Source organism: Psychrobacter sp. I-STPA6b, from assembly GCF_020662265.1.
Classification (GTDB): Bacteria; Pseudomonadota; Gammaproteobacteria; order Pseudomonadales; family Moraxellaceae; genus Psychrobacter.
On the sequence record NZ_VEWM01000080.1, the window covers coordinates 115,343 to 173,013 of the forward strand.

Annotated in this window: 59 protein-coding genes and 2 tRNA genes (2 of these 61 running past the window's edge); 33 read left to right on the top strand and 28 right to left on the bottom strand. The window is 39.1% G+C overall.

Annotated elements, in window-relative coordinates; translation table 11 throughout:
• From FHK88_RS10300 to FHK88_RS10310, 3 genes are all read left to right on the top strand, one after another.
• Positions 1-344, top strand: the 3' portion of a protein-coding gene (locus tag FHK88_RS10300) for a DIP1984 family protein (RefSeq protein WP_227430664.1). It extends 127 nt beyond the left edge of the window; only the last 344 of its 471 coding nucleotides appear in the window; its start codon lies beyond the left edge, outside the window; it ends in the stop codon at positions 342-344.
• 307 nt (positions 345-651) lie between these two features.
• Positions 652-1,935 carry a PD-(D/E)XK nuclease family protein gene (locus FHK88_RS10305; protein WP_227430665.1) on the top strand — a complete coding sequence of 428 codons (1,284 nt, stop codon included), beginning with the start codon at positions 652-654 and terminating at the stop codon, positions 1,933-1,935.
• A 184-nt stretch (positions 1,936-2,119) separates the two neighbouring features.
• A complete protein-coding gene (locus FHK88_RS10310; RefSeq protein ID WP_227430666.1) occupies positions 2,120-2,560 on the top strand; it encodes a PH domain-containing protein in 441 nt (146 codons plus the stop codon).
• Positions 2,561-2,689: 129 nt separating this feature from the next.
• On the opposite strand, the gene FHK88_RS10315 is transcribed toward FHK88_RS10310, so the two are convergent.
• From FHK88_RS10315 to FHK88_RS10325, 3 genes are all read right to left on the bottom strand, one after another.
• Complete coding sequence (locus tag FHK88_RS10315) at positions 2,690-3,094, bottom strand: hypothetical protein (RefSeq protein ID WP_227430667.1); 405 nt, start codon at positions 3,092-3,094, stop codon at positions 2,690-2,692.
• 168 nt (positions 3,095-3,262) lie between these two features.
• The gene (locus FHK88_RS10320; protein ID WP_227430668.1) at positions 3,263-4,993 is read right to left on the bottom strand and encodes a glutamine--tRNA ligase/YqeY domain fusion protein; all 1,731 of its coding nucleotides are present in this window, start codon (positions 4,991-4,993) and stop codon (positions 3,263-3,265) included.
• Between the two features lie 208 nt (positions 4,994-5,201).
• Complete coding sequence (locus tag FHK88_RS10325; protein WP_227430669.1) at positions 5,202-5,576, bottom strand: hypothetical protein; 375 nt, start codon at positions 5,574-5,576, stop codon at positions 5,202-5,204.
• A 263-nt stretch (positions 5,577-5,839) separates the two neighbouring features.
• Between FHK88_RS10325 and FHK88_RS10330 the strand changes: the two genes are divergently transcribed.
• Complete coding sequence (locus FHK88_RS10330) at positions 5,840-6,352, top strand: peptidylprolyl isomerase (RefSeq protein ID WP_227430670.1); 513 nt, start codon at positions 5,840-5,842, stop codon at positions 6,350-6,352.
• A gap of 27 nt (positions 6,353-6,379) precedes the next feature.
• The gene (locus FHK88_RS10335) at positions 6,380-7,294 is read left to right on the top strand and encodes a UDP-2,3-diacylglucosamine diphosphatase (protein ID WP_227430671.1); all 915 of its coding nucleotides are present in this window, start codon (positions 6,380-6,382) and stop codon (positions 7,292-7,294) included.
• A gap of 16 nt (positions 7,295-7,310) precedes the next feature.
• On the opposite strand, the gene orn is transcribed toward FHK88_RS10335, so the two are convergent.
• Entirely contained in the window at positions 7,311-7,901 is a 591-nt protein-coding gene (gene orn, locus FHK88_RS10340) for an oligoribonuclease (RefSeq protein WP_227430672.1), read from the bottom strand.
• A gap of 278 nt (positions 7,902-8,179) precedes the next feature.
• Between orn and rsgA the strand changes: the two genes are divergently transcribed.
• The 4 genes from rsgA (at position 8,180) to secB (ending at position 10,868) form a co-directional block, all read left to right on the top strand.
• On the top strand, positions 8,180-9,289 hold the full coding sequence (gene rsgA, locus FHK88_RS10345) for a ribosome small subunit-dependent GTPase A (RefSeq protein ID WP_227430673.1): 1,110 nt from the start codon (positions 8,180-8,182) through the stop codon (positions 9,287-9,289).
• Positions 9,290-9,430: 141 nt separating this feature from the next.
• Positions 9,431-9,853 (top strand): rhodanese-like domain-containing protein, encoded by a 423-nt coding sequence (locus FHK88_RS10350; protein WP_227430860.1) that lies wholly within the window; start codon positions 9,431-9,433, stop codon positions 9,851-9,853.
• 185 nt (positions 9,854-10,038) lie between these two features.
• The gene (gene grxC / locus FHK88_RS10355; protein WP_227430674.1) at positions 10,039-10,302 is read left to right on the top strand and encodes a glutaredoxin 3; all 264 of its coding nucleotides are present in this window, start codon (positions 10,039-10,041) and stop codon (positions 10,300-10,302) included.
• A 110-nt stretch (positions 10,303-10,412) separates the two neighbouring features.
• Positions 10,413-10,868 (top strand): protein-export chaperone SecB, encoded by a 456-nt coding sequence (gene secB / locus FHK88_RS10360; RefSeq protein WP_227430675.1) that lies wholly within the window; start codon positions 10,413-10,415, stop codon positions 10,866-10,868.
• Positions 10,869-10,912: 44 nt separating this feature from the next.
• Here the strand turns inward: secB and FHK88_RS10365 are convergent, their stop codons facing one another.
• From FHK88_RS10365 to FHK88_RS10395, 7 genes are all read right to left on the bottom strand, one after another.
• A complete protein-coding gene (locus FHK88_RS10365) occupies positions 10,913-11,461 on the bottom strand; it encodes an alpha-ketoglutarate-dependent dioxygenase AlkB (protein WP_227430676.1) in 549 nt (182 codons plus the stop codon).
• A gap of 99 nt (positions 11,462-11,560) precedes the next feature.
• Positions 11,561-12,211: an adenylate kinase gene (gene adk / locus FHK88_RS10370; protein ID WP_227430861.1), complete on the bottom strand. Its 651-nt coding sequence runs from the start codon at positions 12,209-12,211 to the stop codon at positions 11,561-11,563.
• 107 nt (positions 12,212-12,318) lie between these two features.
• On the bottom strand, positions 12,319-13,596 hold the full coding sequence (ccmI, locus tag FHK88_RS10375) for a c-type cytochrome biogenesis protein CcmI (RefSeq protein ID WP_227430677.1): 1,278 nt from the start codon (positions 13,594-13,596) through the stop codon (positions 12,319-12,321).
• Positions 13,596-14,207, bottom strand: a complete 612-nt coding sequence (locus FHK88_RS10380; RefSeq protein WP_413680503.1) for a cytochrome c-type biogenesis protein CcmH — start codon at positions 14,205-14,207, stop codon at positions 13,596-13,598. The genes ccmI and FHK88_RS10380 overlap by 1 nt, the downstream gene beginning before the upstream one ends.
• Positions 14,208-14,224: 17 nt before the next feature.
• The gene (locus tag FHK88_RS10385; protein WP_227430678.1) at positions 14,225-14,815 is read right to left on the bottom strand and encodes a DsbE family thiol:disulfide interchange protein; all 591 of its coding nucleotides are present in this window, start codon (positions 14,813-14,815) and stop codon (positions 14,225-14,227) included.
• Positions 14,808-16,874 carry a heme lyase CcmF/NrfE family subunit gene (locus tag FHK88_RS10390; protein ID WP_227430679.1) on the bottom strand — a complete coding sequence of 689 codons (2,067 nt, stop codon included), beginning with the start codon at positions 16,872-16,874 and terminating at the stop codon, positions 14,808-14,810. Before FHK88_RS10390 ends, FHK88_RS10385 begins: the two co-directional genes overlap by 8 nt.
• Before the next feature lie 60 nt (positions 16,875-16,934).
• Positions 16,935-18,266 carry a hypothetical protein gene (locus tag FHK88_RS10395; RefSeq protein WP_227430680.1) on the bottom strand — a complete coding sequence of 444 codons (1,332 nt, stop codon included), beginning with the start codon at positions 18,264-18,266 and terminating at the stop codon, positions 16,935-16,937.
• 1,073 nt (positions 18,267-19,339) lie between these two features.
• Between FHK88_RS10395 and mrdA the strand changes: the two genes are divergently transcribed.
• From mrdA to FHK88_RS10440, 9 genes are all read left to right on the top strand, one after another.
• A complete protein-coding gene (mrdA, locus tag FHK88_RS10400) occupies positions 19,340-21,298 on the top strand; it encodes a penicillin-binding protein 2 (RefSeq protein ID WP_227430681.1) in 1,959 nt (652 codons plus the stop codon).
• Positions 21,299-21,301: 3 nt separating this feature from the next.
• A complete protein-coding gene (gene rsmD / locus FHK88_RS10405) occupies positions 21,302-21,958 on the top strand; it encodes a 16S rRNA (guanine(966)-N(2))-methyltransferase RsmD (RefSeq protein ID WP_227430682.1) in 657 nt (218 codons plus the stop codon).
• Between the two features lie 153 nt (positions 21,959-22,111).
• On the top strand, positions 22,112-22,540 hold the full coding sequence (gene rplM / locus FHK88_RS10410; protein ID WP_227430683.1) for a 50S ribosomal protein L13: 429 nt from the start codon (positions 22,112-22,114) through the stop codon (positions 22,538-22,540).
• A 10-nt stretch (positions 22,541-22,550) separates the two neighbouring features.
• Positions 22,551-22,940 carry a 30S ribosomal protein S9 gene (gene rpsI, locus FHK88_RS10415; RefSeq protein ID WP_227430684.1) on the top strand — a complete coding sequence of 130 codons (390 nt, stop codon included), beginning with the start codon at positions 22,551-22,553 and terminating at the stop codon, positions 22,938-22,940.
• 259 nt (positions 22,941-23,199) lie between these two features.
• Positions 23,200-23,784, top strand: coding sequence for a ubiquinol-cytochrome c reductase iron-sulfur subunit (petA, locus tag FHK88_RS10420; protein WP_227430685.1), 585 nt, complete (start codon positions 23,200-23,202; stop codon positions 23,782-23,784).
• 23 nt (positions 23,785-23,807) lie between these two features.
• Complete coding sequence (locus tag FHK88_RS10425) at positions 23,808-25,013, top strand: cytochrome b (protein WP_227430863.1); 1,206 nt, start codon at positions 23,808-23,810, stop codon at positions 25,011-25,013.
• Positions 25,013-25,729, top strand: a complete 717-nt coding sequence (locus tag FHK88_RS10430; protein WP_227430686.1) for a cytochrome c1 — start codon at positions 25,013-25,015, stop codon at positions 25,727-25,729. Before FHK88_RS10425 ends, FHK88_RS10430 begins: the two co-directional genes overlap by 1 nt.
• Before the next feature lie 210 nt (positions 25,730-25,939).
• Positions 25,940-26,578: a glutathione S-transferase N-terminal domain-containing protein gene (locus tag FHK88_RS10435; protein ID WP_227430687.1), complete on the top strand. Its 639-nt coding sequence runs from the start codon at positions 25,940-25,942 to the stop codon at positions 26,576-26,578.
• A gap of 49 nt (positions 26,579-26,627) precedes the next feature.
• Positions 26,628-27,044: a ClpXP protease specificity-enhancing factor gene (locus tag FHK88_RS10440; RefSeq protein WP_227430688.1), complete on the top strand. Its 417-nt coding sequence runs from the start codon at positions 26,628-26,630 to the stop codon at positions 27,042-27,044.
• Between the two features lie 147 nt (positions 27,045-27,191).
• Here FHK88_RS10440 and FHK88_RS10445 read toward each other — a convergent pair whose 3' ends face one another.
• The 9 genes from FHK88_RS10445 to FHK88_RS10485 form a co-directional block, all read right to left on the bottom strand.
• Positions 27,192-27,650 carry a hypothetical protein gene (locus FHK88_RS10445; protein WP_227430689.1) on the bottom strand — a complete coding sequence of 153 codons (459 nt, stop codon included), beginning with the start codon at positions 27,648-27,650 and terminating at the stop codon, positions 27,192-27,194.
• A 130-nt stretch (positions 27,651-27,780) separates the two neighbouring features.
• Complete coding sequence (locus FHK88_RS10450; RefSeq protein ID WP_227430690.1) at positions 27,781-28,239, bottom strand: hypothetical protein; 459 nt, start codon at positions 28,237-28,239, stop codon at positions 27,781-27,783.
• A gap of 126 nt (positions 28,240-28,365) precedes the next feature.
• A complete protein-coding gene (locus FHK88_RS10455) occupies positions 28,366-28,821 on the bottom strand; it encodes a hypothetical protein (RefSeq protein ID WP_227430691.1) in 456 nt (151 codons plus the stop codon).
• Between the two features lie 29 nt (positions 28,822-28,850).
• A complete protein-coding gene (locus FHK88_RS10460; RefSeq protein ID WP_227430692.1) occupies positions 28,851-29,333 on the bottom strand; it encodes a hypothetical protein in 483 nt (160 codons plus the stop codon).
• 305 nt (positions 29,334-29,638) lie between these two features.
• Positions 29,639-30,142 (bottom strand): hypothetical protein, encoded by a 504-nt coding sequence (locus FHK88_RS10465; protein WP_227430693.1) that lies wholly within the window; start codon positions 30,140-30,142, stop codon positions 29,639-29,641.
• Positions 30,143-30,478: 336 nt separating this feature from the next.
• Positions 30,479-31,570, bottom strand: a complete 1,092-nt coding sequence (locus FHK88_RS10470) for a ribonuclease Z (RefSeq protein ID WP_227430694.1) — start codon at positions 31,568-31,570, stop codon at positions 30,479-30,481.
• 42 nt (positions 31,571-31,612) lie between these two features.
• Positions 31,613-32,053: a MaoC family dehydratase gene (locus FHK88_RS10475; RefSeq protein ID WP_227430695.1), complete on the bottom strand. Its 441-nt coding sequence runs from the start codon at positions 32,051-32,053 to the stop codon at positions 31,613-31,615.
• 126 nt (positions 32,054-32,179) lie between these two features.
• Positions 32,180-33,469: an adenylosuccinate synthase gene (locus FHK88_RS10480; RefSeq protein WP_227430696.1), complete on the bottom strand. Its 1,290-nt coding sequence runs from the start codon at positions 33,467-33,469 to the stop codon at positions 32,180-32,182.
• A gap of 123 nt (positions 33,470-33,592) precedes the next feature.
• Entirely contained in the window at positions 33,593-34,867 is a 1,275-nt protein-coding gene (locus tag FHK88_RS10485) for an ATP phosphoribosyltransferase regulatory subunit (protein WP_227430697.1), read from the bottom strand.
• A 348-nt stretch (positions 34,868-35,215) separates the two neighbouring features.
• On the opposite strand from FHK88_RS10485, the gene FHK88_RS10490 reads away from it, so the two are divergent.
• Positions 35,216-35,602, top strand: coding sequence for a DUF2237 family protein (locus tag FHK88_RS10490; RefSeq protein ID WP_227430698.1), 387 nt, complete (start codon positions 35,216-35,218; stop codon positions 35,600-35,602).
• A gap of 120 nt (positions 35,603-35,722) precedes the next feature.
• Positions 35,723-37,015 (top strand): magnesium and cobalt transport protein CorA, encoded by a 1,293-nt coding sequence (locus FHK88_RS10495; RefSeq protein ID WP_227430699.1) that lies wholly within the window; start codon positions 35,723-35,725, stop codon positions 37,013-37,015.
• A 150-nt stretch (positions 37,016-37,165) separates the two neighbouring features.
• Here the strand turns inward: FHK88_RS10495 and FHK88_RS10500 are convergent, their stop codons facing one another.
• Both FHK88_RS10500 and folD read right to left on the bottom strand, forming a co-directional pair.
• A complete protein-coding gene (locus FHK88_RS10500) occupies positions 37,166-37,690 on the bottom strand; it encodes a hypothetical protein (RefSeq protein WP_227430700.1) in 525 nt (174 codons plus the stop codon).
• Between the two features lie 134 nt (positions 37,691-37,824).
• Positions 37,825-38,682 carry a bifunctional methylenetetrahydrofolate dehydrogenase/methenyltetrahydrofolate cyclohydrolase FolD gene (gene folD / locus FHK88_RS10505; RefSeq protein WP_227430701.1) on the bottom strand — a complete coding sequence of 286 codons (858 nt, stop codon included), beginning with the start codon at positions 38,680-38,682 and terminating at the stop codon, positions 37,825-37,827.
• A 247-nt stretch (positions 38,683-38,929) separates the two neighbouring features.
• Here folD and FHK88_RS10510 point away from each other — a divergent pair.
• Together FHK88_RS10510 and FHK88_RS10515 are read left to right on the top strand one after the other, a co-directional pair.
• Positions 38,930-39,003 (top strand) — tRNA-Cys (locus FHK88_RS10510).
• Positions 39,004-39,165: 162 nt separating this feature from the next.
• A tRNA-Leu gene (locus tag FHK88_RS10515) sits at positions 39,166-39,252 on the top strand.
• A 179-nt stretch (positions 39,253-39,431) separates the two neighbouring features.
• Here the strand turns inward: FHK88_RS10515 and FHK88_RS10520 are convergent.
• Together FHK88_RS10520 and FHK88_RS10525 are read right to left on the bottom strand one after the other, a co-directional pair.
• Positions 39,432-39,737 carry a hypothetical protein gene (locus FHK88_RS10520; protein WP_227430702.1) on the bottom strand — a complete coding sequence of 102 codons (306 nt, stop codon included), beginning with the start codon at positions 39,735-39,737 and terminating at the stop codon, positions 39,432-39,434.
• 74 nt (positions 39,738-39,811) lie between these two features.
• Positions 39,812-40,408: a hypothetical protein gene (locus FHK88_RS10525; protein WP_227430703.1), complete on the bottom strand. Its 597-nt coding sequence runs from the start codon at positions 40,406-40,408 to the stop codon at positions 39,812-39,814.
• Positions 40,409-40,590: 182 nt separating this feature from the next.
• On the opposite strand from FHK88_RS10525, the gene dnaQ reads away from it, so the two are divergent.
• The 6 genes from dnaQ (at position 40,591) to FHK88_RS10555 (ending at position 47,653) form a co-directional block, all read left to right on the top strand.
• On the top strand, positions 40,591-42,075 hold the full coding sequence (gene dnaQ, locus FHK88_RS10530) for a DNA polymerase III subunit epsilon (RefSeq protein ID WP_227430704.1): 1,485 nt from the start codon (positions 40,591-40,593) through the stop codon (positions 42,073-42,075).
• Between the two features lie 243 nt (positions 42,076-42,318).
• Entirely contained in the window at positions 42,319-43,998 is a 1,680-nt protein-coding gene (locus tag FHK88_RS10535) for a hypothetical protein (protein WP_227430705.1), read from the top strand.
• Positions 43,999-44,243: 245 nt separating this feature from the next.
• A complete protein-coding gene (nudC, locus tag FHK88_RS10540; RefSeq protein ID WP_227430706.1) occupies positions 44,244-45,113 on the top strand; it encodes an NAD(+) diphosphatase in 870 nt (289 codons plus the stop codon).
• Between the two features lie 137 nt (positions 45,114-45,250).
• On the top strand, positions 45,251-46,207 hold the full coding sequence (locus tag FHK88_RS10545) for an RnfABCDGE type electron transport complex subunit B (protein WP_227430707.1): 957 nt from the start codon (positions 45,251-45,253) through the stop codon (positions 46,205-46,207).
• A gap of 91 nt (positions 46,208-46,298) precedes the next feature.
• Positions 46,299-46,994 (top strand): endonuclease III, encoded by a 696-nt coding sequence (gene nth / locus FHK88_RS10550; protein WP_227430708.1) that lies wholly within the window; start codon positions 46,299-46,301, stop codon positions 46,992-46,994.
• Between the two features lie 65 nt (positions 46,995-47,059).
• Positions 47,060-47,653: a DJ-1/PfpI family protein gene (locus FHK88_RS10555; RefSeq protein WP_227430709.1), complete on the top strand. Its 594-nt coding sequence runs from the start codon at positions 47,060-47,062 to the stop codon at positions 47,651-47,653.
• Between the two features lie 77 nt (positions 47,654-47,730).
• Here the strand turns inward: FHK88_RS10555 and FHK88_RS10560 are convergent, their stop codons facing one another.
• The gene (locus tag FHK88_RS10560; RefSeq protein WP_227430710.1) at positions 47,731-48,177 is read right to left on the bottom strand and encodes a hypothetical protein; all 447 of its coding nucleotides are present in this window, start codon (positions 48,175-48,177) and stop codon (positions 47,731-47,733) included.
• Positions 48,178-48,410: 233 nt separating this feature from the next.
• On the opposite strand from FHK88_RS10560, the gene metK reads away from it, so the two are divergent.
• The 4 genes from metK (at position 48,411) to FHK88_RS10580 (ending at position 51,731) form a co-directional block, all read left to right on the top strand.
• On the top strand, positions 48,411-49,592 hold the full coding sequence (metK, locus tag FHK88_RS10565) for a methionine adenosyltransferase (RefSeq protein WP_227430711.1): 1,182 nt from the start codon (positions 48,411-48,413) through the stop codon (positions 49,590-49,592).
• 185 nt (positions 49,593-49,777) lie between these two features.
• Complete coding sequence (locus FHK88_RS10570) at positions 49,778-50,056, top strand: DUF3144 domain-containing protein (RefSeq protein WP_413680504.1); 279 nt, start codon at positions 49,778-49,780, stop codon at positions 50,054-50,056.
• A gap of 56 nt (positions 50,057-50,112) precedes the next feature.
• Entirely contained in the window at positions 50,113-50,997 is an 885-nt protein-coding gene (locus FHK88_RS10575; RefSeq protein WP_227430713.1) for a YwqG family protein, read from the top strand.
• A 59-nt stretch (positions 50,998-51,056) separates the two neighbouring features.
• Positions 51,057-51,731 carry a metallophosphoesterase family protein gene (locus FHK88_RS10580; protein ID WP_227430714.1) on the top strand — a complete coding sequence of 225 codons (675 nt, stop codon included), beginning with the start codon at positions 51,057-51,059 and terminating at the stop codon, positions 51,729-51,731.
• 69 nt (positions 51,732-51,800) lie between these two features.
• Here the strand turns inward: FHK88_RS10580 and FHK88_RS10585 are convergent, their stop codons facing one another.
• The 3 genes from FHK88_RS10585 to FHK88_RS10595 form a co-directional block, all read right to left on the bottom strand.
• On the bottom strand, positions 51,801-53,429 hold the full coding sequence (locus tag FHK88_RS10585) for a BCCT family transporter (protein WP_227430715.1): 1,629 nt from the start codon (positions 53,427-53,429) through the stop codon (positions 51,801-51,803).
• A 537-nt stretch (positions 53,430-53,966) separates the two neighbouring features.
• Positions 53,967-54,695 (bottom strand): N-acetylmuramate alpha-1-phosphate uridylyltransferase MurU, encoded by a 729-nt coding sequence (gene murU / locus FHK88_RS10590; RefSeq protein WP_264480661.1) that lies wholly within the window; start codon positions 54,693-54,695, stop codon positions 53,967-53,969.
• 65 nt (positions 54,696-54,760) lie between these two features.
• Entirely contained in the window at positions 54,761-55,924 is a 1,164-nt protein-coding gene (locus FHK88_RS10595; protein ID WP_227430716.1) for an aminoglycoside phosphotransferase family protein, read from the bottom strand.
• A 254-nt stretch (positions 55,925-56,178) separates the two neighbouring features.
• Here FHK88_RS10595 and lptD point away from each other — a divergent pair, with 254 nt between their 5' ends.
• Positions 56,179-57,671, top strand: the start of a protein-coding gene (lptD, locus tag FHK88_RS10600) for an LPS assembly protein LptD (RefSeq protein ID WP_227430717.1). 1,624 nt of this gene lie beyond the right edge of the window; the window shows 1,493 of its 3,117 coding nt (coding positions 1-1,493); the start codon lies at positions 56,179-56,181; its stop codon lies off the right edge, out of view.

The following is a 57,671-nucleotide window of genomic DNA, read 5'->3' on the forward strand; positions in this document are numbered from 1 at the left end:
TGATTGTCAAAGCCAATCAAATCATTGATGAATTAGATAATCTAATGGAGCGAATTCACCGCACCAATACCCTAGCAAAAACCAGCGATGGTAGAACCATGCTTAAGCTTCTTACTGAGCGTGACACCTTAAGAAATCGCCATAAACTACTGACCAGTACCATTGAATCTACTACGAAATCTCACGATTCATTTTTTGGAGAAAGATACCATGACCTAGAAAATATAAAAGTAACCGTTCCTGTGGCTGACCTACAAAAACAAGCCGATGATATTTCTATGAAAATACGTCACCTTAATATCACAATCCAAGAAAATAACTGGCAAATTGACCTGCTAGATTAAGGGCTAATATAAGCTGGATTTATAATATGACAATGATAATATAAACTGTATTTGCAATATATTTATTGCAAATGCTTAGTATAACCAGTTTGGAATCGACTGGGTGAGTGTCAAGTCCCCACCAAAAGCAGGGGGCAGAAAAGATACTGCTTTACTTTTTACGTGTTGCAGGGCGACCACCCCTTTTATCAATCAGCCCATCACACTTAACAAATGACACCTTACCACTCATAATTTAACCACCAGACACTGACAGTCGGTTTCTTTTTTAATCTCCACCCAAAAATACAACAAACAAGGAAAACCTATGAATAATGTTAAAACCCTGCTTGGTGATGTCAGCAGAAAAATTGACACCCTGCAAACAGCGCAAGCATTATATAGCAAACAACTTGCCCCCAATTTTAGTGTGTTTGACTATATCAGTACCAATGAAACAGGACTTAGCTATATCTTAGCGGACTTACTTAACCCACAAGGTAGCCATGACCAAGAAGAAACTTTTTTAAAGCTATTTATTGAGCATTGCCTACCTGATATTTCTAGTACAAACGAAAATCAGACTCACTGGCAACCTTTAATGGAAAACTTACATCAAGTATCTGTTTTAACAGAGCAAACTACATGGGCAAGTAAAACAAAACGACGTATGGATATTTATCTAGAGACTGAGATAAATACCCAATGCTATGGTATCTGTATTGAAAATAAACCTTATGCAGGAGACCAAGAAAATCAATTAAAAGATTATGCCATTGAGCTTGAAAAACGCTGTGGTGATAATTGGCACTTAGTTTATCTTAAAGAATATAACGAGGACTTTGAAACTGGCAATCCCAGTGAAGATAGTATCGATAAAAAAACATTAAACCATTGGCTAGAAAACAAAAAATTTACTGTTTTAAAGTTTAGTCAACTCATTAACTGGTTAAAAGCTTGCCAGTCAGAATGTCAAAATCAAAGTGTCAATGAGTTTCTTAATCAATTTATCAAATTTATCCAACAACAATTTATGGGAGTAAAAGATATGAATGAAGAACAAGCTATATTAGAGCTAATGACTAGCAATTCAGAAGCAGTCGATGCGAGTTTTAAAATTAGTCGAAAGATAAATGATATGAAAAACCAACTAATTGATAAGCTTATTCATGACTTAAAACTCAAAATTAATGAAGAAAGTCACTCATACAAATACAACTTAACTTATTCAGAAAACTTAAAAAGATCTTGTGGAAGATTATATTTTCAAATTGATGAACCTCAATTCTATATATGTTTTGAGTTTGAAGGGACAATGTATAATCTTCCAGCTTTAGGCATAATGTTTAAAGGTGACGAAAATAATGATACTCATAAATATAAAGATGAACAATTATATACACGTATCCAAAGTTTATTTCAAGAAAAGTTTTCGGATAGAGAAACTAACTGCTGTCCCCAATGGGCAGGTTGGTATGAGTTTCAACCCCATGACTGGAAAAACTCAAGTGAACCATGGAAAAAAATACAGGAAGGTAAAATGGCAGAAAAAATCTTAAAAGAAGTGGATGATATTTATCAGCTACTTAAAGATAATAACTGTATCAAATAACTTTAGATTACAAATCGTTACAAGATACAAGGACGTTTATTTCTACCTGACAGCCTAATAATATTGCGGGAAAGCCCAACATCTCTGTTGGGCTTTTTTATGCCCTCTCATTAATAGCCAATTTAAACCTATCTTTCTTTTATTTTACGCACTTTTTATACACTAAGGTTAATAAGGAGCTTTTATGTCTATCGCTAACTCTACTGAAACTGTTATTTGGCAAGGTAAACCTTCACACTTTCTAAATTTGAAAGCCTATATTTTTTGTGTGCTATTTTTTTGGTTGATTTTTCCTCTATTTATTTTACTGTGGAAAATCATTCAATTAAAAAGCACCAAATACACGCTGACCAATCAACGCCTGCAAATTAAAACAGGAGTGTTTAGCCAGCAGTTTGATGAGCTTGAGTTATACCGAGTAAAAGATATTCGTTATGAGCGTCCATTTTTATTGCGCTTGGTCGGACGGGGTAATTTGACTTTATTTACCTCTGATGCAACCGATAGCTTGATTATTCTGCAAGCCATTTGTCAAGGTGAACAGCTACGGCAACAAATCCGTAATTTGGTTGAAACACGCAGAAGCAATCGCAGAGTACAGGAGATTGATATGTTTAATGGCTAATTGAATAAATAAGGTTAAAAAAACCTATGACCGAACCGTCTAATCTAACACTATAGGCGCACCATAGTGTTAGATGATTGCTTTTATATGGGCTTAGCTATAGTCCAAATACCTAACTTAGAATATTCACTAAAAATTACCGTCCCAATCCTCCCAAAACCCCGGCTCATCATGGTGTTTATTACGCATGGCATCTTCTAATGGTAGCACCCAAAAATATACGCCCTCAATTTTTGGTACTGCATCGCTATATTCCAGATGGTCTCTAACCTTAATATATTGCGGGTCAGACTCATCAAACGGCACATCAATATATAACTGCCCCTCATAAGACTCCATCATCGCAAGTTGAGCCACATTGCCACAGCGTTGATAGCCAATATCATTGGCATCAAGCCATGCCATCAGCTCTTTTCGTACCATCCATCTTTCTGGGTTTTGTGTGGTTTGTTTACTGGTATCAAAGGCGACATACAGCACATCACGTCCTTTATCACGCGCGATTTTATCAATAAATTCAAGTAATTGTGGCATTGTCTTATTCCTTAATAAATGGATTTATATCTCTAAACTGATATTACCACTATAAAATAGCACATAACCTAGAAGTTTTTGTTCTAGCTAAAGCCATTGATAAAAAAATATCCTGCCATCAAATTTGATAACAGGATATCTCTATAACCTCTAAATACTGCCTAATATCTAAGCAGGCTTAAAGCTATCTCGCAAGCTAACTATCTGATTAAACATAGGCTTATCGTTGCTATGCTCTTCACTATCAGCAATAAAGTAGCCCTCACGCTCAAACTGGAAACGAGTACCTGCGTCCGCATTGGCAAGTGACGGCTCAATCACTGCATCCAGCACCGTTAATGAGTTTTCATTTAACGCCTCATGCACATCATTGGCACTGCTTGGGTCATCAATGGCAAATAAATGCTCATACAAACGCACCGTCGCAGGCACACCCAAACTTGCCGATACCCAATGGATTACCCCTTTTACCTTACGGTCTTCAGGATTTTTACCCAATGTGGTTGGGTCGATGGTCGCTTTTAGCTCAACCACATTGCCCGCCTCATCAGTTACATGCTCAGTCACCGCCAGTACATAAGTATTACGCAAGCGGATTTCTGGCTTTTCAGGTGACAAGCGTTTGTAGCCTTTGGGTGGCTCAAGCTCATAGTCGCTTTGGTCAATATAAATAGTTTCGGTAAACGGGATTTCTCGTTCCCCCATATCAACATTGGGGTGGCAAGGTTGTGTTAGCCATAATGCTTGATTGTCCTCGTCCCAACGTGCATTGACACTATCAGATTTTTGATTTTCCCAATCTTGCAGAGCTTCACTAAAGTTAGTAATGGTCACTTTTAACGGCTTTAACACCGCCATACCACGAGCAGTCGTGGTTTCTAATGACTGCCGGATACTAAACTCTAGCAAGCGAAAATCGACCACACCATCAGATTTTGCCACACCAACACGCTCACAAAAATCACGTAAGCCCTCTGGGGTATAGCCTCGACGACGCATACCGGCAATGGTCGGCATACGTGGGTCGTCCCAACCACTAACAATACCTTCATCAACAAGCTGTTTTAGCTTACGTTTACTGGTCAAGGTATGGTCAACATTCAGACGGCTAAACTCATATTGGTGCGGTGGCACATCAAAACCGACTTTTTCAACCACCCAATCATAAAATGGGCGATGGTCTTCAAATTCTAGTGTACAAATTGAATGGGTAATACCTTCAATAGCGTCCGATAAAGGGTGTGCATAATCATACATCGGATAAATGCACCATTTATCGCCCGTTTGGTGGTGCGATTGGTGCATCACCCGATAAATAACAGGGTCACGCATGTTCATATTTGGGCTTACCATGTCAATTTTGGCACGCAATACCGCTTCACCCTCAGCATATTTACCATTTTTCATGTCATCAAAGCGTTGTAAGTTCTCCTCAACGCTGGCATCACGCTGTGGTGAAGGCTTACCAACTTCGCCAAATGAACCACGATTATCACGAATCTGCTCAGGCGTTTGCAAGTCCACATACGCATCGCCTTGCTTAATAAGCTTAACCGCCCATTCATGCAACTGGTCAAAATAAGCAGAGGCATGGCGAGCTTCTCCTGCCCATTCAAAGCCAAGCCACTGCACATCTTTTTCAATATTATCTATATAGTCTTGTTTTTCAGCGGTAGGGTTGGTGTCATCAAAACGTAGATGGCAAATACCATCAAACTCTTCGGCAACACCAAAGTTTAGACAGATCGACTTTACATGCCCCAAATGCAGATAGCCATTGGGCTCAGGCGGAAAACGGGTAACAATTTGTGAATACTTTTGTTCTGCCAAATCCTCACGGATAATATGACGAATAAAGTCATTTTTTTCATTACTGTTACTATTTTTTGTATCGCTCATTAAATAAAAGCTCCTAATATTAATCAAACTTAAATGTTTGAAACAAATTATCTTTACGCCCTGCTTGAAAATCAATGTCTATATCATAACCCATAAACATATCACATAAGGTATGTTTATGGGTTATCTACAAGGTTGTAGTTGAGTGCCGTGCAATTTACAAAGCTAAATTGCTAACTTACACTCAATGTTGTTACACCTGATACTGCTACACCCAACGCTGTACTGATTCCGCAGTATCCATCGGATTGGTATTAAAGCAAATTTTAGCTTGTGGGGCATATTCATGCACCGCATTGACCACTTTTTCAAACACTAAAAAGTGAGGCTCTGGCAGACGCACGCCAGCCCCAATTAGTACGCAATCATAAGGGGTTTGTTTCATTGCATCAACCACTGTGTCATAAGCTGTTTGTGGCGAATGAATAAACAAAATCTCAGCATCATAGCCCAATTCATTAAGTTGTTGACGGTCTTTTTCTAGTTGGGCGATTAGTTTTTCAGCCGTTAGATTAGGGATTTTGCTAAAATCAATCGCATCTGGGTGCCAGCCGATAAATACTACTTTTTTTGCATTACTCATGATTATTCCTCTTTATGTTTCGCTATTTAATTTTAGTTTAATGTTGGTTTAATGTTTATTTCATTACTTTGACCAGTTATTGATATTTTATCCTAAGTTATAAAGCCATCATAAGTTGGTCACTGTTATTCTATCAGGTTTGCCCCACTCTGTAACAGCCTGATACATGACAGAGCCGAAAAAAATCGTTAGACTAGGGGCTGTTTGTAGTTAAAATCTTATGGGTTGAACCCATTTACCACTGATAAAAGTAAGGAAAAATTATGGTTGATATGCCAGTTGTTGAGTTAGACACCAATTATGGTGCGATTACCATCGAACTAAATGAAGAAAAAGCTCCAAAAACGGTGGAAAACTTTTTAAACTATGTCAAATCGGGTCATTATGACGGTACGATTTTTCACCGCGTTATTGATGGCTTTATGATTCAAGGCGGTGGTATGGACGCTGATATGAATGAAAAAGCGACCAATGCCCCCATCGAAAACGAAGCTGATAATGGTCTAAGCAATGATGTTGGTACCATTGCCATGGCTCGTACCCAAGATCCACATTCTGCCACCAGCCAATTTTTTATTAACGTTAAAGACAATGGCTTTTTAAACCATTCTGGCAAAAATTTACAAGGTTGGGGCTATACCGTCTTTGGTAAAGTTACCAATGGCATGGACGTGGTTAATAAAATCAAAGGTGTACCAACTGGACGTTACGGCATGCACGCCGATGTACCAAAAGAGCCTGTGGTAATTAATCACGCTAAGATTATTAGTGAATAATCTATTAGCAATTAATATTTATGTTAAATGAATAGCTTTGCTAATTATAATCATCTGCTTACTACCCGTCCGCATGATATTAGACAGGTGATAATCAGTGATTTACATTTATCTAATAATGAGCCTGCCCAACGTGTTTTGGTGCAGGCTTTTTTGGCATTGCTTGATGACTTATTAGTTCTGCCAAACTTAACTACCTTATATATTTTGGGAGATTGGTTTGATGCTTGGGTTGGTGATGATGTGTATTTAAGCCTAACTGATGAGCAAAAACAATCACATTGGCTGACGCCGATTGTGAGTAAACTAAAGCAGTTGCGTATTGCAGGCTGTCAAATTTTTGTGATGCATGGCAATCGGGATTTTTTAATCGGGCAAAGTTTTTGTAGTATCTTTGGTGGGCAGTTGATACGTGAACCTTATCATTTACAAGTCGGTGAGTATTGCTATCGGCTAGAGCATGGTGATGCACTTTGCACCGATGACAAACGCTATCAACGCTTTCGTAAATTAATGCGTCACCCTTTAGTGCAGTGGTATTTACTGCGTAAGCCGTTATACAAACGCCTTGAGCTTGCCGAAAAGCTACGCTTAAAAAGTCAAGCTGACAATGCCAAAAAGGCAACTTATATCATGGACGTTAATGAGCAAGCGGTTTGCCAAGCGGTCAATAATATTAACGATATTAATGGCAACGATGTTAATGACATTAACCATCTTATTCATGGGCATACGCACCGCCCTGCCATTCATACTATTGATGATGATAATAAGAATGCTCAAAAAAACAAACGGCGTTATGTTTTAGGGGATTGGCGGGTACACAATGTGGGCAGTTCACGCCAATTTGTGGAGGCGGTAATTGGCGTAGTGATTGAAACGGATACTGATGACAATCCAACATCACATAGTGAATTTGAATTAGTAAGGTTTACTTATTAACACCAAAACAAACTTACTACTTCTCCATCAACTTAAAAAAATGCTCTCGATAATGCTTTAACTCACGAATAGAGTCACGAATGTCGTCCATTGCTAAATGACTGCTGTTTTTCTCAAAGCTTTGCATGATATCGGGTCGCCAACGGAAACACAGCTCTTTAATAGACGACACATCTAAGTTGCGATAATGGAAAAACTTCTCTAATTCTGGCATTTGCCGAGCCAAAAATCGGCGGTCTTGGCAAATTGAATTACCACACATTGGCGAGCGTCCTGCGTCCACCCATTTATTTAAAAAAGCAATGGTTTCTTGCTCCGCCTGTGCCAAAGTCACATTACTACGGCGAACTCGGTCAATCAAACCTGACTCACCATGCTGTTTGGTGTTCCAGTCGTCCATACCATTAAGCTTTTGGTCAGATACTTTGATAGCAAATACAGGACCTTCCGCCAACACATTTAAGTCCTCATCTGTAATAATCGTGGCAATTTCGATAATGTCATCGGTTTGCGTATCAAGCCCTGTCATTTCCAAATCAATCCATATCAGCCCTTTTTTGCCCTGATTTTTAATTTTTACTTTGTTGGGGTGGTCATGACTTGCCATAAATAGTCCTAATTTTATTAAAGTTACTTATATTCGCTTACTAATTTAATGCGTAATAACGCTTTAGGGCTATATGTTAACAAATTTTCACGCTACACTTATGTTTTTATCAACATAAATTTTCTTAGCTACCTTTTATAGTTAATCTAATATAATTTCACCACAAGGCAACCGAGTGAAGATAGTACACGTAGTACATCGAGTGAGGTTAACACTGTGGTGGATTTATAGTAGGCAGACTATACTTTTTAACGCTTTATATTTGACAATAGGATATTATGGCATTAATTCGACAACGCAAACTCTCCAAACAACAAATTCGCCGTATTGAAAAGCAACAACAAGCCCATCAAGACGATAATACCAATGATTTAATTGATGGCGTGGTCATCGCCCATTATGGCAAACAGCTTGAAGTGCAAGTCACCAGCCTGCCTGCCGAGCAACCACAAAAACCAAGCGTTGCCGATGGTGAACCCGAACCCTTTTGGCAACCCATTGAACTGCATGATATTTGGCGGTGTCACGCCCGCACCAACCTACCCATGCTTGCTACAGGCGATAATGTACGCTGGATTGCTGACCCTAATACAGGTCTGGGACGTATTGAATCGGTACAGCCACGCCGTTCACTAATTTCCCGTCCTGACCGCTATCATAAACTTAAACCCGTTGCCTCCAATGTCGATATTTTAGCCATTGTTTTTGCTCCGCTACCCTTACCTGCTCCTAGCCTAATTGACCGTTATTTGGTGGTCTGTCACCATGCTGAAGTGACGCCATTATTGGTGCTAAATAAAGCCGATTTATTATCACTAGAGCCACACAAAGAAGTTGCTAATCTGCTCACCGAGTATCAACAACTTGGCTATGACACAGTATTAACTTCAGTCGATTGCCCTGAAACGGTTAAAACCATCAACGATATCAAACAACAAGGCTTGCAAGACTTAGAGCATAAAATCAAAAATAAAATGGTCATCTTTGCAGGACAGTCAGGTGTTGGTAAAAGTAGCTTAATCAATGCCTTATTGCCAGATTCTGAGCAAAGCGTCAATGTCATCTCCACCAATTCAAAGTTGGGTCAGCACACCACCACCACCAGTCGATTACTGCCATTTGTTAATGATGATTTAAGTCAAGGCGGTATTGTTGACACCCCCGGTATTCGTGAATATGGCATTTGGCATTTAACGCCCGATGATATTTTGGCAGGATTTATTGAGCTTGCCCCGCTTGCAGGACTTTGTAAGTTTCGAGACTGCAAACATACCTCAAACAGCAAAGGCTGTGCGTTATGGCAAGCGGTGGCAGATGGTGAAGTATTACAACGACGGGTTGAGAGTTTAGTTACCTTGCAAGAAGAGGCAGATACCCAGCATTATTAATATAGACGAAGAATATTATTAGCATGACATGCTAACAAGGTGAGTGGGTGCAATTTATTGGGCTTATCGGTATAATGGCGACTTATCAAATAGCCTTAGGTTTGGAGAAAGATTTTGGATTTTAGTCGTTGGTTTGAATTTATGGGTAATCACCCATTTTTATTTGGCATCTTAGGTGTATTGATATTTTTATTTTTTACCCTAGAAAACAAGCGCAGTGGTAAAAAGGTATCTCCTAACACCTTAGGACAAATGGTCAACTCTCAAAATGCTCAGCTTATTGATATTCGAGCAAAAAAGAAGTTTGAGACAGGATATATCCAAGGCAGTCGTAATATTCCACTCACTCAATTTAAAGACCACTTAGAAGAAGTACGTGCCATTACTGACCCAATCATTATCATCTGTGATATGGGACTACATTCTAGCGCTGCTGTACAACTTATTGGCAAAGACAATGTATTTCGCTTAGATGGCGGTATTGGTGGATGGCAAGCGGCAGGACTACCTTTATCTGGTACTAAAAGCAAAGTTGTTGATGGCAAAGCAAAAGCCAAAAAATAATCCAAAATAAAGTTAAACTGCTGTTGAATTGTATTGTAATATCCCCATATTAATGGCATCAGTATTCCAATATTTAATGACAATGATATTTAGGCTTATAATGATAAGCATTTCCACTTTATGATGAGTTGCTATATATAATATATGACTCAACATCATATAATACTAAGATATAAGGAATCCTTATGACTGCTCTTGTGAAAGTTTATACCACTCCTATTTGCCCATACTGCTCAAATGCCAAACAGTTATTAAAGTCAAAAAATGTAGAATTTGAAGAAATTGGCATGCATGATATGAGCCGTGAAGACCGTATGGCTTTAATGCAAAAAACTAATAACTACCGTACTGTGCCACAAATTTTTATTGGTGAAACGTTTGTCGGTGGTTTTGATGATCTCAACAAGTTAAATCAAGAAGGTAAACTTGATGAGATGTTAAACGGCTAATCATCTGTTTGACTTTGTTACTAAGTGTTTATCAATAAACGCTTTATTATTAAGACACATAATTTTTTAATTTTTCAATAATTGAAAGACTAATACAAAGGAGTATTATCATGGCTGAAGAACAAGCCCAAGCTCAACCACAACTAGCCCTAGAACGTATTTATGTAAAAGATATGTCACTTGAAGTACCAGGTGCACAAGTTTTTACTAGAGAATGGAAGCCAGAGCTAGATATTAACCTATCTACCAATGCAGAAAAACTTGATGATGATCATTATCAAATCGTTTTGACTGTCAGCGTGAATGCAACCAATGCTGGTGAAAGTGCCTTTATTGCTGAAGTTCATCAAGCAGGTATTTTCTTATTACAAAATATCCCTGAAGAGCAATTACCACAAATTCTAGGCGCTTACTGCCCGAACGTTCTATTCCCTTATGCACGCGAAGTCATCAGCGACATCGTAACTCGTGGTAGCTTCCCACAGTTACTACTTGCGCCTGTTAACTTTGACCAAGCATTTGCACAAAGCCAACAGCAACAAGCTGATGGACAAGGTAACGCTTAATATTTAATATATTGATGCAAACCTTGTATTACATAAAGAGCCGCTCAGATTTGAGCGGTTTTTTTATTTATTTGTCGAAAGGTCAAACTAATACGCCCTTTATCTGTTTCACATTTTGGTATGGCATGTAACCAGTGCTGTTGTACACTGTCATCCATATAGAGAAGACTTCCAGACGTTAATAACTGCTGGTATGTGTGTGTATTATCTTGTTTATATTTAAAACACATTTCTCGTGTTGCTCCAAGCGAAACAATAGCTACACCTGTACCACAGGCTAACTGGCTAGTGTCATCTGAATGATATCCCATCTTACTATTGCCATTTAAGTAATAATTTAATAAGCAATTATTAATATCCAATTCTAATAACTCTGATATTGTAGATGCTATTTGTCTTATTTTTGTAGGCATCTCTATTATGTTGTATGTCATACCAGAATAAAAGTAAGGCACTCCAAAACTGGCAGTATATCTTGTTGCCATTTGTTTATTCCAATCAGTCTGTGCTATCAAATATAAAAATAACTCTTCTGCTGATTGAGTATCCAAAAAATCATGATAAAACTTAATATTTGGTATCACATCATTCATTGTGTTTCTCCACAATAAAACTGTTATCTATACTTCAAATTAAAGCAAAAAGCCCTGTTAAAAAACAGGGCTTCTACAACAATAATTCTTCAAAATAATTTATTTTAAAGCAGAAAGCACTTGCTCTTTAACAGTATCAATGGCTTGTGTACCATCAAACTTATGATATTGTGGGGCATTATCACCTTCTTGTGCCTTTTCTTGATAAAAGCCAACCAGAGTTGAAGTTTGCTTATGATAAGTTGCTAAGCGATCACGAATGGTCTCTTCTTTATCATCATCACGTTGAACCAATGGCTCACCTGTCACATCATCAATGCCTTCTTGCTTTGGTGGATTGTGCTCAATATGATAAACACGTCCAGAAGCTGGGTGTGAACGACGACCAGATAGACGCTTCACTATTTCATCATCAGGAACACTAATTTCTACCACATGGTTAATCTCAACGCCAGCATCTGCTAATGCTTGTGCTTGAGGAATGGTACGTGGAAAACCATCAAAGATACAACCATTAGCACAGTCAGGCTTAGCAATGCGCTCTTTTACTAGGTTAATAATCAAATCGTCAGAGACTAGTCCACCTGCATTCATAATTCCTTCTGCTTGGCGACCTAACTCACTACCTTCCTTGATTGCAGCTCGCAGCATATCTCCTGTTGATATCTGAGGAATATCAAACGCTTGAGAGATAAACTGTGCCTGAGTGCCTTTGCCTGCACCTGGGGGACCGAGCAAAATTATACGCATCATAATAGTATGTCCTTTTGTGTAATGAATCATTAATAAAAAAGTTAAGGTATAAAGCCAAAAGTAGTAAATATTAAGCTAAAAAAACTTATTATTACCAACCAACATTATGGAACTTGTTGGTTTATCTCGATATTAATTTGATTTTCTGTATCTTGCAAGGGTACAGGGTTTGCTGACAAGTCACCTGACTGTGTCATTGCCTGTCCACTACTACTAATACGTGCTGATACTACCAGCGATTTTTCTTGAGAGATTGCATTCGTCAAATCATGCCCAGACATCATAGCATCTTGGTCACTTACTTGGATAGAAATATTACCTTGCTCAAGTTGTGTTACTGGGATACGTTTTACTGCATATGGCGCACCACCACTCACGTCACGTATTGTAACAAACAATATATCATTTGGTTTGATTAATGGTAGCAGATTGGTGTTAACCGTCACATTAACCATAATATGTTTTTGTGATTGTGCTGCTTGTTGCTGTCCACGAATGGTTGCACTCAGCTCATCCAAGCTAGCCAATGCAGAGCTATGGTCTCCTGGCTTAGATGCAATATTCTCTTTAAGCTTGCGTACCCACGCTTGTGCTACCTCATAGTTTCCAGCACGTGCTTCACCCATTGCCATCAGCATTTGAGCGCCTTGATGCTCAGGATGGCGTATTAAGACATCTTGTAAGACTTTATAGCTATTCGGATCAAGCATACCACCATTTACAAAGAAACTGGTCTGTGCATAAGCAGTCGCAATGTCATCATTTTCAGGCTCTAAACGATGTGCACGTGATAACGCCTCTAGTGCCTGTTCATTTGCCTGTAGTGATAAAAATAACTCTGATAAGCGCATCCAACGGCTAGCATCTTGAGGGTTACGATGTACATTTGTTTGCATGGCAGATATTAAAGCAACACTATCTTGCGTTGCCCATTCTGGTGGCATATCTATTTTTGATGTTAATAAATCATCAGCAACCTGACCCACACTATCTTGGGCTTGCCATAATTTATAGACTGGTGTTCTATCTGAAACCAACATATAACCAATCGCCATCAGCATTGGCAACCAAATTAAAACAATAATACGGCTTTTTTTACTTGCTGATGTTAAGCTACTATCTTTCTCATTACTTGCCTGTAACAACTGACGCTCTAGCTCTGTTTTTTGCGTCTGATAACTGCTGGCACTCATTGCTCCTGCATTATAATCTGCTGACAATTCAGCCAAGCGATCTTTAAACACTTCAATATTGAGCTTAATCAAATGGTTATCTGCATTCTTTTTAAGTCGCAACCATGGGAATAACACCACCACTGCCAATATGATACTCAGCGTCACAGCCAATGTAATAAATAACCAGAAGGTTGATAATACTGCCATTATTTATCTCCCCTACTCGTATCAATATTTGTCTTGTCCTGTGGCGGTGATACGTCATCATCATAAGTCGATAACAGCTCTTTTAATTGCTGTGCTTCTTCTTTACTTAAAGACGATGCAGACTGCTGCTCTTGAGTCTCATCTGTCATGATAGCAGTTGCATCGACTGTCTCAGAATTTTCGATATCCTGTGCCGATATCGTTTGTTGTGAGGCTAAGCGCTGTGCATAATGTTGACGCTTTGTTTTCCACAGCCAACCAACAATTAAAAATAACAACAGTATTGGCGGAAAAAACCATAGTATCCAAGTTGAAGGACGTACTGGTGGTTTATAGCTAATAAAGTCGCCATAGCGGTCGTACATATACTCACGAATCTGAGCATCTGTCTGCCCTGCCTTCACCATCTCATAAGTTTTTTGTTTTAAATCTTGTGCAATGGGGGCATCAGAGCCAGCCAAATTTTGATTTTGACATTTTGGACAGCGAAACTCATCAATCAATCCACGATACTGTGCCTCTTGTTGAGGTGAGTCAAATTCATAAACATCTATCGCAGCCATACTCATATTAGAAGAAACTGAGGCAACCGCTATCATTACTGCTAACATCATCATACGAACTGATTTCATTGACACACCTCAGCGATTACCGTTTCTTCTGCTTCATTGTCTAACGCACTCATACATGGCTGAATCCTACTTTGCCAGTTATCTGCATTAATTTCACCGACAATATGCTGACGAATATTGCCTGTCTTATCAACAATAAAGGTTTCTGGCGCACCCGTTAGCCCCAAGTCAATAGCAAAGCCACCTGATAAATCTTGAATTGACAGTAAGAAGGGGTCACCACGCTCATTTAAATAACTCAATGCATTACCAAGTTCATCTTTATAGTTCACACCAACAATTGGTACACCCTGCTCATGCAGTTGCATCAAATAAGGATGCTCAACTTTACAAGTGGGACACCACGAGCCCCAAATATTTAATAAAAAAGGCTGCTTAGGTAAATTACTATTAGTCACTGTCTGTTCAGTATCTGATAACAATGGCAAACTAAAATCTGGCACAGGCTTATTAAGTGCATTACTTGGTATGACCTCAGTTGGTTTTCCTAAACGGAAAAACAACATCACTATAAATGCCAAAAACATAATAAAGGGAATTAAAAACCATAACTTAACTTGTGATTTTTTCATAACAGGTTTAGACATGGGTAACTCCTGACTTGGTTGTACTGAGTGACTGTGCATCATTCATATTGCGTTGAGGACATTTTCTAAGCGAAGTAATACGGTAGCGCTTATCAAACAGACACAATAAGCTACCAAATGCCATCACCAACGAGCCTAACCACAGCCATCTTACTAACGGCTTCACATAAATACGCACTGCCCATTTACTATCTGAGGCATCACTTGGTGTACTTTGTGACCCAATAGTAGTATCACTACTAATTGGCTCACCAAGTGCAATATAAACATCTCTGAGCAAGCTGGCATCAATAGCAGCTTCTGTCATTGGCATTTGACTAACAACATAGTGACGTTTTTCTGGATATAATGTGGTAACAAATTTACCATCATGAGTGACTTTCACTTCAGCTTGTGTTGCATCATAGTTACTACCACGCACTTGTCGAAACTCTCGCAACTCAAACTGATACACACTTGTACCCATATCAACATCAACGATATCACCCACTGACATTGCCACATCTTTTTCAATACTTAGCTGACTGGTAACACCCACGCCAATAGCCACTATCAACACACCAACATGGGCAACTTGCATGCCCCAATAACTCATAGACAGCTTTTTCAAGCCTTGCCAACGTGATGATGCATTTTTAGTTTTATCGACCACATCATATACCAACCAACCAAGCACCCAAAAACTTAAAATCAATGTAATAAATATCTGTAAATAGACACTTTGGGTCATAAAATAAGACACAATCCCTGCAAGAACAGCACTACTCATAGTAATAACCATGATAGGGCCTAAGAATGGGCGCTTATCTTTTTTCCAACGAATATTGGCACCCATACCCAGCACTAATAATAGTAGCCATGTTAATGGTACAAACAATGCATTAAAATATGGAGGTCCAACAGAAACCTGACCCAAATCAAACGAGTCAGCAATAATTGGGTATAACGTACCCAACAACACCACCAATGTTGCAATTAAAATAATAATATTATTAATCACCAGCAGTGTTTCACGAGACTTTAACTGATAATGACTCTCTACTGTCAAACGCCATCCTCGGATAGCAAACAATAACAACCCACTACCAATAACCACACCAAGAATCATTAAGATTGCCAAACCACGAGTTGGGTCAGCCGCAAAGGAATGTACTGAGGTAATCACCCCAGAGCGTACCAAAAATGTTCCTAACAGACTTAGAGCGAAAGTAAAGATTGCCAGCATGATAGTCCATGCCTTAAATACACCCCGCTTTTCTGTCACTGCTAAAGAGTGTATCAATGCAGTACCAGCCAACCATGGCATCAGTGACGCATTTTCTACAGGGTCCCAAAACCACCAACCACCCCAGCCTAACTCATAGTATGCCCACCATGAGCCCAAAGCGATACCCAGTGTTAAAAATCCCCATGCAGCCAATGCCCAAGGTCTAGACCATCGTGTCCATACAGCATCCAATCTGCCTGCCCACAACGCAGCAATACAAAATGCAAATGGTACTGCCATACCCACATAGCCCATATATAGCATAGGGGGGTGAATAATTAGGCCTGGGTCTTGTAACACAGGATTTAAATCTGCCCCATCAATTGGTATATTTGGCAAGGTGCGATCAAATGGTGAAGAGGTAAAAATTAACATCATCAACATCATCAATTGTACTGCGGCCAAAACAACCAACACCCTAGCACGCATTGATAATGGCAACCCTCGGCTAAACCATGACACCAAAGCACACCATGCTGCCAAAATGGTTAACCATAACAACAGTGACCCTTCATGACCACCCCATGTCGCTGACAACTTATAATACCAAGGCAACAATGTATTAGAATGCTGGGTCACATACAGCAAGCTAAAATCATTGTAATAAAAGCCTGCCATCAACGCACAAAAAGAGCATAGCATCGCCAAAAACTGCGCCCATGCCAAGCTGGGTGCTAATCTTTGTAGTGCTATCTGATGACGCATCACACCCCAAGTGGGTAATGCAACTTGCATAATTGCCAACATCATCGCAGCAACCAATGCAAAATATCCTAACTCAGTGATTAACATGACCCACTACCCTTTTCTGCCCTAGCTGTATAACACACTAACAAAACAACCACCTATTTATTAATGTCCTGACATTGGGAAAAATACCAAGACTAAATGCAACCACCCTGCCAAAAATCCAGTCAACCCACCCAATATAATGAGTGTCGTTTCATCTTCACGGAAAGCAGGGCGTAATAAATTCTGAAACTCATATGATGACAACGCATTTAAGCGATCACGGAATAGACCAAAAATCTTATCGGCACGACTTTGATTTAATTCTGGATCACGAATTGGTACCATTGTGGCATCTATCGACTTATCAATAATGGTATTTTTTAACTGACCAAACTCACGACGACCCAGCCCCAAACGCAATGTCGTACTCACCAAAGGTGCATCCAACACTTCATATAAATGTGTCTTCATTAACTCACGAGTTTTTGTAGCACGACTACCATACATCATCTCATTCATGATATTTTCTAATGTCACTAACTCTTTCACCACAATCTCAGCAAACACCTCAGAGACCTCAGGCTGACGCTTCATAAACCCACCTTGCCACTGATAGGTGGCAATCCGTGGCAACTGTGGAATAATAAAAGGAAATGACTTAGAAAAACGGAACAACTTAATATACTTGATAGGAATCGGATTGATGGGGTTAAATACCATCCAAATAGCAATCCAGTTTGTCAACAATCCCCAAACGGCCGCAAAAAATGGTACTGTCCAATGCTGAGGCAATACCAAAAATATAAACATCTGCACAATACCAAAAATAAACCCTATCAAAGCACTGATATGCCAAATAAAATCAATCTCTTTTTGCCCAACTTTTAAAAACATCTGCACCATAAGTCGACGATCGTTTTCCATTGTTCGTACAATCATCTGGCGCATATCCACCAAGTCTTCTACATGGTAGGTTAAATCAACCACCATGGCTTGCATGATATTAGGCAACTCTTGGTGTGCATGTGCATAAATACGACGACGAACAGCAAATGGCATATTACTCCACAATGTCGCCGAACGCTCATTCATAATCTCATCAATCAAGCTATCTAGATTGGCATCCACCGACTCTGTGATAAACTCTGCCATTTCCTCAGGGTCCATTGCCTGAAAGAATTCATCCAATGAGCCTAGCTTAGAGAGTGTCTGGTCAACAATCACTCCTGATATCTTGCCTGCTTTACGAGGTACAATGCCCTGCCAACCAATCCCTGGCAAGTCAAAAGGCATGTTTGCAACCTTAATACCCCAAAACTTAATTGGATAAAACAACATCTGTAGCGCCATCCAAACATGCGCCCATGTTACAAATGCTGTCACAGGTGGAATAGTTAGCATCGCTATAAACTCAGGATGCTCAGTTAATGTTTGCCAAATTGTTGACCACATAAAAAGTCGATGAGCCTCGCTTAACGAAAGTAGGAAAAACTCAGTGACATACCAAAGCATGCTGAGATTAAAATCAGATCACTGCCATAAAGTCTACTATCTTATAGATAACCACTATATCGACCATATCCAATCAATATAAAACATCATAAGCAAAAGAGGCATTGACCAAAGAACATAAATTGACGAAGTAAACTGCTAGCCTTAAAGAAAATCAGCTAAAGAACGGCGAAAATTAATATATGTACAGTAAGCGTGCTTAATATGAATACTCACAGTATCCATCGCCATAATGAGAGCCAAATCTTAACAACTCATTTTAATTAAAATTTTTTAACTAAAATTAATGTTAATTAAGCTCAATGACACTTAGGATTAGCTAGCAGAATCTCTGTACTATAACAACCATCTAAAACCTATCTTCAATTTAGATAAGATAAACAGTAGACAGCCCATATATTGGCGCTGGATTTTAACATAATTGCCCCTAGCAGGTATATGTCTACCTCGACACAATCCAGTCATAATCTCCATACATTCGCCTAGTTAGCTTACCCAAACCTAATCACCTTAAAACTAAGTATACTTAGCATCTCTAAGGTCATCACTCACTCAACTAACAAATCAAATGCCAATAGACCATCACTGCCCTTACCCAATGTACCACACAATAACTATACCAAGCCGTAAGTCAACAGAAGAACTGATACGATTTTCTATGTTCTTACCTATCAACTACCGACACTCATCATGCTTTTAGCAAACTGTTTGGGTTATGCTATAATTTTGCGCTATGATTTTTAGCACAACTTGCGTCAAATACAACGTTTATTTTATCAACAATGATCTTAACTAAAATATATTGTCTCTGATTAGGAGCCTCAAAAGATGCAACTTGCTTAGCTAACTATCAACCGACGATACAAAGTGGATATATCATGTCAATAAAACTTATTAATATGACCTAGAAATATCTGTGCAAACCATCATATCGTTATCATGAAGGTTTATGACAAATATTGAGTCAATAAACCATGTGCTGCTAAACCATCCTTCATAGTGACCGTCACCCCATGAAAAAACCCATTGCTGCTGAAACTCAACAAGAAAACCGAATATTTATGCATCGGATATTTTTTGCAGGTTTCTTCATTTTAATCGGTCTATCCATTCTGATTGCACGTTATGCCTATCTACAAGTCTACTCATACGATAGATATCAAACACAAGCAGATAAAAACCGTATTAAACTTATCTCTGATCCTCCAAGCCGTGGTTATATCTATGATCGCAATGGTATTATTTTGGCAGATAATCAGCCTGTTTTTACTGCCATACTTAGCCCTGATGAAGTTGAGGACCCTAAACGCACCTTACAACTTTTAGCACCTATTTTTAACTTAAGCGAAGAAGACATTACCGATATTTTGGCAAGGATAGATAAAAATAAAAATGACCCAGTAACTATCCAAATCGACCTAAATGAACAACAAATCGCCCAATTTAGTGAGCGTAAACCTTTTTTTAAAGGGGTCAGTATTCAAAGCAAACTGACTCGAACATATCCTTATGATGAGCTGTTTGCTCATGTCATCGGTTATGTTGGGCGTATCAACGATAAAGAAACAAAAACCATTGATAAAGACCGCTATGCAGGTACAGACCTAATAGGCAAAGTCGGTATTGAAAAATATTATGAAGACTTACTACTAGGGCAACCAGGTAGCCAAGCTGTAGAAACCAATGTTCATGGTGAAGTACTGCACAAACTTGATGCTACGCCACCCACACCTGGCAATGATATTTACCTTAGCCTTGACTATGGTTTACAAAAAGTTGCCCAAGATGAGCTTAACGGTCGCCGTGGTGCAATTGTCGCCATTGACCCAAAAAATGGGGACATACTGGCTTTTGTTAGTAACCCAAGCTATGACCCAAACCCGTTTATCTCTGGTATCTCATTTAAAGACTATGCAGAGCTGCGTGATGACCCCGATCAGCCTCTATATAACCGAGCGCTACAAGGTATGTATCCGCCTGGCTCTACCATTAAACCATTTGAAGGACTAGGTGCAATTCACTATGGTTTAATGGATTGGAACAGCACCATTTTTGATCCCGGATACTTTACCTTACCGGGTGACACTCACCGCTTTCGAGACTGGAAAAAAAGTGGACATGGTACTGTTAACCTAACCAAATCCATTGTCGAATCTGTTGATACCTACTACTATAAACTCTCCTATCAAATGGGCATTCAACGTCTACATGACTGGATGATTAAATTTGGATTTGGTGAAAAAACAGGCGTTGACTTGCCTAATGAAAAAGCAGGGGTTATGCCCTCTCCAAAATGGAAAAAAGATACCTACGATAAAGACTGGCTACCCGGTGAGACCATCTCTGTCAGTATTGGACAAGGTTACTTTCTTGCCACGCCCCTACAAATTGCCATGGCAACTGCCATCACCGCAAACAAAGGGCAACATATCATTCCGCACTTGCTCAAAGACTCTACGGGCGCAGTGACTGTACACCCTATTGACAAACCTGATGCCATTGTAGAATTTAATGGTGATGAGTCTGACTGGACAAAAATGCACCTTGCTATGGAAGATACCGTCAAGCATGGTACTGCTCGCCGAGTTTATACCCCAACCTATCGCATCGCTGGTAAAACAGGAACTGCGCAGGTTAAATCCATTGCTCAAGGACAACGTTATAATGAAGCTGCCCTTGATCAACGTCACTGGGATCATGGACTATTTATCTCTTTTGCTCCTGTTGAAGACCCTCAAATAGCTGTTGCTGTTATTGTAGAAAATGGGAGACATGGAGGCTGGGTTGCTCCGATTGCCCGTAAACTATTAGATTACTGGATATTACAACGTCCTAATGACCCAATACAGCCACCATCAGCAGAAGAAATCGCAGAACGTCGTGCTAAAAAAGCTGAAGAAAAAGCGGCCAGACGTGCTGCCGAAGAAGCCGCGGAAGCGGCCGCAGCTGCAAATGAAGCATCACAAGGATAAGTCATGAAATCCGCATCATATAAGCGCAAACCAGTATCTCGCTCAAAAAAAGCGATCAAAGATAGCAAAAGTGGCAATAACCAAGTACGTATTATTGGCGGTCGTTTTAAACGCCAATATATTAAATTTATTGATGCTCAAGGACTACGCCCCACACCTGATCGGTTACGTGAGACACTATTTAACTGGCTAATGACTGACCTTTATGATGCTACTGTACTTGATGCGTGTGCTGGTAGCGGTGTGCTAGGCTTTGAAGCACTCTCACGGGGTGCAGCACACGTTACCTTTATAGAAGCGAACCAACAGCAAGCCAACTGCTTAAAGCAATCTGCTCATCAGCTCAAACTTGAATCCCAGCAGTTTAAAATCATTCATGCCCCTGCCCAGCAAAATAACCATCTTGCACCCTCTCTCTTTCACATCATCTTTCTTGACCCACCTTATGCACTAGAGCTTTGGCAGCCAATCTTATCCACACTACTGACAGCACAAAATATTGATAGCCAGACCCTCATCTATATTGAAGATACTCGGGCATTAGAGCAAACTTTGCCAGACTTTATGCCATATATCGACATACTCAAACAAACTCACATTGGACAAATTACAGCCTCATTGATTCAATTTCATACCCTACCCAACATACAAACGAAATAAACATCACTAAAAAAGACTAAAAACCACACTAAACAAGGGTTATTTTTTGTCCATCTATTGCAAGTTTAAGGGCAACATCCTATAATGCTTGTCTGTTTTTTGAGAGCCCCGTTTCCCCCAACACTCTCAACTACTTTAAATTAAGGTTTCATCATGAAAACTATTAGTGCCAAACCTGCTGAAGTCACTCACGACTGGTATGTCGTCGATGCTGAAGGCAAAACTCTAGGTCGCCTAGCGACTCAAATCGCTTTACGCCTACGTGGCAAACATAAGCCATCTTTTACCCCTCACGTTGACACTGGCGATTTTATCGTTGTGATTAATGCTGACAAGATTGCTGTCACTGGTAAAAAAGCACAAGACAAAAAATACTATCGTCACAGTGGTTATCCTGGCGGTATTAAAGAAACTAACTTTACTAAGCTGATCGCTCACAAGCCAGAAGATGTACTATACAAGGCTGTGAGAGGTATGTTGCCAAAAGGTCCTCTTGGTTATGCTACCATCAAGAAGTTGAAGCTATATGCCGGTCCTGAGCATCCGCATGCAGCCCAGCAACCTCAAGAATTAGATATCTAAGGAGAGACTCATGGAAAACACTAATTACGGAACTGGTCGTCGTAAGACCTCAACCGCTCGTGTATTTTTATCAAAAGGTACTGGTAACATTATTGTTAACGGTAAGCCATTAGATGAATACTTTGGTCGTGAGACATCACGTATGGTTGTTCGTCAGCCATTAGAATTGCTTGATGCAACTGATAGCTACGACGCATACATCACTGTAAAAGGTGGTGGTATCAATGGTCAAGCTGGTGCAATCCGTCACGGTATCACTCGCGCACTTATCGAAGCTGACGAAACACTTAAGCCTGCTCTAAAAGCGGCCGGCTTTGTGACTCGTGACTCTCGTCAAGTTGAACGTAAGAAACTTGGTCTGCGTAAAGCACGTAAACGTCCTCAATTCTCGAAACGCTAACCTTAAAATTGTTAGTTGTTTAATGGACTTTACGATATACCATAAAAAAACCCTTGTTGACTCAAGGGTTTTTTTATTTTTTGCTAGTATAATTTATTTTATAACGAAAATAGCTTAGAATAGACACAATTAGCAAAAAAAGGCACAGCTAATGTGACCTATCGTCTAGACTCCCCCTTTGGTCTGTGTATTTCAAACCCGATAGTGTTACAAACCCAGTATGGGATATTCCCATTTCATTTATCTGGAGGAAGTTTTAATGAGCCATGCCGAAGGCGTTAACATCAAACGCCGTAGAGTATTAATTGCCTCAACCGCTGCAATTGGCGCTGTTGGGGTTGCTGCGGTTGGAACGCCCTTTGTCCGCTCTTGGTACCCAAGTGCAAAAGCTGAAGCAGCTGGTGCGCCAGTAACCCAAGATATTAGCTCCATCGAAGCTGGACAAATGGTCGTTGTCAAATACCGTGGAAAACCTATCTATGTTGTACGACGTACCCCCGATATGCTAGCCACGCTAGATAAAGTAGCTCCCCTTTTAAGTGACCCAGAGTCTGAAGCCTCAGTACAACCTGAATACTGCAAAAATCAGGCGCGCGCACGTGAGCCTGAAGTACTGGTCTGTGAAGGTGTCTGCACCCACTTAGGATGTGCGCCAAACTTCAGACCAGAAGTTGGTGCTGCAGACTTAGGTGGCAATGACTGGTATGGAGGATTCTTCTGTCCGTGTCATGGTTCAAAATACGATCTTGCCGGTCGTGTTTACAAGGGCGTTCCTGCCCCACTGAACTTGCCCATTCCAGAATATAAAGTGGATGGAACTATCTTGACAGTCGGGGAGGCATAACCATGAGTTTTGGTAAAAAGATGATGCACTGGGTAGACGCACGTTTCCCAGCGACAGAAACCTATGAATACCACATGTCCAAATACTATGCGCCAAAAAACTTTAATTTTTGGTATTTTTTTGGTGTCCTATCCATGGTGGTTTTGGTCAACCAATTAGTAACTGGTATTTGGTTAACAATGATGTATAACCCCAGCGCTGAAGGAGCATTTGCTTCTGTAGAATACATCATGCGTGATGTAAAAGGTGGCTGGCTAATCAGATATATGCACTCAACAGGTGCATCTGCATTCTTCGTTGTGGTTTATTTACATATGTTCCGTGGTATGCTCTATGGCTCATATAAAAAACCACGTGAGCTAATCTGGTTAATTGGTATGGGTATCTACCTTTGCTTAATGGCAGAAGGTTTCTTTGGATACTTGCTACCTTGGGGTAACATGTCATTCTGGGGTGCTCAGGTTATTCTTAACCTACCTGCTGCTATTCCTGTCATTGGTGATGGCTTAGCAGAATGGGTACGTGGTGACTATCTAATCTCAGGTATTACCCTAAACCGTTTCTTTGCTCTACATGTTGTTGCCATTCCATTGGTACTAGTAGGCTTAGTATTTATTCACTTAGTTGCTCTTCACCATGTTGGTTCAAACAACCCTGATGGTGTAGATATCAAAAAACTAAAAGACAAAAACGGTGTACCTTTAGATGGTGTTCCTTTCCATCCATACTATACTGTTCATGATATGGTTGGTATTGTTGTCTTCTTTATGGTGTTCTTTGCTGTTGTATTCTTCTTCCCAGAAGGTGGTGGATATTTCCTTGAGCCACCAAACTTTGAAGTAGCTAACGCATTAAAAACACCTGAGCATATTGCCCCTGTTTGGTACTATACTCCATTCTACGCTATCTTACGTGCTGTACCTGATAAGCTTGGTGGTGTTATTGCTATGGGTGGCGCTATTGCTATGTTATTCTTGCTACCTTGGTTAGACCGCTCTCCTGTGAAGTCTATACGCTATAAAGGTATCTTATCTAAGATTGCTCTAACTATCTTTACCATTAGCTTCTTAATCTTAGGCTATTTAGGTGCGACTCCTGCTACTGAGACAGCGACTATCGTTGCTCGTATCTGTACCGTACTATACTTCTTGTTCTTCCTATTGATGCCAATTTATACATCAATCGAGAAATGCAAGCAGCCACCTGAACGTGTTACTGGAGGTCACTAATGAATAGCTTAAAGAAATCGTTAACTGGCTTTGGTCTAGTTATCGCTCTCGCATTTGGTGCGAATCAAGCAATGGCAGCTGGTGGGCATGGCTGTGGAACATTTACCAATGCTGAAGGCGAGACAGAGCATCTGTCTTGTCTAAAAGCTCCGATTGACTTCACCAACAAAGGCTCACTACAACGTGGTGCAACCATGTTTGTCAACTACTGTGTTGGTTGTCACTCTGCTAAATATGTACGCTACTCTCGATTGGCACAAGACTTAGATATTCCACCTGAGTTGGTTGAAAAATATCTATTGGTAACATCTGATCAGATTGGTGAGCATATCACAGCCGATATCGACCCAGATACGCAAGCATCTTGGTTCGGTGGTGCGCCACCAGACTTATCTTTAGAAACACGTCTACGTGGTGATGACTGGGTTTATACCTATCTACTAAGCTTCTATGAAGACCCAAGTCGCCCTTGGGGTGCAAATAACTTAGTACTACATAATGCAGCGATGCCTCATGTATTACTAAACTTGCAAAACCAGCTTAGTGAAGAAGAGTATCGTAGCCGAGTTGGTGACTTGGTGAACTTTATGGCATGGATGGGTGAGCCAGCTCGTCATGAACGTAAGATTTATGGCTTCTTTGTTCTACTATTCTTAGCCATACTCTTTATCCCAGTATATCTGTTAAATAAAGAATTCTGGAAAGATGTCAAATAGTCTAAGTTAGCAATATAGAAAAAGGCGATGACTTGATAGTTTCATCGCCTTTTTTGTGTGTATGTATTTAATAGTATTTTATTACTCTTTGACTATATTCATTGATTATTCTATGATTGCTAGTAGTGCTTTTATCTAAGTTATGCTTGCTAAAGCACATAACTTTGGTTACGATGCAACTCTTATCACTTTAATTAGTTGCAGTTTATTATGATTGACCCGAATGACATTCCTGACAGTCAACTGATACTGTATGCTGATGATGCGTACGACAGCCATGTTGTGCGCCTGCTACTTGCAGAAAAAAACTTAAGTTATTATTTATCTCTCTTAGATAGCGAACGTCCAGAAGATTTAGCCTCTCTAAACCCTTATAACACGCTTCCTGTTTTGGTACATAGAGACTTTTCTTTATATGAAATTACAGTAATTTTTGAATATTTGGAAGAGCGCTATCATGGGCATAAGCTACTACCAGACACCCCAAAAAAACGAGCTGAACATCGACAGTTAGCTTGGCGCATTCAAAATGACTGGATAAAGCTGGGGCGTATCTTATTAACTCATGCTGATAGTCTCAATACTAAACAAGCTGAGATTGCCCGTAAACGTTTGTCAGATACACTGGTTACCCTATCCCCTTTGTTTGCGCAGTTTCATTATTTTATGTCTGACAATTATGGTTGGTGTGATGTCTTATTATCACCTTTATTATTTCGTTTAGAAGATATGGATATCCAACTACCATCACACTTATGCCGTGCATTATTAGAATATCGCCAACGTGTTTTTGAGCGCCACAGCTTTCAAAAAAGTATTGCTAAGATTAGTGGTACAATACATAGCTAAGCGAAGTTTGCTATTATAATTTTACTACTTATTCCAACATGAGGTTTTTATGTCAGAATCAGAGCTTTCCCCTACCCGTCCTTATATGGTACGAGCAATTTATGAATGGCTAGAGGATAACTACCTCACTCCCTATCTCATGGTAGATACAACGGTTGAGCATGTTCAAGTGCCTACAGAGTATATACAAGATGGGCGTATTGTCCTTAATATTGCCAGTCGTGCCACAGGTAATATGAATATGGATAATGACTTTATCAGTTTTAGCGCACGTTTTGGTGGTGTATCTCGCGATTTATGGGTTCCTATGCAGGCAGTGATGGGTATTTATGCCAAAGAAAACTCTCAGGGTATGTTCTTTGACCCCAGCGAATATGAAAACTATCAACCTGCAACATCAGATGATACACAAACAAAAGCTAAGCCAAAACGAGAGAATAAGGCAGGTCTTAAAGTATTGAAATAATTTAAATAATTTTATAATTAGCCCCTATCAGACCTTACTGGTAAGGGCTTTTTTATTCACTTTAATAGTTTACTAAATTCAATGCTTGTAAACTGACAACAAATAATAGAATTTGAACTGCTTTAAGCAGAAGTCAAATCATATATTTTACGAGTCCTCAAGAAAATTCTTTAAAATAGTAGAAAGATAATTTCCACGTCTTCTATCTAAACTGGCAGTGACAAGTCCCATTGGGAAATTAATATAAGCACCTATTTCTATAACAGGTAAATTATAAAAAACATCGTCTGTATCATCTAATTCAATAGTCCATATATTAGGCTCTCTTTTAGTTAGAGACTTTGCTACTTTTCTAAAAGTTTCACCCACATAAATAGCGTAACCATTTAATATATCAGGTGGTTCTTGTTTGATTTCATCAATACTAGCATACTGATTTAGTAGATAGGCTTCTAAAACATCCAATGATTCAACAGAATAATCAAGCTGATTTTTTACTTCTGCTGGCAGTCTATCCATCATTCTTTCTATTGCATCAGGACTATCCATAAGCCAATACTGAAATAAATCAAATGCTTCTTCTTTATCTACCATCTTCTTACTCATACTGTTTTCCTATTTATCAATAAATTTATAAGGTAAGTGAAGTAAGAACCATCAAGCCCCATGAATAGTCTTTAATTGACAATAAATAATAGAATTCAAATCGGCTTAAGCAGAAGTTCAATCATATATTTTACGAGTCCTCAAGAAAATTCTTTAAAATAGTAGAAATATAATTTCCACGTCTTCTATCCAAACTAGACGTGACAAGTGTCAGTGGGCACTTAACGTAAGCACCTAATCTTATAATGGGGATATTATAATAAGCGTTATCTGTATCATCTAATTCAATAGTCCATTTTATAGGCTCTATTTGAGTTAGAGACTTTGCTACTTTTCTAAACGTATCACCCACATAAATAGCGTAACCATTTAGTATGTCAGGTGGTTCTTGTTTGATTTCATCAATACTAGCATACTGATTTAGTAGATAGGCTTCTAGAACATCCAATGATTCAACAGAATAATCAAGCTGATTTTTTACTTCTGCTGGCAGTCTATCCATCATTCTTTCTATTGCATCAGGACTATCCATAAGCCAATACTGAAATAAATCAAATGCTTCTTCTTTATCTACCATCTTCTTGCTCATACTTAAATCCACAATTCTGACTATTTATTAGAAACAATATTTTTACAACTTCTTATCAAACTCTAAGCTGTCAGAAATATTCTGTTAGTTTAGAAATTCATTCATATTAAATATTTCAATATCTGGTCACACATCAATATTTGACAATAATTGATTTAAAGTATCAATATACTCACTTTTCTTGAGTCTGGTTGATATTAATTCATCGTTTTCAAAAAACTTACCAAATATGATGAGGTCATTTTCTTCTTGGTATGCATAAAAAAATGCTCTTTTAACGGATAGGTCAAAGAAAAGTATATCTAAGCCAATTTCACTATTTTTATAGACACTAGTTTTATCGTTAAAAAATAAATTATATAATTCAGATAAGTTTATATCCCCCAAACCTTCTCTTAAACTTAGTTCATTATAGGTAAAAAATTCAATCTCTTTTTTTAAGTTTAGAATAAGAGGATATATATAATAAGAATTGTCTTGAAAGCTGATATTTTTACCACCCACAAAAACATTCATATTGATAAATTTTCCAGACTTTCCTAAGAAATCGAATCCAATAGTTTTTTTATTTCCTAACATCATTTCTTTTCACCTCTGAAGGAATAGTCAAATTACTGGCTTGTATATTCAAGATTTTTTACCAACCCATTTAACTCAATATAATTATTAAATTTTAACAATGCATCTTGATAATTACCTATACTTACAAATTCAAATATGTTTTTTAGAAAAATATCATAATCAAAAAAATAATCATCATGAAGATTGAAGTAAAAAAAGATAAAGTTGTCATTTCTGATAACTCTTTTTTCATAATCATCAAATGTTTCTTCTAATGTCAATCTATAATTATTTGTTACCTTACCATCAACTAAGAAGAAATTTCTGTAATTGGTAGTATCGATATGAGCATTAAAATAACAATCATCAACTAATATACTGTTTAAAGCACCAATAAAACTTGGTAGATAGGTAGGTGACTGCAAAGTACCAATTACATTTCCCTTTATAATCATTCTAAGACATAACAGTTTTTCTTCAGTAAAATTATTTGCTACTTCAAATGATATTTCAGAGTTTCCTATTATTTTCATATTAACTATCTCTTTATTTCTGAAGGAATATCTGTAATTTTTATATTCCTATTATCACCTGATTTAATTTTACCATCTGTAGGACCGTTTCAATGAAAGTTACCATTACCATCATCTTGAAATCTATGACAACTTGTATTTTTGTTCTCAATACCCCTTCTATTTTTCGGCTCACTCGAAACCTAAATATTTTATTCCATAAATCTAAATGATTACTTGGAAGAACTGATTTTGTGTGGCATTGCTATGCTTATCAAGTAGCCTCCTGATATAGCTCATACTTTATTCATACTACTAAAATATGTTTAATCAAGATTATCATCATAGACACAAACAGTTTCAATAGTCGCATCAGGATCATATGCTAATTCTAAACCACCTGCTGAATAATAAATTCCCACAATTATTCCACCTTGACCATCTGATAAGTAATGTAGTGGCTCAGTATTATCTACAACTAAATCGTGCTTTATATCAGCTAACTTATCTCCAATTTTAACGCCATCAAATATTTCTCCTTTATATCCTTGTCCTACAATAATATGACGTAAATTTCCTTTATCCGTAAAAAGCAACTCTATTTTTGGGTTTTTGATGAAGATAGAATAACCACTCCCATATGACGCTGGCCATTCATAAAGTAGAATACCTTCATTATTAGCTGGGATATTTATATTCCATCCTAATTGTTTACCATCAATTGTTTCATGTATATAAGGTAGATATAACTCTAACTTTGAACCAAGTTGAAAACCTGCTAATGATTTTCCAATTTCCGCTTTGGCGTAAATATCTAATTTGTCGATCATTATCGCACCTCATATTTTCCATTTTTCAATATCAGTTCGTAAGGTACATTCCATACACCATCTATCTAACTACTGTTGGTAAAACACGCTAAACCCTGAACAACGATAAATATTAAAAAGATAACCGATGTGACCGCTAGCCCTGATGGTAGCGGTATACTACTCGGCTGGGCGGGTTGCAGTGACTAGGTTTTGCGGTGGTGTCGAGGTAACAGCAACACAGCAAACTGTGTCACTGCCCCGCCTAGCTGAGTAGATACAAGCGGACAGCAGGATTGGCTACTGATGATTCAATTTTTTATGCAAATTATACTGTGATGAACAAAATCACACTCATCAAGATTTATGAGTCACAGCTTCTGGAGATGAGATAAGTTTCACTCCGTTTTCATCGACACTATAAGTGGCAAAGTCTTCAGCAAGCCATAGGTTGCCATGATAATACGCAGTTGCCTCAGCACGAATGTGTGCCATATTGGCTGTATCACTCTCAATGTCTTCATAAGGCTGATAACGGGCGCTAAAATGGGTCAAAATCAGATTGGGTAACTCAACACTTTGCGCAAATTGGGCGACAGATTGGACGCTACTGTGCATCGGGTCGATTGCCATTTGCCCTGTTTGTTGTTTATGTTGGATACGCTCAAGGACAGCTTGCGTATAGGTCGCCTCATGAACCAATAAGGTGGCACTATCACAGGCTTTGCTAAGTAGCTCTGGTGTGTCATTATCACCTGCTACAATTATTTTAGTGCTGTGTTTTTGTTGCTGGCAGACACTATCTGCTTCTATTAGTTGTCCATCATTTCCCATAATAGACTCACCTCTTTGTAACTTACCCCACGATTCCCCTGCTTCTATACCAAGCTGATATAATTTTTCTATATCCAGTTTTCGAGTAGAGATGTTTTGGGTCAATGCAAAAGCATGCGAAGGCGCTCTATGAGAAAGTGCTATCACATCAATCGTAAGCTGATGGTGTTGAGAAAATGCTATTGTTAATTGTGCGTTTTGTTGCTCTATCAGAGTTTCAAGAGCAATAAAACGTACTGGGAATGGAAAATATAGCTCAGTTGTGATGCTTAGGGTATCTAAAAGTTTACTAATTGCTTGTGGGGCAATTAATGTTAATTCTGACTTTCGTCCTGCCATTGCCATACTTGCCAGCAATCCTGCCAATCCATAACAGTGGTCACCATGCACATGGGTAATACAAATTACTTCTAGGCGATGTAATGATAACTTGGTATGTAATAGCTGATGCTGTGTCCCTTCACCACAGTCAATCAAAATCCATGGACGCTGACTTTTACTCTTTTTTTTATCACCTGATAAAAAGTTATTCACACATTCAACGGCTAAGCCTGTGACATTACGATATTTTGTTGGCAAACCTGCTGATGTACCTAAAAAAGTCAGCTGAAACATCTATCTATACCTATTTTATTTTTAATGGTGAAGGGATGGCTTTTATGTACGACGAAATACCAACATTTTACAAGTAAAACGCTGTGCATAATCACCATTTTGATTGATTGTGTCAATCTGCACTGTGACAATACCTCTATCTGGTTTGGAGCGTGAAGGCTTAATTGCAATCACTTCTGCAACGATGTGTAGGGTATCATTAGGACGTGTGGGAACATTCCAGCTAATCTCACCACCTGCACCAATTAAACCATCTGCAATGGGGATGGACTCTACCATCAGTCGCATGGTCAGACAGGCTGTCTGCCAACCACTACCTGCTAAACCTTGAAAAAATGTATCTTTTGCCTTCTGTTCATCCAAATGAAAAGGCTGTGGGTCGTAGTCTTTAGCAAAATCTTTGATACTATCACTACTTATCGTGATTTCACGACTTGTCCATGTGTCGCCTATTTTTAAGTCTTCAAGGTATACTTTATCCATTAACCTACTCCTTTTTCTAATTTTCTCTATTAAAAATCTTAGGGAATAAAACAGACCCTATCACACATAAAAAAGAACGACAAATATGCCGTTCTTTTTTTCATTTATCTTATTTTAAGATAACATTTACGCATCATATGGGTCACGTAAAATAATGGTTTCATCACGGTCAGGACCAGTTGAGATGATATCCACTGGACAATCAATCAACTGCTCAATACGCTTGATATAGGCTTTGGCATTTTCTGGTAGGTCGTCATAGTTAGTAATACCAACGGTAGATTCACTCCAGCCTGCCAATGTTTCATATTTTGGTGTTACTGATTCATAAAACTCAGCATCATGTGCGCCTTCACTTTCAGTTTCTGGCAGTTCATAGCCAACACCAATACGAATTTCATCTAAACCATCTAAAACATCAAGTTTGGTTAAGCAGATACCTGATAGTGAATTTAACACCACTGCTCGGCGTAGGCTTTCGGCATCAAACCAACCGCAACGACGTGCACGCCCTGTGGTCGCTCCAAACTCATGACCAACTTTAGCAAGGTGTGCGCCAACATCATCAAACAGCTCAGTCGGGAAAGGCCCACTACCCACACGTGTGGTATAGGCTTTGGTAATACCGAGCACATAGTCTAAATATAAAGGTCCAATACCTGTACCAGTAGATACTCCACCTGCTGTCGTGCTAGAGCTGGTAACAAAAGGATAAGTACCATGATCAATGTCTAATAACGTGCCTTGTGCACCTTCAAACATTAAGTTTTTACCTTGCAGACGTAGTTGATTAAGCTCTTCTGTGACATCGGTTACTAAATCAGCAAGCTCTGACTTCCACTGTTGGCACAATGCAAAAGTTTCATCAAAATCAATGGCATCAACTTCATAATATTGTGTCAATTGAAAATTATGATATTCAATCAAATTACGCAACTTTTCTTCTAAGTCAGGACGGAATAAATCTGCCAATTTAATTGCACGACGAGCTACCTTATCTTCATAAGCAGGTCCAATACCACGCCCTGTCGTACCGATTTTACCACTGCCACGTTTTTTCTCACGAGCTTGGTCAAGTGCGACATGATAAGGCAAGATTAATGGACAGTTTGGTGAAATACGCAGGCGCTCACGTACTGGCACACCCTTGTCTTCTAGCTCTTTAATTTCTTTTAATAGTGCATCTGGGGCTAACACCACTCCATTACCAATAAAACAGGTCACACCTTCGCGCAAGATACCAGAAGGAATCAAATGCAAGACTGTCTTTTCACCATCAACAACTAACGTATGTCCTGCATTATGTCCGCCTTGAAAGCGTGCAACGGCCGATGCTTTTTCTGTGAGTAAATCGACGATTTTACCTTTACCTTCGTCTCCCCACTGACTACCCAAAACAATAACATTCTTACCCATAATATTTCCTTAGTTTTAATCGTGAACTAAAAAATACCACCTATAATAGGTATATTTTTTAAAGTTAAATCTTCTAAAATCAGCTAACAATAAGCCTAAATAAAAAGATGATACTTACTGAAACTATAGCGCCTGTAAACACCACTCACCAGCTTGTAACACAAGTTTTTGGCTAGCATCATCTGGTACATCTTCAACACTTAAAGGCTGTATGACGCGATATCCTGAATTTCGCAAAGAATCTACCTTTTGCTGTAATGACTTTTTATCCTCTGATGATGCCGTTTGCCAGTTTGAATAATCTACAACAACTAATGAAGCATTAGGCAAATCTATATGACTTTGTAATCGGGTCAAATCTAAACTAAACCCAGTTGCAGGACGTATGCTTTGCACTTGTTCTGCAATAATAGACATCTCATTATCCATTCCTTCAAAGCGTCCACCACGCGCCACAGGCTGTGACTCATTATTAAGATATACATTAAAGACCAAGCCCGTGTGATAGTGATACCCAGACAACTCTGTAACATCTACACTAACATGACACTGCCAGTTTGCTTCTAGATGTTGTTTTAACGTTGCAATCTCATCCATTGCTTCTGCAATCATTGAATCTTGGATTGCTGTTGTTGATAATGCCTGCTTTAAGACCACCATATCATGCCCTTGTGAGGCCAACGCATAAAAATCTGCACCCATTGGCAAATGCTTGCATACATGCGCTAACTCTGGTAATGCTTTATTGGCATATAGGCGCATTAATTGCTGAATCTGTTCTTCTTGTAAATCTGCTAACTCACACAACCGCTTAAAGACACCCACTTGCCCAATATCAACATGCAGTTTGGCTTTTAGCTGAATTTTTTCTAACAAACCAAATAGCACATCTATCAGCTCAATATCTGCTTGAATACCTTCACAACCAAAGATTTCTGCACCAAGTTGTAAAGGTGTGCGTGAGCCAAACAGTCCAGATGGCATAGTATGAATCACATGCCCTGCATAACAATAGCGAGCAATATGATGAGCGCCTTTTTGACGAGACAGATGCGCATCAATACGCAAAATTTGTGGGGTAATGTCAGCACGCACCCCCATTAATCGCCCTGTTGCCTGATCAATGATTTTAAACGTCTGTCGCTTTAGGTCTTCTGACGCATTATTTAACAACGACTCTGTATATTCAATCATTGGAGGACAAATCAGCTCATAGCCACGCTGTACCAGCATCTGGGTTAACTGATAACGTAACATTTCTTGCTTTTGCGCCTCAGTAGAGAACAAATCGACCACACCATCAGGTAATAGCCAGATATTAGCAATATCTGAAGAGGTTGTTAAATAGGAAGATGTTGTTGATGAGGCAGTGACAGCCGAATCAGAAAAATCAGACACAATCAATCCTTGTTTGGTGTATATTAAAGCCACCAAAACGTCAAAAATAAAATTAATGATAAAACGAACTATCAGTTTGGTATGTTAATAGAGCAATCCACAATCATTTCCAAATTGATAATCTGTTCATGAAAAAGTCCATTCAACTCTAGCATTTATCCATGCAGTGAGATTGAAATTTATTATATTTAGTCTAGCATAGCCAAGCATTTTCTCATAGGGTCAAGCGACATTTCTCCATGAATATTCTACATAACAATAGCGCATAAGCACAAAAGGATATGTTACCATTTTAACCATCTCTACTCTCAAAACCTGTACTTGCAACCCCATAACTGGAATATTTATATGACACAGAATATGCCTATCCCTGAGCTAAACCAGCGCAATGTCTTAGGAAGCGCACTTGCTAGCTGTTGCTTTGCACCCTTAACTGGATATTATCGTAATGGGTTTTGTCACACAGGTGAGCGTGATATTGGTCAACACACCGTTTGTGCCAAGATGACCAGTGACTTTCTTAACTTCTCTGCTAGCCAAGGAAATGACTTAATCACACCCATACCAGAGTTAGGATTTCAGGGCTTGCAACCTGGTGATTATTGGTGCATCTGTGCTTTGCGCTGGATTGAAGCATACAATCATAATATTGCACCTCCGCTTAAATTAGAAGCCTGTCATGAAAGCCTGCTAGACTTAGTAGACCTTGAAATATTAAAAAAATATGCTTTATAACTGCTTTATAACACCACATCATCACTCAATGATTTTATGATGAAATATTAGGCTCTATAACTGACTCCAAGCCACACTCACGCAAAAATAGCAAATACTGTAACTGTGACAGGATGTTTTATGACCGAATCAAATCAACAACAAACAATATCCAATACTAAAAACCAAACTCAAGATACAACAGTCCAAGAAACTGAAGTTCAAGAAACCATATCTCCAGATATAACAGCCCAAGAGCCAACAACTCAGCCCACTGCTGTCAGCACTCAAAGCAGTCATGAACATCTTGTTGCAGAGCATTCTCACCTACTAAATGAAGGCAGTTTTATTTATGGCGTGGCTCATAACCAATCAGATAATGACATACCTCCAACTTATTCTCCCGAAACAGAGCAATTTGAAGATAAGCCACGTTCAGGGGCGAATGACGTCGCCAACTGCTACTCATACTCCAGAAAAACGGGGAAGCCCTTGGAACAAATCGCCATCAAGGATGTCAAAGACACTCTAAACAATAATAAGCAATTTATTTGGTTAGGGCTTTATAATCCGAGTCGTGAAACGATGGCAGAAGTTCAAAAAGCCTTTGACCTACATGAGTTGGCAATTGAAGATGCCTTTAGCGACCATCAACGCTCTAAAGTAGAAAGTTACGGCTATGATACGCTTTTTGTTGTCGTACGAACTGCAAAACTTGAAGACAATCTTATTCTTTATGGCACTACAGCTATGTTTATGGGTACAAATTACATCATCAGTATCCGCACAGGTGCTTCTAGATCTTATAAGCCCGTTCGTGAGCATTGTCACCGTCATCCAGAAAAACTACGTCTAGGACCTATATTTGTCTTACATGCTATTTTAGATTTTGTTGTGGACAATTACTTACCTATTATTGATCGTCTCGGTAGCTACTTACGAGAACAAGAGCGTAATATCTTTTCTTATGAATTTAGCAAACATACTTTAAGAAACCTTTATGAATTAAAATCTCAACTGGTTCATATGCGAGCAGTGATGCTACCAGTACAAGACATTTGTAACTTTTTTATTAATCATAAAAAAAATGAACTGGTATCTTCATTTCCCAGTGCTTCCAAGCCTTATTTCCGTGATGTCAATGACCATCTACTACGAGCCATTGATGCCGTAAATGGACTAAATGAGATGTTTAGTGTGGCAATGGATACTTATATGGCAATGGTCAACATGGGACAAAACGAAGTGGTACGCAAACTGGCAGCGTGGGCAGGTATTCTTGCCATTCCTACTGCTGTTGCAGGTATCTATGGTATGAACTTTGATAACATGCCAGAGTTACATTATAAATATGGCTATTTTGTGGTAATGTCAGCCATAACTATTATTTGTGTTATCTTATATCGACAGTTTAAGAAATCTGGTTGGTTATAAGTGTAAGCGTCACTTAACATAAAAATAAATAACTGTATGTCAACAAGTATGCTGTAGTTATATTTAATAAATCATCTTGGTTTCTGCCCTAGACCCTGCCAGTGGGAGGGGTTTGGACAGAAAATAGCATACTGCCCAAATAAAGGTGAGTTACTGACAACCAGACAAAACTTCTTTATTAAAGTTGGATTTATATCTACCAAAGTCTTGTTGCAGAATATCTTTCACTTTTTGCGTATCATCAATCTCTTTATAATAAGAATCTATAGTATATGATGGAAACTTAGCTTCGATATACTCAGTAGCAAATTTCCTTTGTAAACTTTTGATAATATTATTATTTTTAAAAACAATAAAACTTTGGTAACCACCCACACCCGAATCATTAAACAATGTGGTTAAGGACAGACAGCGACCATTTTGTAATTTAAATACCTCTACAGTTTGATAAAGTATAGCCCCTCCCGCACTAGACTCATCAGGGGACTTACCATTGGTCACATCAAAACCATCTTCTAATATTTGGATAGGCTGAATACCTATATCTACTCTTTGTCCTGAAATAAACTGCTCAAAGGCTATTTCTTCTAAATTCTGATTTGTATTGTTAAGGTTAACACATGAAACAGTTAATAACGCCATAATAGATAAAACATGATATTTATATTTTTTCATAGTATTACTTTGATAATATTTTAGACTTTATCTAATTTAATAATAAATATTTCTTAATAAAAACCTCTCTTTATTTTAATAAAATAAAGAGAGGCTCAAGCCTACTGTAAATATTAGAAACTATAAGCTATATTCTATCGAATATCAGCAGCTTTCTCTGCTGCCTCAACCGTTTGCCGGATAAGCGTATTAATCGTCATCGGACCCACACCACCGGGTACTGGTGTATAAGCACTGGCAACCTCTTCAATACCTGCCAGCTCAATATCACCAACCCCTCCAGTATCTCTAGGGTGGAAGCCCGCATCAACTACCACAGCACCTTGTTTAATCCAATCTTTTTTAATCAGCTCAGGCACACCCACTGCACCGACGATGACATCTGCACGTCCCACATGCTCTGCAAGATTTTGTGTTTTAGAATGGCAGATGGTTACTGTACAGTTGGCATTGAGTAGCATCTGTGCCATTGGCTTACCCAAAATCGCACTACGACCCACAACCACTGCATTTTTTCCTGCCAGCTCAATATCATAATGATTCAGCAGGTGCATGATACCTTGTGGTGTACATGAACCATAAGCAGGCTCACCCATACTCATACGACCAAAGCCAAGACAAGTGACACCATCAACGTCTTTTTCTAGGCTAATCGCATCAAAGCAAGCACGCTCATCAATCTGGCTAGGTACAGGGTGTTGTAACAAAATACCATGCACATCAGGATTGTTATTCAGCTCTTCAATCTTGGCTAATAACTCATCTGTCGTGGTTGCAGTTGGCATCTCAACTTTAATAGACTCCATACCCACCCGACGGCAGGCATTGCCTTTCATACGTACATATGTGGCTGAAGCAGGATCATCACCCACCAAAATGGTTGCTAATATTGGTGTCCGTCCTGTTTTCTCAATAATGCTTTGTACACGCCCACTCAATTCTTGTTCAATCTGTGTAGCAAGCGCCTTACCATCAAGTTTTATTGCAGTCATACTATCCCCTATCCTCGCTATTATTAGCCTAATATTCAAACATCATAACTATCAACATCACATGAATGCCCTATGCCACAAAAAAAATATATATAACCATAGGACATCACATTAACCAATACAGGTTTTATCCTTGCTATTGTACTGAAAATCACACTAAATTTCAGCCATCTATAAAAAACCTGCATCTAATTGCAAAAACCACTTGTAATTTATAATATATTTGTTAATATAGTCAGCCTCAAATGGCTGGATAGCAAAGTGGTAATGCACTGGACTGCAACTCCATGATCGCCGGTTCGATTCCGGCTCCAGCCTCCAAATATTAAGCAAATTTGGGCATTTGATATCTTTTAATAAAATTTTTGATAAAAAACTGAATTTTTTTAAAAATTATCATTGCAATTTTATTATAAGCATTTATAATAGCGCCCACTTATCAATAACCAATAAATAACATTGGTTAAAGATAAAACAAGTTTTGCCCGGGTGGTGAAATTGGTAGACACAAGGGATTTAAAATCCCTCGCTAGAAATAGCGTGCCGGTTCAAGTCCGGCTCCGGGTACCATATACTAAAAGGCTTCCAAGCAATTGGAAGCCTTTTTTATTACTATCTATATTCATAAAAAGCTCAGCAACCTCTCAAAAGAAACCAAAATATATATGAAGTTTCATAGAGGGTATATTTTTCAGGATAGGATAAACATCAAAACTAAACTTATCCAAGCCATATTTTTCTAAATTCTTCTAATCGGGTACATTGTAGTCGGCATGGTCAGGACTAAGACCAAATGAAAATACAAACGTTGCCACTGCTGAGTTAACTAAAATAAATATCACATCAATGCGGGTATGTCCTAAAATAAACTGACCTATCAACCATGAAACCACCATCATAATGGCAAAAAATACAGCCAAATAGCGAACAATCACAGGATGGGTCAAGCTATAGGGATTTTGTGGCGCAGGTTTTTTGCTTAATACATATACCCGCACTGCCCAGCCAGATGCGTATGCCAACGTTCCTAATAATAAATAGTTTACAAAGCCCACATTACCTCCATATTTTTTTGCTCTTATTTACTCACTTCACTTAATCCACTTACTCAACCTTGAGTAGACCCTGATTACTGAACCTGCTCAATCACAATATTTGTCTGTGGTGTGGCTAGCAAATCCATATTTACATCATCACATGGTACTTGATAAATGGTATTTTCACCTTGATGAATAAAAACAAAAAACTGACTATCCACAAGCGGGTTAGTATTTTGATATGCACTAGAAACCTGTGCTAAAACAAGTTTCTTATCAGGTCGTCCAATCATTGCTGTGACATGCTTGATGTCCATAGGAAAGTAACTTTTTGCCTGTTTAATATCCATTACTTCTAATCGTTCAGGATCATCCCACACTCGCTTAGCTCGAGCAGGCTCTTTCATTTGCATGACCCACTGACCCGCCTGCTGACTAATCTTAATTTGTGCTGGTGAGTTATGCACAACTGCATAACACCCCTCAAATTTTTGCAATACTTCTGGACTATTTGCAGTCGATGTTGTCTCAACAATTTGATGCTCTGTGTCATCACATCCGCTCAGCACACTCACCATCACAACGACAGTTAATCCACAAATACGACCCAGAGGCTTTGTAGCGTATCTGATAAGTTTTGGGGAGACTGATGATAAAACTGAAAGGTAACGATTGATTGATGCCATCATAAAAAATCTATATTAAAGAGTAAACGAGAATTTTAACAAAATTTGCAAGCAATTTTGGGTTTTTAGATGACATCTGATGACACAAAAATATCAATCATACCCATTAATAAATTTATTACGCCAGCAATTTTGTTACAATATCTGCCTAAATCTGATTTTTTTGATAGCTTAAATGAGGCTCTATGTCTGTTCTTACTGCAAAACCCAATACCACACTGGCATTTACCGATGGTGCATGTAAAGGAAACCCTGGTGCAGGGGGCTGGGGTGCGTATTTAGTTTTTGCTGATGGGAATACACAAGAGCTTTATGGTGGTGAAGACAATACCACCAATAACCGTATGGAGTTAATGGGTGCTATTCAAGCTTTACAACATAGTCCAAAAACGCATCTTTTAGAAATCTGGACAGACTCCAGCTATGTCAAAAATGGCATCACCCAGTGGATAGCTGGCTGGAAACAAAAAGGCTGGAAAACTGCCAATAAAAAACCTGTTGCTAATCAAGACTTATGGCAACAGCTAGACACACTGTGTCAGTCTCGTCCCGTTGAATGGCACTGGGTCAAAGGCCATGCTGGTCATGAGGGCAATGAGAAAGCTGATGAGCTTGCCAACAAAGGGGCATCAACTATTATTGACAAGCCAAATAATAGTCAAACAGACAACAGCCAGCCAACATTAACCAACACCATGACTGAATCACAAATACCACAAGCACAAGATGACTGGATAAATAGTGACCCACTTGGGTTTGGTTTATCAGATATAGAGGATATGCCCATGTCTGATATCTCTGCATCTGAGCCAGATATTAACCCTACTGTTAACAATGACCATATCAGTCAGCCAGTCACATCAGCACCGACCATTTCTGAGCCAGAAGCAATAGACATAGAGACACCTTTTGATGGCGATACCAGCCGTGCCAACCCAAATTTTAAACCGCGATTACCTATCCCACATAATAGACATGAAAATGACCGTCAACTTATCATGGATACAGAAACTACGGGACTAGACCCTAATAAAGGTGACCGTATTATTGAAGTTGGTATTGTAGAGCTGGTTGGGCGTAAGTTCACTGGAGAAAAACTGCATGTCTATATCAACCCTGAGCGTGGTATGGACGAGGAAGTCATTCGTATTCATGGTATCTCTGAAGCATTTTTGGCAGATAAACCAACATTTTCGCAAGTTGCACAACAGCTTTATGACTTTATGGCAGGTGCAGAGATTATTGCACATAATGCCCCATTTGATATTAGCTTTTTAAGCATGGAGTTTGATAAAGTAGGTCTGACTGACTTTGTACAAACCATACAAGTCACCGACTCATTAATGCTTGCCAAACACCAATACCCCGGACAAAAAAATACCCTTGATGCACTGGTGCGTCGCCTAAATGTCGGAAAACAAGACCGAACATTTCACGGGGCATTACTTGATGCTGAAATCTTGGCAGAAGTTTATCTTGCTATGACCGGTGGTCAGGTTTCTCTTGCCATTGATGAAGATACTGTGAGTGATAGTACAGGTGGTGGCCATGCTTCTTTTGCCCATCTTGCCAGTCAACTTATTTCTTCGCCCACTGATGACAATGCTCACCAAAACTGGCTAAGTGGTCTATCAGAACGTTACCCTGAGTTATTAACTCGCTGGGGTTGAATCTATCGTGGCATCATGGTGTAATAAACGCAATCAATAAATACTGTTTATTAAAAGTATTTATGAATAACCATCAAAAATAGAGCGTGTATATCACAAAAATACACTCTATGAATTGTTTTCGATTATAATCATAGCATCAGCATAAGATAATAAACTGATGTCAAGATAAGAACTGAATGCTCATCACCCCTAATAGATATTGATATACAACTATATTTGCTTTTTATTGGATCAACAATTATGCTAACTGCAAACAACGCCCCACAAGCTTTAAGTACAACCAACTTTGACTTACCATCCCTACATTTATTACGGCAAGAGATTGATACTGCACTTAAAGATGCAGAAACACATCTTAGCGAATTTAACGATGATGAGTCTCAAGCACCGCTACTACTAGACTCTATAGAAGTTATCACACAACTTGCCTCGGTTTTAGATCTTATCTCTTTAGATGGTGCAAGTGATCTTGCAGAAGTTATTGCTGTAAGTATGCAGTCATTATATGATGCAGGCGATAATACAGATCATGAGCTAATTTTAGACATCTCAGAAGGCATCATGACCTTAGACCGTTATATTGAGTTTGTACTATTAAAAGAGACTTTAGAGCCCAGCTTGTTAGTACCTGTTATCAACCGCCTCAATTTAGCTGTCGGTCGAGAACAAATCGATGAGAAAAACTTTAGCATTTACAGCCACTCAAGTGTTTCCATCGCAAATCCAGAACAGAACTATCAACCTCTATCTAAGCTAAAGCTTAATACTCAGCTACTCTCTACTGCATATCGTGCAGGACTTGAAGTCGCTCTATCAAAAAATGATGGTATCCTAAGTGAGCAAGAGCAACAAAAGCTATCAGGTATGGCTGAGGCTTGTGCCATTCCAGCACAGCAGTCAAACTGCTTATTTTGGCAATCTGCGGCCGCCGCAACACGCAATCTAAAAGACATTTTGCCACTATCAAATGCACAAAAACGCACATTAATCTATCTTGAGCAACAGTTCCATGACTATCTACCAGCAACAGATAAACGCTTTGCAGATTTAGTTAGCTTTGCTTGTAAACGAGAACATGAACTAGCTGAAAAGCTTAAAGAACAATATGCTGTTAACCGATTAAGTGATGAGCAACGTGAACAGATGAAGCGCTTCTTATTCGGTCCTAATCGTGAAGTAACCAACACATTAAATGAGCTAATCCAAGCAGAAATTAATGTAACTAAAGATAAAGTAGATGCCTTTGTACGAGCAGACAGTGCCAATCCATCACAGGATGATGTCTTAGAAATCTCACAAAAACTAGATAGCCTTGGTTCTGTCATGGCTTTATTAAGTCTGCCAAATGCCAGTCAAGCATTAAAATCAGCAGCAGAAGCAGTCAAACAATGGCAAACGCCAACACCTGAGGATTTTGACGCGCTATTAAGCTCATTGATGGTTGCTGAAAATGCGTCTATCCAAATGGCGAAGTCACACACACCTGGTGCGGTTAGATTACCTCTACACAACCCCAACATATCACTATATCAACTAGATACTTCTTACGAAACATTAGTTCGAGAAAGTCGCATTGCCATTGCCACAGTCGAGCAAGCCATCAATGAATATATTGCAGATGATCGTAAAGATATCCTAAATCTGCAAAATACACCACAGATGATTCGCCAAGTTGCTGGTGCTGTATTATTCCTAGGTCTAAAAGATGGTGCTAATATGCTGACTCGTCTTGCTAACTATATGGACAGTCATGTTGTCAATGACAGCAATGTCGTTAGCTCTGAGTCTCTATCTTATATTGCCGATGTTATGATGGCAATTGATCATCATTTAGAAGGGCTAGAGCATACTCATCCAGTAGGTACACAAGCAATGACGATAGGTCATCGTAGTCTAAATAAACTAATGGCTGTTGCTTAATCGTACATAAGTACTAAGACCTAAAGATGATTAGTGTTACTTAGTTATCTCCGACCAAGGTTTTAAGTTAAAAAGCTTGATAATTTTAAAAATAGGCTGATATCTAGTTGATGTCAGCCTATTTCACTTATTTCAACTTATTCCATATATGTTCGAAGAAGACTAAAACAACGACACCTTGGTAACAGCGTCACTGTTTAGTAGTTCTTTGACCATATTTTTTATACTTTTATTGGATATCAATCGTGCCTACGTCAACTACCCAACTTTCAAAAACCCAGCCTGCCAATACCATTATCTTTAAACAAGATACGGTTTTATGCTTACCTACGAAGTCAGGTTATAGCCCCTATATTGCCTCATTACCCATATTTAAATCATCACAAGGTAGTGTCGCTTTGAATCTGTCTCAAATTGGGGCTAAAGATATGGGAGCTTTTACTCAGGTAAGTCAGGCCATCACCACTACCTTTGCTAAAAAACAGGGTATTACTTGGGATAGTAATGCTCAATTTGTACCTTATCGAGACTTGTTAACTCAGCTTACTGTTAATGAAATCACGGCCATTACCCATGCCATGCAACTATTACGCTGGCAAGATGAAACCCAGTTTTGTAGTCGCTGTGCCACAGCCGTTGAGCAACACTCTAGCGGTGAACCTGCGATGGTCTGCCCTAGCTGTCATTTGCACCAATATCCACGTATTCAGCCTTGTGTGATTATCGCCATTACTCGCACCAATCCTACCACCCACCAACCACAAATTTTGCTTGCTCATCATCACCGCCATAGTAGCCCAGAGCAAAGCCCATTGTATGCCTTGATTTCAGGCTTTGTGGAAGTGGGAGAAAGCCTTGAACAAGCCATACACCGTGAAGTGATGGAGGAAGTTGGCGTATCCATTAATAATATCCGCTATATTGACAGTCAACCGTGGCCTTATCCGTCCAATCTAATGCTGGGTTTTATTGTCGATTATGAGTCAGGGGATATTACCATTGAGCAAGCAGAGCTAAGCGATGCGAAATTTTTTGATGTTAATAATCTGCCTAGAGTTCCTGATAAAGGCACAATTGCTCGGCAGTTAATTGATATGGTGGTTCAAACATGCTAACAGCTAGTAACTCTTAGCTCACCATTTTTCTTTCAGTTTCTGTTATATTGCAATTTCTGTTATAATCTGATGTTTTCTAGCCATGCACCTTACTGTAAGCTCGCTACGCCAGAACCCAAATCATATAAAGTTATGTTATGCCCAATAACACAGATGCAGATACCATCACAACCTTAAACCTACCTACACATACAAGCACTGCAAATAATGCACAAAGTGCTAATAGTGAGCGTTGTGAGCAAAACTCACTAGGCTTGATTCGTCTGCAAAATCTACCCATTTTGTTTGACGAACTGCAACTATCGCAAGCCTCTTTAGACCAACAGCAACTTATCGCCCAAATAGATGCTTGCCTACCACAAACCCAATGTGGACTGTGCGACCACCCTGATGGTTGTTTGCCTTATGCCACCGCCATTGTCATGCAAAATGAGGTACATAATAAATGCGTCCCTGGTGGGCAACCTGTCAGTGACCATATTGCCGATATATTAGGGCGTTCTTACCTTGAAGCAGTCCCTTCCAAATGGCAGACCAATCCAGATACCCAACGTCCCACTGAAGTACGAGCCATCATTCGTGAAGATGACTGTATTGGCTGTACCAAATGTATCCCTGCCTGCCCTGTTGATGCCATCGTTGGTACTGGCAAACACATGCACACCATTTTTACTGACCTATGTACTGGCTGTGAGCTTTGCCTGCCCCCCTGCCCTGTTGATTGCATTGACTTAGTAGAAATTGAGCGAGCACCAAGTGAACAAGAACGGATGGCAGAACAAAGCCATTTACGGGGTCGTTACCACACTCACCTAAACCGAGTTGCCAAGCAAATGCAGGACAAAGCCAACGCCAAACCTGTGGTCAGTATGGTACAAGCCAAACTGAACAACGCTACCAGTCAAAGCATTGATATTGACGAGGCACAAGCCAAAAACACCATTGAGCAAGCCAAACTACGCACCAAAATCAAAAAACTGCAAAAACAGCTATCGGTGCGTGCCAATCCCAAAAAACAAGCCGAACTTGAGCAACTGCAAGCACAGCTAGAGCAAATCGAAAAGTCGTCAATTCCAATAGGTGAAATAGGTTAACTTAAATAAAATAGCCAGATAGCTTTTTTAGTTAAGTGAGCCTCATCATTTTACCCTTTAATTAGCCAACTCAACTGTATAATAAATCCTTATGAGTAAAGCCGTTAAACACAAGACCGCCGATACCCCACCATCAAGACGTATGGCAAATGCTAAAGTACGTCCTTTTTTTCAAAAACTGGCTGATACCATTGATGAGCCTGTCACCGAGCTTGAATATAACAGCACTTTTGAGCTGTTAATTGCGGTGATACTCTCTGCTCAAGCCACCGATGTCAGCGTCAATATTGCCACTCGCAAACTGTTCCCTGTTGCTAATACCCCTGAGAGCATTTTGGCATTGGGTGAAGACGGCTTAAAGGAATATATCAAAACCATCGGACTATATAATGCCAAAGGCAAAAACATCATCAAAACTTGCCAGATGTTAATTGATAAGCATAACAGCCAAGTACCTGAAACTCGCAAAGAGCTTGAAGCACTGGCAGGGGTCGGACGCAAAACCGCCAATGTGGTGCTAAATACTGCCTTTGGTCAACCAACAATGGCGGTGGATACACATATTTTTCGGGTGAGTAATCGCACAGGATTGGCAACAGGCAAAACGGTATTGGCGGTAGAAAAAAAGTTGCTTGAGCGTGTTCCAGAAGAATTTATTGTTGACGCTCACCATTATTTGATATTACATGGACGTTATACGTGCCAAGCCCGTACGCCAAAATGTGGGGCGTGTCCTGTCTATGAAGAATGTATGTTTAAGGATAAGGCAGAGTTTGTGGAAGTATAGGTTTATAAAGGATAGATTTTTAAAAGTTAGAAAAATAAACAAATTGCTCAAAAAAAGAATTCTCTATGCAAACCCTCACTGCCTTAGTTTTTGATGACTTTGAAACCCTCGATTTATATGGGGTCATTGAAATGTTCGGTAGATTGCCTGAGCATTATCGTATCCAATTTGCCTCACTCTCAGGTGGTATCATTCATAACCAACATAATGTTACCTTAACCACCACAGCCATTGATAACCTAGAATATGCAACCGATATTTTATTGGTCATTGGTGGTCAAAGCACACGACAACTGGTAAATGATAAACAGTTTTTACAAGCCCTAACCTATCTTGCTAAAAATGCTGATTGGATACTGAGTGTCTGTACTGGCAGTGCGTTGTTGGCAAAAGCAGGGCTATTAGATGGCAAACAAGCCACCTCAAATAAACGCGCTTGGCAATGGGTCATCAGTCAATCATCACAAGTAAACTGGGTTGCTCAAGCTCGCTGGGTAGTTGATGGCAAATTTTATACCTCATCAGGGGTCAGTGCTGGTATGGATATGGCATTGGGATTTATTGCTGATAGACACGGCTTAGATATCGCCCGCCAAGTTGCTTATGACATTGAATATCGCTGGAATGAAGACAGCCTACAAGATGAGTTTTACCAGTGAGATAAAATGATACATCTCCAAAGTCATTGCAACGAACTCAGATATTAAAATGAAATAAAGACTTTCAAAGTTCAAGCCTACATCATATTTCTACTACCACCCTGATATACAATATCCCCTTGATACGCAATGATGGGTGGACTAATTTGCATTTTAGCTTTCATTGCTCCTGTCATAATCATCTCAATAATAGCTTTTTGCTCTATTTTTGTCAGCCCTCCTGCTAACTCCTCTAATACATCTACAAATATATAATTAACAAAGCGATTTCTTTTATTAAACTTCCTAAATAAATCGGTCATCACTTTCACACTTAATTCAAAATCAGCAATTATAAGACGAGGATTACTAAAATCTGCCAAAGTATCATGTGTTTGTTGGATACCTTCTTTTTTGTATAAAGTCGCCGTTATTTTATTAAAAGATAACTGTATATGATAAACATCAGGTTTCACCAGCCTCAGTAACCACGAAGGCGTATCTGTCATTGCTTCCAACCTTGCATCATAATCCTTTTTTTGCATAACAAAACTCTTTAAATATATATTTGTCATCATCATAGCAAGCTTTAACAGTAAATAGCATGTGTGTTGAGATAACTTATCATTAGCTTGAATCGCTTTCAGTGGAATTTATGCTCTATTCAGAGTAAAATAGGGCAATTTTTCTTATAAAATATAACGATGGTTTGCGACCCTTTTACATTAAGCTTGCATTAAAACAACCATCAAAATCAACCAATTAAGCGACTTACCTTATGCGTGATTACCAACTGTTTACCTCTGAATCTGTTAGTGAAGGTCATCCTGATAAAATGGCTGACCAAATATCCGATGCCCTACTTGATGCCATTTTGCGTGAAGATTTACACGCTCGTGTTGCCTGCGAAACCTTGGTAAAAACAGGGGCAGTTGTACTGGCAGGTGAGATTTCGACGACAGCTAATGTTGATATTGAGCGTATCGTACGTGACACTGTTAAAGGTATTGGTTATCAGCATTCAGACTTAGGCTTTGATGGTGAAACCTGTGCAGTGATTAACATGATTGGTAAACAATCACCAGAGATTGCACAAGGGGTGGACCGTAGTAATCCTGAAGACCAAGGGGCTGGCGACCAAGGTTTAATGTTTGGTTATGCCAGTAACGAAACCGAAGTACTCATGCCAGCACCGATTGAGTTTGCACATCGCTTGATGGAGCGTCAATCTGAGCTTCGTCGCTCAGGACAACTACCTTGGTTACGCCCTGATGCTAAAGCTCAAGTGACCCTAAAATATGATGGTGATAAACCTGCCAGTATTGATGCGGTGGTGTTATCTACCCAACATGACCCCAGTATTTCACAAAAAGACTTGCAAGAAGCAGTGATGGAAGAAATCATTAAGCAAGTTATTCCTACACATCTATTACATACTGATACCCGTTATCATATTAATCCAACAGGTAAATTTGTCATCGGTGGTCCTGTTGGTGATGCAGGCTTAACAGGTCGCAAAATCATCGTTGATACTTACGGCGGTATGGCTCGTCATGGTGGCGGTGCATTTAGTGGCAAAGACCCTTCAAAAGTTGACCGCAGTGCTGCCTATGCAGGACGTTATGTTGCCAAAAATATTGTGGCTGCAGGACTTGCTGACCGTTGTGAAGTACAAGTAAGCTATGCCATTGGTGTTGCTGAACCCACCTCCATTTCAGTCAATACCTTTGGCACAGGCAAAATCAGCACAGATGCCATCATTGAGTTAATCCGTCAGCATTTTGACCTGCGTCCTTACGGTATCACTCGTATGCTCAACTTATTACAGCCTATGTATCAACAAACAGCCACTTATGGGCATTTTGGTCGTCAAGGCAGCGATACTGCCTTCACTTGGGAAAAAACCGATAGAGCTGAACTGTTAAGAGCTGATGCAGGTATTAATTCACTTCCTGATTGATACTTTATTAACCTTAATGATGAATAATAAAAACTGGATATGATAAAATCTATCCAGTTTTTTTGTGTCTAAATTTACCCCATTTAATCACTTAGTAGAAGGATAAAGCCATGAGTGAACAAAACCCAAATAGCCAAAACCTTAAAAAAGAAGAACATCAAACTGCCGTTGAGATTACCCCAGAAATGCAGGCATTTTATCAACGTGCTGATGCCATCATTGAGCTGGCAAATAGTCAACTAAGTCCTGACTCTCATTCTGGTCAAGTCGGTGCATCACTACTTTATGCCGCCGCCCGTTATAGTGCTTCGGTGGCTTCTATTGGCTTTGTAAAAGGTGATGACCTGCGCAAAGAAAAAGAAGAAATCATTGATTTTTATGCCAAACAGTATCGACAAATGCTGAGCGATAACTTAGAGGATTATGCCCAAAACTTTGATAAATACGTGCAATTAAACAAGTAGGCAGATAAACACAATAGATTACTGACCTTACTAAACTTCATAACAAGGAAGTTATTATGAGCAACCAAGAAAATCTAGCCAAATTACCTGCCCCTATGCAAGCCTTGCTTGAGCAAAGTAAAGTAAATATAGTTTCTATGAGCTTGCAAAAAGTGGATAAAGAGTTGCCCCTAACCGCCAGTAAAGTTGGGGGATTTGGCTACCTACCAGAAAATGAATCTTATCCAAGCAAAGCTAATGGCACACCACTGGCTTTATTGGCACAGATTAATTTTGCTGAAATAGCTGATGCGGTGGATTTATCACAACTGCCACAACCTTTGCCTGAATCAGGAATTTTACAGATTTATATTGATGGTGAAGATGACTTATATGGCGCAGATTTCGACAACCCTTTTCCCAGTGAAGCCTATCAAGTACGCTTTTGGCAAGATATAACACTGCCAATTGACCAAACAGCTTTGGAGCAAGCAAAAGCTGAGCTTGGGAAATTAGCCAGTGAGAATGACGACTATTATTTGCCATTTAACCATACCGATGAGCTTGCCATTACATTTAAAAAAGAAGGTCAACCTTGTACAATCAATTGTCATGAGTTTGGAAAATATGCAAAAAATATTGATGTATTAAAAGACAAAGGTATATGGCAATATTTTGAAGAAAGCCAGATAGAAAATCCAGATGATGTTTATCAAACCTATACTGATTTTACCCATATAGGAAATGGACATCAATTACTAGGATATCCTGATTTTGCCCAAGAAGATCCTCGTGAAGATACTGAAGGATTACAACAGCATATATTATTCTTACAAATTGACAGTGATTTTAAAGCTGATATCTGCTGGGGAGATGCTGGCGTTGCCAATTTCTTTATTACCCCTGATGAGTTAAAGAACAAAGACTTTAGTCGCTTGGTTTATAATTGGGATTGCTGTTAAAAACCTATTTGTAAATTTAACTGCTAACTTTTTTATATATCCAGTTAAAAGGAAAACTGATGTCTCGCACCTTTGCCATTGGTGATATTCATGGTTGCCTAACCCTACTAGAATCACTATTAGCCCATATTCAGCCTACTCAAGAGGATACCTTGATATTTTTGGGGGATATGGTAGATAGAGGTGAAGATAGCAAGGGTGTTTTAGACTGTGTGATGAGTCTTGAAAAACAGTGCCATGTCATTGTCATTAAAGGCAACCATGAAGAGATGATGCTGGGCAGTATGAGTGATAAAGAAACAGCAAAGTTTTGGCTACGTTATGGTGGCTTAGAGGCAATGCAGTCATTTGGATTAGAGCCAAGCCTTGAACAGATAACCAATATCCCTTTTAAATATAAATTCTGGCTTGAGTCACTGCGCAATTATTATGAAACGGCAGATTTTATCTTTTGCCATGCCACCCCCAAAGCTGATATCAGTATAGAAAAACAAGGCGATGAAGGCTGGCGTTGGCGAAAACTTAGAAAAGCTGATAGCAGGCACATTTCAGGAAAAACCATCATTTGTGGTCATAGTGAGCAGCGAGATGGTCAGGTCAAGCAACAAGAAGGAATTATCTGTATTGATACCTTTGCCTATGGCTGTAGGGTATTAACTGCATTGCAAGTTGAAACCCAAACAGCGTGGCAAGTTAAGTCAGATGGCAGTTGTGAAAAGGTTTTACTCATATAAAAAATCCCCCAGTATATTGATACTAGGGGATTTTTTATGTGTATTTATAGACTGTTGATGACTCCCAAATTAATCACCTTCGACAATCTTTGGCGGTCCTTTTAATAAATGCTCATCAACAAACTCATCTGCTGAATTATGCTCTGCGGACTCATCGGTAATATAACGCTGTTTATTGCGATACAACACCAGACGGTCTCGACCTAATGCTCGTAACAATGCATACATCATCACCAGCACTACGATAGCAAATGGGAAACCTGCAACAATGGCTGCAGCTTGCAATGCTCCCAAACCACCAGCCGCTAATAAGATAGCAGCAATCACACCTTCTGTGGATGCCCAGAATAAGCGCTGAATCTTAGGTGGATTGGTATCACCACCTGCCGTTAGCATGTCGATGACAAAGCTGGCAGAGTCAGATGAAGTCACAAACCAAAGCATAATCATCACAACAATTAATAAAGTAATCGGCTTAGTCAATGGATAGTATTCGACCAACTTAAAGATGGCACTACCATAATCATTCTGTACCGCTTCAACCAAGCCATAGTTACCTAAAAGCTCCATATGCACAGCGACACCACCAAATACGGTAAACCAGAAGAATAAAATGGTCATTGGTATCAATAGTACACCCAATGTAAACTCACGAATGGTACGACCACGGCTAATACGTGCAATAAATACACCCACAAATGGTGACCAACTTACCCACCATGCCCAATAGAAAATTGTCCATGATGACTGCCAATCTGTCCCACTATAAGCCTCATTCCAAAATCCGAGTGGCACAATACTTGTCATATAATTGCCGATATTTTCGACAAAACTATCAATGATATATTGTGTTGGTCCTAATACGACCATAAAGCCTAATAAGATAACTGTTAGAAAAATATTGATATCACTTAAACGCTTAATACCTTTATCGAGTCCCATCATCACTGACAGTATCGCCATAAAAGTAATAAATGCAATTAAGCCAATCTGAACCCCTAGTGTATTAGGAAGACCAAACAGACTCTCAAAACCAGAGTTAATCTGCATCACACCTAACCCTAAGGAAGTGACCACACCAAACATCGTACCAAATACTGCTAAAACATCGACAGTATGCCCCCAGTTGCCATAGATTTTTTTACCAATCAAAGGATATAAGGTCGAACGGATAGACAATGGTAAACCACGACGATAATGAAAATATGCCAGTGCTAATGCAACGATGGTATAAATCGCCCACGCATGTAACCCCCAATGTAAAAAAGAGATATTCATCGCTTGCTTAGCCGCTTCTGCGGTTTCAGCCTCACCAATAGGTGGTGCCATAAAGTGATACAGAGGCTCTGCTGTTCCCCAGTATAATAGTCCAATACCAATACCAGCAGAAAACAGCATGCCAATCCATGAAGCTAAACTGTATTGAGGTGTCTCTGTTTGGTGACCTAAACGGATATCACCATAATGGCTCAAAGCCAGATAGACACACATCAATATAGCCAAATTCACTAAAATAATAAAAAACCAGCCAAACTTATCTGTAATAAATCCTTGGGCTGTCGTAAATAACGTGCCAGCTAACTCAGAGAACAATGCTCCAAAAATAATAAAGCCAACAATCAATATTGTAGATACAATAAACACAGGTTTACTCACCCGTGGAAAAGGCCCTAAACGACCAACTTTTACTTCATCCATTTCTTTACCTCTATGTTACGGAATCGTTACCATAGCAAGTTAGTCACAAGTTAGCAAATGTCATCCACAGTAAATATTAGCCAAACTTAATAGTATTCAAAATACCTTCTACTATTAACGCCTGAAAAAACTAGAAATTCACTGAATAATCAAAAAGTTATATATCATCTATTAAGAGCCATAGCGAATTTTTATGATAAAAAAATGATCATGACTGATAAAGCTAAAAATTAGAACTCTTAATAAATTTATGAACACTTAGAAACATGGTATTATCGGTTGTTTTTGAACGATAAAACTAATATAGATAGTGGATATAGATATTTTTTATCAACCTGAGTTGATAAAAAGAAAAGCTACTAATGATAAAAATTAGTAGCTAAATAAATGTTACAAGATAATGAAATGATTCATTCATAAAATTATCTAAATAATTTTATGAAAATCTTAGATGAGTTTCGATAATTACAAACAAAGAAAAATTACAAACCACCTCATAAAAAACATACTAGAAACAATATAGCAACATATAAACAACTAACAATGCCCCAAATGCTCCTTAGCACCATATTGTTCAATATAGTGATTCACTTGCTCTAACCTTTGCAGTGTTCCTACATCTATCCACTGATCATGGATAAGCTCAGCAGAAACTTGAAACGTTAACATCGCTTTTTTAAGCAACGGTGCCAAAGGCATTGCCTGTCCCATCACTTGACCTTGCAACAGTTTTGGCGTCATAACACTGATGCCAGAAAAGGTATACTTCTCACCATCACCAATGAGAGTCTCACTTGCCAAGCCATTTTGAATCGCAAAGTCTCCTTGTGGGTTATGGGCAGGATTCTGAATCATCAATAAATGTGCCATCTGATCAGCACGCAACTCATAATCAACCAATTGATGAAAATCATATGTCGTCCATACATCACCATTGACCAAGATAAATGGCGCATCCTGTAGCTTGCCAGCTTGTAAGGCATGAAAGATACCACCTGCTGTCTCTAAAGGCTCCCCCTCTTCAACTGACCAATGTAGGCGCACACCATATGCTGAACCATCACCCAACGCTTGCATCAGCTTATCTGCCAACCACGACACATTAATAGTGATATCAGTAATACCTGCTGCTTGTAATGCCTTAATATGCCAAACAATTAAAGGCTGACCACCAACTGTAACCAAAGGTTTTGGCGTTGTTTCTGTCAATGGTAACAGCCGTGTCCCCTTGCCAGCTGCCAAAATCATGGCTTGAGAAATAGACATAATAGTTCCTTCATTAATAATTTAATAATATTTACTTAGGCTAAATACAACACCTCAAAGATATGCTATAAAGTAAAACTTTGCTCATATATTGGAACAACGTCATTTTCTAACCACTGAGTAAATAATGTTAGTGCCTCACTTGCCTGAGTCTCTTCTTGCAACCAATTTAGTTCAAAACGTAAATCTTTCATTACTTTTGGAATATCTGCAAGATAACGCAACTTACCATCGCGTTGTGCCAAACGTACAAAAATCCCCAAAACTTTTAAGTGACGTTGCACACCCATCATATTGACATCTTGATAAAAGGTCTGCACATCATCAGCTGCTTGCAAACCAGCTTGTTTTTGCATCTTCCAAAAGTCTTCTATCCATTTTGAAATAGTCGACTCATCCCAATTCACATAAGCGTCTCTAACTAAAGAGACCAAATCATAGCTATAAGCACCAATAACCGCATCTTGAAAGTCAATCACACCCAGTTCTTCAGGGTTTTCTCTATCTAACATCAAATTACGACTATGATAATCACGATGCACCACCACTTGTGGTTGATTACGAATATTCTCTACCAACCATTGGGTCATCTGTCGCCATGCTTGCTGTATATGCTCGGGCATACTGATATTTAAATAAGGCAAAAACCAATCTGTAAATAATGCCATTTCCTCACAAAGTTTTTTATCATCATAATAGGGCAATTGTGCTTGCTCTTGTGCCACCTGAACAGACAACTCCTGCAAATCAATTAAAGTTTGCATTGCCCATTGATAGTACTCGTCAATGCTTTTATTTAACTGCTCGTTGACAGATACAGACACCTGTGGAAACTGACGCAATAAATGTGCAAACTCTGTTGTACCAAAATCTTGCAACACCAAAAATCCTTGCGATAAGTCTTTTGCAATAATGGTTGGCACATTAATCACTGAAGCAAAAACTTCATCTACTAATACAAACTCTGTAATGGATTCTTTTTCAGGTGGTGCATCCATAATAATATAGCGCACCTCTTCTACCACTTCTCCATCTATTGACTCAGTGGTTGGCGTCAGATATAAGCGATGATAACGACGGAAACTGGCATCTCCAGGTAATGACTCTAGACGAAATGGCTGGTCTACAAAGACTGATTGTAGCCAATCTGTTAGCTGTTGCACACGCTGAGTATGTAAATCAGCTTCTACAGAAAAATTACTAGAGGCTGATGAAGTATTTTGTGACATAAGATACCTTTATAATAATTGATACAGATACTGAATAAATGGTGAAGATGCTAATGCGTTTAATCTGATAAGCCAATCTGGTGACAAATACAGATAAAGTTTACACACTTAGGGTAACTTTAACCCCAAACAAAACTTGCAATTCTTTGACGATATTTTCAGTAATTTTGTAGTAGAATGCTGTCATAGTGTAGCTGATTTAGCATTTTTTGACTATGATATAGTCCTCTCGTTATCTATCCAATGAGGTACTTTTGTTTTACTCACCGCTTTACCACAGTATCCGACTCGCCTTAATGGCATTAAAAGTTAGTGCAGTAGGTCTACCCATCTCCTTACTTTTGATACCACCAAGCCATGCTCACGCTATGGACAGCACACTTGTGCCTAATGATACATCAAGTGACTTTTTAAGCCATGATGATAATGAGAATAACATACCAACCAATGGTTCAAATGACGACTTAAATGACTTAGTACTACGACAAAATAATAGCACCCCATCTAGTCAAGCGATACCTCAGCAATCTATGACAGCAGAAGCTGTTGATATTTCAACACCTATTACCTTAGTAGAAACATCTACTAACACAACACCCTATTCTGATGGACATTACCTGCAATCGGACAAATCGCAAATAGAGAACCATATTCAAGCTAACAGCACTGAAAACAACATTGCGACTAATACTGAAACTAACATCAATACAGACAAACAGCCATCGCCTATTCAACCATCAATACAACAACAAGCGTCACAAAAGATAACGCAACAACAAGCACTCGCCCAGTCACTATCTTCTGATGATGTTGTGCGTAGCTTAGAGCGGTTGGCAGAGTTTTATCAATTTAAACAACCAACTGACACCCCCTCAAGCGCAGATGCTTTAACCATCAGTGAAGAAACAACAACTTCAGAACTAGATACAAAAGATAGTACATTTAACCCTGTTATCGCACCAAATATCTATTACCGTCAACCTTATAGTAGCGGGCGCTGCCAAGGTGTGTGGGTCATACCCAAGCTACAATCAAACTATAAAAATGCCCTACAGCGTGCAGAGCAACAAGATGGACTTGTACTGCCTTACAATGATGCTGAAACAACTGCACCAAAAAACTCCGAACTGCCACTTTTTGCAGAAGCAGACTATGGCTATTATGACAACCTTTCTTATATTGAGCTTAGTGGAGATGTCAAAGTCATCCAAGGTGGGCAATATATTGAAGCAGATAAGCTGGTTTTTGATACCAATCAAGGTATTGGACAAGCACAAGGTGACGTGCTATTTACAGACAGTGCCTCATTTTTAGATACAGATACCACCACAAATACATCAGCAACAACGACTGATACTCAAAATAATAACGGCTTAATTGGCATTGCAGAACATTTAGCCTATAAGTCTGATGGACAAGCCACAGCACAAAATGTCGCCTTTGCAAGTATACCAATGCAGGCACATGGCTATGCTAAACAGCTCAATCATCCTGAAGAAAACCTGTACCAACTGGATAAAGTCATCTTTAGCACATGTCCACCGAATGACCGTAAATGGCAAATGGAAGCTCAACAAATCGACTTAGATACAGAGACAGGACGAGGAGAAGCATTTGATACCACATTTCGCCTAGGTAATGTGCCTATCTTTTATTTACCTTATTTTAACTTCCCCATTGACAGTCGTCGCAGTAGTGGCTTTTTATTACCTCGTGCCAGTATTGATACACAAAGTGGCGTTAAAGT

Bases quoted from the DNA above. Each gene is read 5' to 3' on its own strand.
- FHK88_RS10305 (WP_227430665.1), top strand. From the start codon at position 652: ATGAATAATGTTAAAACCCTGCTTGGTGATGTCAGCAGAAAAATTGAC.
- FHK88_RS10310 (WP_227430666.1), top strand. From the start codon at position 2,120: ATGTCTATCGCTAACTCTACTGAAACTGTTATTTGGCAAGGTAAACCT.
- FHK88_RS10315 (WP_227430667.1), bottom strand. From the start codon at position 3,094: ATGCCACAATTACTTGAATTTATTGATAAAATCGCGCGTGATAAAGGA.
- FHK88_RS10320 (WP_227430668.1), bottom strand. From the start codon at position 4,993: ATGAGCGATACAAAAAATAGTAACAGTAATGAAAAAAATGACTTTATT.
- FHK88_RS10325 (WP_227430669.1), bottom strand. From the start codon at position 5,576: ATGAGTAATGCAAAAAAAGTAGTATTTATCGGCTGGCACCCAGATGCG.
- FHK88_RS10330 (WP_227430670.1), top strand. From the start codon at position 5,840: ATGGTTGATATGCCAGTTGTTGAGTTAGACACCAATTATGGTGCGATT.
- FHK88_RS10335 (WP_227430671.1), top strand. From the start codon at position 6,380: ATGAATAGCTTTGCTAATTATAATCATCTGCTTACTACCCGTCCGCAT.
- orn (WP_227430672.1), bottom strand. From the start codon at position 7,901: ATGGCAAGTCATGACCACCCCAACAAAGTAAAAATTAAAAATCAGGGC.
- rsgA (WP_227430673.1), top strand. From the start codon at position 8,180: ATGGCATTAATTCGACAACGCAAACTCTCCAAACAACAAATTCGCCGT.
- FHK88_RS10350 (WP_227430860.1), top strand. From the start codon at position 9,431: ATGGGTAATCACCCATTTTTATTTGGCATCTTAGGTGTATTGATATTT.
- grxC (WP_227430674.1), top strand. From the start codon at position 10,039: ATGACTGCTCTTGTGAAAGTTTATACCACTCCTATTTGCCCATACTGC.
- secB (WP_227430675.1), top strand. From the start codon at position 10,413: ATGGCTGAAGAACAAGCCCAAGCTCAACCACAACTAGCCCTAGAACGT.
- FHK88_RS10365 (WP_227430676.1), bottom strand. From the start codon at position 11,461: ATGAATGATGTGATACCAAATATTAAGTTTTATCATGATTTTTTGGAT.
- adk (WP_227430861.1), bottom strand. From the start codon at position 12,211: ATGCGTATAATTTTGCTCGGTCCCCCAGGTGCAGGCAAAGGCACTCAG.
- ccmI (WP_227430677.1), bottom strand. From the start codon at position 13,596: ATGGCAGTATTATCAACCTTCTGGTTATTTATTACATTGGCTGTGACG.
- FHK88_RS10380 (WP_413680503.1), bottom strand. From the start codon at position 14,207: ATGTTAGCAGTAATGATAGCGGTTGCCTCAGTTTCTTCTAATATGAGT.
- FHK88_RS10385 (WP_227430678.1), bottom strand. From the start codon at position 14,815: ATGTCTAAACCTGTTATGAAAAAATCACAAGTTAAGTTATGGTTTTTA.
- FHK88_RS10390 (WP_227430679.1), bottom strand. From the start codon at position 16,874: ATGTTAATCACTGAGTTAGGATATTTTGCATTGGTTGCTGCGATGATG.
- FHK88_RS10395 (WP_227430680.1), bottom strand. From the start codon at position 18,266: ATGTGGTCAACAATTTGGCAAACATTAACTGAGCATCCTGAGTTTATA.
- mrdA (WP_227430681.1), top strand. From the start codon at position 19,340: ATGAAAAAACCCATTGCTGCTGAAACTCAACAAGAAAACCGAATATTT.
- rsmD (WP_227430682.1), top strand. From the start codon at position 21,302: ATGAAATCCGCATCATATAAGCGCAAACCAGTATCTCGCTCAAAAAAA.
- rplM (WP_227430683.1), top strand. From the start codon at position 22,112: ATGAAAACTATTAGTGCCAAACCTGCTGAAGTCACTCACGACTGGTAT.
- rpsI (WP_227430684.1), top strand. From the start codon at position 22,551: ATGGAAAACACTAATTACGGAACTGGTCGTCGTAAGACCTCAACCGCT.
- petA (WP_227430685.1), top strand. From the start codon at position 23,200: ATGAGCCATGCCGAAGGCGTTAACATCAAACGCCGTAGAGTATTAATT.
- FHK88_RS10425 (WP_227430863.1), top strand. From the start codon at position 23,808: ATGCACTGGGTAGACGCACGTTTCCCAGCGACAGAAACCTATGAATAC.
- FHK88_RS10430 (WP_227430686.1), top strand. From the start codon at position 25,013: ATGAATAGCTTAAAGAAATCGTTAACTGGCTTTGGTCTAGTTATCGCT.
- FHK88_RS10435 (WP_227430687.1), top strand. From the start codon at position 25,940: ATGATTGACCCGAATGACATTCCTGACAGTCAACTGATACTGTATGCT.
- FHK88_RS10440 (WP_227430688.1), top strand. From the start codon at position 26,628: ATGTCAGAATCAGAGCTTTCCCCTACCCGTCCTTATATGGTACGAGCA.
- FHK88_RS10445 (WP_227430689.1), bottom strand. From the start codon at position 27,650: ATGAGTAAGAAGATGGTAGATAAAGAAGAAGCATTTGATTTATTTCAG.
- FHK88_RS10450 (WP_227430690.1), bottom strand. From the start codon at position 28,239: ATGAGCAAGAAGATGGTAGATAAAGAAGAAGCATTTGATTTATTTCAG.
- FHK88_RS10455 (WP_227430691.1), bottom strand. From the start codon at position 28,821: ATGATGTTAGGAAATAAAAAAACTATTGGATTCGATTTCTTAGGAAAG.
- FHK88_RS10460 (WP_227430692.1), bottom strand. From the start codon at position 29,333: ATGAAAATAATAGGAAACTCTGAAATATCATTTGAAGTAGCAAATAAT.
- FHK88_RS10465 (WP_227430693.1), bottom strand. From the start codon at position 30,142: ATGATCGACAAATTAGATATTTACGCCAAAGCGGAAATTGGAAAATCA.
- FHK88_RS10470 (WP_227430694.1), bottom strand. From the start codon at position 31,570: ATGTTTCAGCTGACTTTTTTAGGTACATCAGCAGGTTTGCCAACAAAA.
- FHK88_RS10475 (WP_227430695.1), bottom strand. From the start codon at position 32,053: ATGGATAAAGTATACCTTGAAGACTTAAAAATAGGCGACACATGGACA.
- FHK88_RS10480 (WP_227430696.1), bottom strand. From the start codon at position 33,469: ATGGGTAAGAATGTTATTGTTTTGGGTAGTCAGTGGGGAGACGAAGGT.
- FHK88_RS10490 (WP_227430698.1), top strand. From the start codon at position 35,216: ATGACACAGAATATGCCTATCCCTGAGCTAAACCAGCGCAATGTCTTA.
- FHK88_RS10495 (WP_227430699.1), top strand. From the start codon at position 35,723: ATGACCGAATCAAATCAACAACAAACAATATCCAATACTAAAAACCAA.
- FHK88_RS10500 (WP_227430700.1), bottom strand. From the start codon at position 37,690: ATGAAAAAATATAAATATCATGTTTTATCTATTATGGCGTTATTAACT.
- folD (WP_227430701.1), bottom strand. From the start codon at position 38,682: ATGACTGCAATAAAACTTGATGGTAAGGCGCTTGCTACACAGATTGAA.
- FHK88_RS10525 (WP_227430703.1), bottom strand. From the start codon at position 40,408: ATGATGGCATCAATCAATCGTTACCTTTCAGTTTTATCATCAGTCTCC.
- dnaQ (WP_227430704.1), top strand. From the start codon at position 40,591: ATGTCTGTTCTTACTGCAAAACCCAATACCACACTGGCATTTACCGAT.
- FHK88_RS10535 (WP_227430705.1), top strand. From the start codon at position 42,319: ATGCTAACTGCAAACAACGCCCCACAAGCTTTAAGTACAACCAACTTT.
- FHK88_RS10545 (WP_227430707.1), top strand. From the start codon at position 45,251: ATGCCCAATAACACAGATGCAGATACCATCACAACCTTAAACCTACCT.
- nth (WP_227430708.1), top strand. From the start codon at position 46,299: ATGAGTAAAGCCGTTAAACACAAGACCGCCGATACCCCACCATCAAGA.
- FHK88_RS10555 (WP_227430709.1), top strand. From the start codon at position 47,060: ATGCAAACCCTCACTGCCTTAGTTTTTGATGACTTTGAAACCCTCGAT.
- FHK88_RS10560 (WP_227430710.1), bottom strand. From the start codon at position 48,177: ATGCAAAAAAAGGATTATGATGCAAGGTTGGAAGCAATGACAGATACG.
- metK (WP_227430711.1), top strand. From the start codon at position 48,411: ATGCGTGATTACCAACTGTTTACCTCTGAATCTGTTAGTGAAGGTCAT.
- FHK88_RS10570 (WP_413680504.1), top strand. From the start codon at position 49,778: ATGCAGGCATTTTATCAACGTGCTGATGCCATCATTGAGCTGGCAAAT.
- FHK88_RS10575 (WP_227430713.1), top strand. From the start codon at position 50,113: ATGAGCAACCAAGAAAATCTAGCCAAATTACCTGCCCCTATGCAAGCC.
- FHK88_RS10580 (WP_227430714.1), top strand. From the start codon at position 51,057: ATGTCTCGCACCTTTGCCATTGGTGATATTCATGGTTGCCTAACCCTA.
- FHK88_RS10585 (WP_227430715.1), bottom strand. From the start codon at position 53,429: ATGGATGAAGTAAAAGTTGGTCGTTTAGGGCCTTTTCCACGGGTGAGT.
- murU (WP_264480661.1), bottom strand. From the start codon at position 54,695: ATGTCTATTTCTCAAGCCATGATTTTGGCAGCTGGCAAGGGGACACGG.
- FHK88_RS10595 (WP_227430716.1), bottom strand. From the start codon at position 55,924: ATGTCACAAAATACTTCATCAGCCTCTAGTAATTTTTCTGTAGAAGCT.